Raw genomic sequence first — 53486 nt, 5'->3', positions numbered from 1 at the left:
TGCATCTCAAAGGCTTCGCAATGTTTGCCTGTCAACTCGATTCAGAGGTTAAACATGAAGTCAGTAACAGAGCGCGTAACCGTGCGCGCTCCGCAGACTCGCACGCTCTTGTTCGGAGAATCACCATGTCTTTAGTATCGTCAGCGCCCATCCGACGCAGGTTTGTTGCATCCGTCGCGGCCGCAGTGGGCATTACACTCGGCACTGCCTTCAGCTACGCCCATCCGGTTCCGGCTGCGGGCCTGCCTTCCACGAAACAGCCCGCAACGGCTGAGGACGACTCAATCCGTCCGTCCCCCAAAGTCCATGTGCCGCAGGCAGCCATTGACGAGCTTCGCCGGCGGATCGCCGCCACGCAATGGCCGGTGAAGGAGACCGTCGCAGACTCTTCGCAGGGCGTGCCACTCGCGACCATGCAGAATCTCGCACGCTATTGGGCGACGGACTATGACTGGCGTAAAGCGGAAGCGAAGCTGAATGCCCTTCCGCAGTTCGTGACGACCATCGACGGAGTGGACATCCATTTCATCCATGTTCGTTCGAAGAACCCCAATGCGCTTCCATTGATCATCAACTATGGTTGGCCCGGCTCCGTGCTCGAACAGATCAAACTGATCGGACCGTTAACGGACCCGGTCGCGTATGGCGGAAAGGTTGAAGACTCATTCGACGTCGTCATCCCGTCGATGCCGGGCTACGGTTTCTCCGGTAAGCCGACGACGACCGGCTGGGGTCCCGAGCACATGGCGCGCGCCTGGGCCGAGCTGATGCGCCGTCTCGGATATCAGCACTACGTCGCTCAGGGCGGCGACTGGGGTGCGTTCGTCGTCGATCAAATGGGCTTGCAGGCACCTCCGGGATTGCTCGGCATTCACACCAACATGCCCGCGACGGTTCCTGCGGACATCGACAAGGCGCTCCAGAACTGCGCCCCGGCGCCAGCCGGTCTGTCGGCGGACGAGACCCGCGCTTACGGGCAGCTCGCCGAGACGTTCAAGGAAGTGGACTACGCCCGCTTGATGGGGTCGCGGCCACAGACACTCTATGGCATTGACGATTCACCCGTTGGCCTTGCCGCGTGGCTCCTCGACCACAATGATGCCAATGGCCAGCCAGCCGCAGCAGTCGCCTCGGCTCTGAACCGGTCCACGAGCGCCACAGGCGAACTGACGCGTGACGAAATCCTCGACAACATCACGCTGTATTGGCTGACCAACACGGGCGTGTCTGCGTCTCGTCTCTACTGGGAATATAAGGGTGGCTTCTTCAACGCCAAAGGCGTCAAGATCCCGGTGGCCGTGAGCGTGTTTCCCGGCGAGCAATATCAGGTGCCCCGGAGCTGGACAGCGAAGGCTTATCCCAACCTCATCTATTACCACCGAGCTGAGAAAGGCGGCCACTTCGCCGCGTGGGAACAGCCACAACTCTTCGCCGAGGAGCTCCGCGCGGCGTTCAGACCGCTGCGCCGACAACAGTGAGGCCCCGCCGGTTGCTGTCGCACGTTTTGCAAAACGCCCGGTTCACGACACACACCAGATACGACGGCGCGCCCAAATGCATTAACGACGGAGCGCGACCAGTTGCCACGCAGCCAATGCGTTCCGGGTGTTTCCCAACCCTTCATCGTTTCAAGGAGAACAGCATGAAAACTTCGATTATCGCTTTGGCTTTTGCCGCATTCACCGTTTCGGGCTTCGCTCAGGCCGCCGATGACGCGACGACCGCCACCTCCACGCAGACGGCGCAATCCGGTACGAGTCGCATCGGCGCATCGCCGAAGACGCGTGCCGAGGTGCGTCACGAATTGGTGCAGGCGCAGAGGAACGGCCAGCTCGCCAGTCTCAGAACGCTCTATCGCGGAAGCTGAACCTGCACATCGACATACTTATCCGAGGTCCCATCATGAACAGGCATCTCATCGCCGCCTTCCTCATCGGAGCCAGTGCAGTTGCGACCGGCTCCGCCTTCGCCAGCAGCGGCTACGGTCCGGCCCCGCACTACGACCCGATCACAGGCGCGCCCGCGTCGCAACGCGGCCTGAATAGCCAGACAATCATCATCGATCAGGGCAACGCCGATCACGGCACGCGGGCGTTCGGCGGCATGTCCGATACGACATCGCAGTCGGGTACGCGGCTCGCGGCCCGCGATCCTTTCTTCACCTACTCGCATCACTGATGGCACCGCGACAAGGAGTTCATCACGACTCGAATCGACAACGTGCTGTACACGGGCAAGACCCGCACAACGGGCGGACGCGACGGGCTCACGGTCGCGACCGAGCGCCCGAGTGTGCGGGCCATGGCCCGCCGCTCGGGCGTTCATCGTGCATCTCCTGCGTATCGCGCAGTCCTGTTGCATGGACCGCAGATCAACGCGGCAGGTTGGACTGTGGCGGACTCGGCCATCGCATGGCCTGGCCCGCGAGAGGCAGCGCCGTACCAATAGGGCGCAAATCAGCCAGCCGGCGCCGGACTCGACTGGCGAGCCCCGTCGCTGGACGTCAAACGACTGTCCACTGGCAGATCATTATCTTCTGCAAACCGGACAACGAAATCAAACGCTTCAGGGCACACTCTCCGGAGTTCACTGGAAACAATCAGGCATTTAACGCCGGTGTCGACGAGAGGCATGGCGAGCCGCGTTGAGGCAATGTGAACGCCGGGCCGACGCTCCCCGACGAAGAGAACGATGACGCCCATCAGACGCTCGGCCCAGTCGCTCGGGCGGAATACCTTCCGGTGGTGCGTGAGGCCCCTGATCAGATAGTGTTCGCTGCAGTCGGCTGTCGTCATGCGAATACGGTTGATGGCTGGAGCGCCGTCCAGTTCTGCTGTCCGAGTTTCCCGGCAGGCGCCTCCGCTTTTTCATCCAGCCGGAAAACCGCCACTGCGCCGTCGAGAGCGCGCGCCTGTTCTTCCAGCGACGCAGCGGCCGCGGCTGCCTGCTCCACCAATGCGGCGTTCTGCTGGGTCGCGTTATCCATCTGCGTCACCGCACGGTTGATCTGGTCGATACCGCGTGACTGTTCTTCCGAGGCCACGCTGATTTCGCTGACAATGCCAGTGACGTTGCGTGCCGCCCTGACGATTTCTGCCATCGTCATGCCTGCGCGAGCCGCGAGTTCGCTGCCGTTCTGCACCTTGGCAACCGAATCGCCGATCAGCTCTCTGATCTCTTTCGCAGCAGCGGCCGAGCGTTGCGCGAGCGCGCGCACTTCGCTCGCGACCACTGCGAAGCCGCGTCCCTCTTCGCCGGCCCTCGCAGCTTCGACGGCTGCATTCAACGCGAGGATGTTGGTTTGGAACGCGATGCCCTCGATCGCACCAATGATATCGACGATCCGACTTGAACTCGATGACATGTCCGCGATCACGTCGACAACCTGGCCGACGACGTCGCCGCCGCGCGCCGCGATCTCCGACGCGTTTTCCGCGAGCGCGCTGGCCTGCCGCGCGTTGTCGGCATTTTGCCGGACAGTGGCAGTCAACTCTTCCATGCTCGATGCGGTCTCCTCCAGGGTCGCCGCCTGCTGCTCGGTCCGGGTCGACAGGTCGGCATTGCCGCTCGCGATTTCGCGGACGCCGTGCGTGATCGCTGCCGTCCCTTGCCGCACCTGGTTCACGGCACCGGCGAGCGCTGCCTGCATCCGGGCAAGCGCGGTCATCAACCGGCCCATTTCGTTGGCGCGCAGCGTATCAATCGCGCTTGTCAGGTCTCCAGACGCGATGCGCTCGAAATGACGAATCGCCTGATTAATGGGCCGCACGATCGACGCCGTCAGCATGAAGCGTGCGAACAGACCCAGCACGATCGCAGCGGACCCAATTGCGCCGAACAGCCAGAGGAGCATGTGGAAATGCTGTTGTGCCGACGCAAAACGCGACTTTTGCTGCTCTGCCTGAAAATCCTCCAGCGCGAGCGCGGCGCTCCTGTAGTCACTGAACAATGTGTCGGGTGCCTGCCGCTGCGTCGTCCGGAACGACATGAAATCGTTCTGGTCGAGCGCCGCGATTTCAGGCGCAAGCGCCTGTTTCATCAACACCTCGCGCTTCGCGCGCAGCGCGTCGCCCAGCTTCCTCTCAACCTCATTCGAGGGCGGCTGCGCGGCATAGGCAGCCAGTTCGCGATCGCTGTCAGCCTGCCCGGCGTGCACTCGCGCCAGCACGGCCTCGGTCGGTTTTCCCTGTGCGACGAGCGTTTCGTACGCACCGAGATCGACCCGCACCTGCAGGAGCGCTTCGCTGCTGGCGGTAAGATGTCGCAGCGCGGCCGTTTCCTCGCTGTACAACCTGTCGAGCGCCGTGTTGGCCGTTTTCAGGCTGGCGATCGATGTTGCGATCACGAGCATCAGCGCGGCCGTGTAGCCAGCGATCGTGATCGTTAGAGCCGTCCGGATAGTAGTAGTTCTGAACATGGCTGCTTCCCCCGACCCGCTAAACAGAAAAAATGCGGCGGTCGGATAAGTCCGCCGCCGCCAGTAGGAGCACATCGATGAAACGACCAGCGCGAAGCTGATTCCCGGATCAGAAACGGGTGCGAATGCCTGTGGTCAGTTCGAGCTGGTTGGTCGCACCAAAGGTGGTTCCGACTGTGTAGCCGCCATGAAGCTTCATGTAGTCACCCGCCACATACACTTCCGTGCGCTTCGACAGGTGATAGAAGGCCGACCAGTACAGCGTCTCCTTCCAGCCGTTGTGGAGGGCCGACGTCGGGTCAAAAGCGCCAAGGTTCGCGTTCGGGATATCGCCATCGATGTTGTACGCGGCGTTCTTCGTGCGCATCTGCTGATAGCCGAGTTGATAGTCGAACGGACCCTTCGGCGAAAGCTTGAGCGACACTGTCCACGCGTTGTCCTGACGCTGGCCGAGCGTACCCTGATTACCCAGGTAACGGAAGTAACCGGCGTTGGTGCGCAAGATGCCGAAAGTGTAATTGCCACCGACCGAGAACGACTGGTTGGTGAAACCTTCGCGGTTCACGTGGCTATAGAAGCCCGACACATTGAACGGGCCGCCGTTGTACCCGAGCGCTGCCTGGTAGTTGGCGTTGGTACCGAAACTCGTTGAGTTACCGAACGCGTAGCCCGCACTGGCGAAGATACCGTTGCTGAACAGTTTCTTCCACGCGAGGCCATTTTCATAGCGCGTGCCTGTTGCGCTGGCCGCGTAGAAAATCATCTGCTTGAAGTTGTTCGCATTGGTCCAGCCACCTTCTTCGGTGGTCAGTTGGGCCGAGCCATACGGATCGCCATAAATTGTCGATGCGTCGCGAGCGATGGTGTTCTGGAACCCCGCCGTGATCTTGCCGAACGTGTCGTTCTGGATGCCTACCCACGCGTCACGATCGAAGATCTGGCCCGGGTCTTCCATCTTGCCATCGCTCACGCGAAATTCACTCTCCAGCCGGAAAATGATCTTCGAACCCCCACCGATGTCCTCCGCCCCCTTCAGACCCCAGCGGCTGCCGCTGAACCACGGTTCGCCGCCAATACCCATGCCGATCACGTGATCGCCGTTCGCATTCGCGTGCGACTGATAGGTTGGTACGCTCAGATCCATCAGGCCATAAAGCTGAACGCTTGACTGAGCGTGCGCGCCGGTAGCTGCAAAGGCCCCTGCCGTAACGGTCAAAGCCAGATACTTTTTCTTCAAGATCGTCTCCTCTAATTACTACACAAAATATCGCTTCTGTTGCACGCTGCAACCGCGGTCCGAATACCCAGTGACGTCCCATGTCAGCGGATGAGCGCAATCCTAGTCATCTCAATCCTTCAGCCACCTTTCCTGTCTCGTCTGTACCACTAAGTGCATTCACTGATATACATCACAGAACCGGCATTAACTACGTGGCATCTTTGCTGCGCAGAATGGGTATCCTTCCACCCCCTTGAAGATCAGAATGCCGCGGGTCTCCACTTCAACAGACGCTTTTCCAGTGTGGTGAGCAGATAGTCCGCCGTAAGCGCCACCACCGCGAGCACGATCATCGCCGCGAATACGCCACTCGCGTTGAACGCGCCCTGCGCGGTCGAGATCAGCAGCCCGATGCCCTGCTTCGAACCCAGGAACTCGCCCACCACCGCACCGACCAGCGCGAAGCCAAAGCTCACGTGCAGGCTGGCCAGAATCCAGCTGAGCGCCGACGGAATCACCACCGATGTCGTCACCTGACGGCGCGATGCGCCCAGAATCTGCGCGTTCGCGATCATGTAGCGGTCGGCTTCACACACGCCCTGGAACGCGTTGGCAAACACGACGAAAAACACCATCACGACCGCCAGCGCCACCTTCGACGCCATCCCGAGACCCAGCGCAATCACGAACACCGAGCCGAGCACGACGCGCGGAATCGAGTTGGCGATCTTGATGTAGAGGCTGAACACGTCGGACAGCAGCTTGTTGCGGCCCAGCACGATGCCGCAGAAGATGCCCGCCACCGAGCCGATGATGAAGCCCAGACCGGTTTCTTCGAGCGTCACCCAGACTTGGGTCAGAAGCGGCCCTTGCGAGGTGCCGTTCACGAACCAGTCGACGATCTGCGCGAAGATCGCCGAGGGCATCGAGAAGAAGAACGGATCGATCCACTTGAGCCGTGCGGACAGTTCCCAGCCGCCGAGCACGACGACCAGCACCAGAATGCGCAGCGAAACCACCAGCGCGTGACGCTGACGGATACGCTTTTGCGCGACGCGCTCGACCTGCGCGAGCGACGTGGGGTCGATGCCCGCGGGCATCGTTTGTTGAGGGGTGGACATGCCTGATGTGCTCCGCTTTGCTTGATTAACCGATCTGCACTTCTTCGCGCAGGTCGTGCCAGATGTCGCGTGAGATCTCGATGAAGCGCGGCTCGTAGCGGATCTCCGAGGTGACGCGCGGACGCGGCAGGTCGATCTCATACACCTTCTTGAGCGTCGCGGGCCGCGCGGTCAGCACGAACACACGGTCGGCGAGCGCAATCGCTTCCTCGAGATCGTGCGTGACGAACACGACCGAGCCCGTGCCTGACCACAGCTGCAGCAGCTCGTCCTGCATCAGCGTGCGGGTCTGCATGTCGAGCGCGGAGAACGGCTCGTCCATCAGCAGGATTTCCGGCTTGTTGATGAAGGTCTGCGCCAGCGCGACGCGCTTGCGCATCCCGCCCGACAGTTGATGCGGATAGTGCTTGCCGAACTTGTCGAGACCCACGCGGCGCAGCCATTCATTGGCCTCGTCGTAGGCCGCCGATTTCGAGCGCCCGCGATACAGCGGACCCGCCGCGACGTTATCGAGCACCGAACGCCACGGAAACACGGCGTCCGCCTGAAACACGAAGCCGATGCGCGGATCGATGCCATCGACCGGCGCGCCCATGATGCGCACTTCGCCGGTGGTCGGCTTCAGGAGGCCCGTGATCATGCTGAGCGTGGTCGACTTGCCGCAGCCCGTCGGTCCGACGACGGCGACGAATTCGCCTCTCGCCACCGACATGCTGAAATCGCGTAACGCGATCGTCGCCTTGCCGTCCGGGGAAATGAAACGGCATGAGACCGAGCGGAACTCAATCACAGGGGTGTCTCGGGAAACAGCGTGGTTCATCAGGAACATCCGTGGAAGTGGCCGGTGCCGCGAACGCGGCACCGGAAGCGCAACGAAATCCGGCCGCATCGGATGCAGATGCAACGCGACCGGCAAGCGCTGACTTATTTCGCTTCAACAAACTCGTTGGTATAGGTTTTGGCAAGCTCGATGTGCTTGCCCTTGACTGATGGGTTGAACGCCGACAACACCTTCAGCACGGTCACCGGACCGTCGGCCGGCATTTTGCCGTCCGGCGTGAACATTGGCAGCGACGCCTTCAGTGCACCCACGTAGAGCGGCTTGTCCTTCTGGTAGTCGTCGGGCATCTTTGCGGCGATTTCTTCGGCGCTATGCGTGTGGATGAACTGCATCGTGCGAACGAACGCATGCGCAAGCTTGGTTGCGTCAGCCTTGTGCGCATCAGCCCACGCCGCTTGCACATAGAGGCTCGACGCCGGATAGGTGCCGCCCAACGCCGCCTTCGTGCCCTCGACCGAGCGCATATCGACGAGCACCTTCGCGTCGCCGGACTTCTGCAATGCGGATACAGTGGGCTCGGTCGTCATGCCAGCGTCGATGCGGCCCTGCTTGATTGCCGCGATAAAGCTGGCGTCGGCCCCCACCGGCAGCATCGTGTATTCCGTCGACTGGATGCCGTGCTGTCCGGCAAGGTATTGAGTAAGAAAGCTTGTCGACGATCCGAGGCCCGTCACGCCAAGCGTCTTGCCCTTGACATCGGCCATCGATTTGACCGTGTCGGCGGCCTTGGTCGACACCATTTCGACCTCGCCCGGCACCTGACCGAACACGACGATCGCCTTGACGTCCTTGCCTTTGGTTTGCAGATCGATCGTGTGGTCATAGAAACCGACAACAGCCTGCACAGCGCCAGCCAGCAATTCGTTTTCAGCGTCAACGCCGGCCGGCTGCGACAGGACCTCGACGTCGAGCCCTTCGTCCTTGAAATAGCCGAGCTGTTCGGTCAGTTTGGCCGGCAGATAGATGATCTTGGTGGCTCCGCCGACCATGATCGTGATTTTGCCGCTGTCGGCCGCCATCGCTTGCTGGGAAGCAAGGCCAAATAGCAGGCTGGAAGCGATGGCGATATGGCGCAGCGTGCGAATGCTCGTGGTCATCGATAGTCTCCGTTGTTGTCTGTGGCGGCGGAATGTCGCCTGTCTACATCGATGGTGCGATTCTAGGAAAACGAATCCTTCCCCCAGCTTTCATGGAGATCGATGTTTCATAGGGGATTTCCATGGCGACCACAGGCCGGCATCTGGACGATTCCATCAGCCGACTCGGGTTGACCGTGCTGAAGTCGCCACCCCGGACGCCGACCGCCAATGCGATCTGCGAGCGGGTCATCGGCACGATTCGGCGCGAGTACCTGGATTGGCTGATACCGCTCTCCCCGTCGCATCCGTAGCTGGGTCTAGTGCAACGTTACTGGTAGAGGGAGCGCGCGCCGTCGTCGACGGCGGGAATCTGCCCATGTCTGTTGGCCAGGAGGGCAACGGCCAGATGACCATCAAGAATGGTGCGGTGGTCGCCGTCGGGAACAACGACCCGCTCATCTACCCGTGGGCCCTGGTAATCGGAAATCACGCCCACTACATTGACCACCAGGTCCAGGTTGCCACTGGCCAGGTCACGGTCTCGGATGCGACGCTGGTGGCGCGCGGACAGGTGATTGTCGGGCGCAAGGGCATCGGAACGCTGGAGGTCAACGCAGGTGCCTCCGTCGTCGCGGAGGACATGGCGATTGGTTGGGCACCGCCGCCCATGGCAGGGCAGCAAGGAGGACAGGGCTCCGTGTCGGTCAACGGCGAAAATGCGCGCCTCGTCGTCGCCAACATGCTTGAGGTTCCACACATGGGAACGGGCTCACTCTCGGTGGGGGGGAAAGGGCTCCGTGTCTGCAGGCGTGCAGATTTACGTGAATGCAACGCTAACGCTGAGCGACGGGCAAATCGAGACGACCGCCCTGGAGATCGACGATCAGGGGACACTGACCGGGCACGGGACGGTGACCGCTTCCGCGGGTTTTGTCATCAACGGGACGATAACTGCCGGTAAGCCATTGAACCTTATTGGCGACATCGACAACGCCGGCACAATCACGGTCGCTTCAGGCGGCCACCTGCGCTGCTTTGGAAAACTACTCTCCGACAGCGGTACGATCGAGTTGCAGTCAAACGGCGTAGCAACGGTTGAGGACGTTCAAGCCCCTCAGACGATCGCCTTTTCCGGTCCCAGCGCGCGGCTTGAACGACGAAGCCCCGGGGCATTTTCAGGGACCATTGACGGCTTTGCGCAGACCCACACGATAGAACTGGATGCCGAGGCGACCGGTTTCACGGTTACAGGCGGCGGGGGCACCACCATGGTCACCCTAAGCGGCCCATCCGGCACTGTCGCGCGGTTGCAGATGAACGGCAGCTGTACCACCGCTAGCTTTACTCTCACGCAACTGCCCCATGGCCGCTCGGAGATCGTGCATGCCTAAGCCGGACGAGCCGGAACCAAACAGGTAGTACGATGCGTAGCCATATAGCCAGCCGATGCCGAAGTGAACCATGAAGGCCGATCTGATTGAGCGTTACGCGGCGAATTTGCACGGCGTGCTGTCGTGCTTTGACCGAATCCTGATCACGGGCACGCTGCCTGGCGCGTGCTACGCAGCGGGCATGACGAGTTTTCTGAACGCCAACGGCATTCGCCTATTCGACTACGCCAGGTTCGCCGAACCGCTGCGCGAACGCATCCGTGTGCGCGCGCAAGAGGTCTGCGCTGCCGCCGGCATCGAGATTGAGCACGTCAACAAGAGCCACATCCGCAAGGAAGATCTGGTGGCACGCGTGCTGCAGGGGCGTGGCGATGCACCCGGGCTGGTGCACGTCATCTCGGCGATGGAGGCCTGCCCGAGCTACAAGCCGTGGCACGACAAGAGCAGCGGCAAGACCTACCTGCGCCCCGAGACGGGCAAGTGTCTGCACTACTACTTCTACTTCATCGATGACGAACTCGGGCTGTGCTACCTCAGGGTCCCGACCTGGGCACCGTTCGGCTTGCAGTTCTACTGCAATGGCCACGGCGCCGTGGCCCGTGCGCTCAAGCGCGAGGGCATCGGGTTCGTGCAGGCCGACAACGCCTTTTTGCGCATTGCCGATATGGACCGTGCACAGGCCATCGCCGACGCGCTGAGCCCCGATATGCTGCATGAGCGACTGGACCGCTACGCGCAGTGGCTGTGCCCGGTGCTCGACGTGTTCGGCCAGACCTACCACTGGAGCCTGCGGCAGGCCGAGTATTCCACTGACCTGATGTTCCGCAGCCAACAGACGCTGGTGCCGCTGTACGACGTGCTGTCGCGTCAGGCGGTGCTGGCCGCGCACGCCGGGAAAGTAGCCGGCTTCCTGGGCAAGAAGGTCACGCCGCAATTGGCGCAGGAGATCGGCTCGCGGCTGTCCACCCGCATCGAGGGACGCTGCATCAAGCACCATATGGGCGTTGCCAGCGTCAAGGTTTACGACAAGTTCTCCCATGTGTTGCGGATAGAAACCACCATCAACGACGTGAGCTTCTTCAAACACCACCGCAAGGTGGAACACAGGAATGGCCAAAGCACCTACGAACTCGCAGCGTTGAGGAAAACCATCTACAGCCTGTTCGACCTGCGCGAGATCATGCTGGGCTGCAACCAGCGCTACCTCGCGTTTTTGTCGAGTCTGGATGACCCCAGCGCAGGTGAGCGCGACCTTCAACGTTTGAGCCAGTCCCGCGTGGGCAGTAATGAGCGCAGGGTCAAAGGACTCAACTTCTTCAACGGCGGCGAGCAAGCACTGCTGCGTGCCTTGCAGCGCGGCGAGTTCAACGTGCATGGCCTGCGCCGTGCCGATCTGGCCAGGCATGTGGACATGAGCGCCCCGGTGCTGTCCCGACAGCTCTCGCGACTGCGCACACTCGGCTTGATCAAGAAGGTGGCCCATACCTACCGCTACTACCTCACGCGTCTGGGCCGCGCCGCCATCGCTGCTGCCTGTTCTCTCACCCGTTTCAACATCGTTCCAATTCTGGCCGCAGCACACTGAAGTCTTCTCACAAATCGCGAAGACTTAACTCTTTAGTTACTAAAGCGAGACCACCACTTCAATCCGCAGCGGAAACTATGTCCAGACCTACGCCGATCAACCTCGACAGAAGCCGCGATCGCCAACCAAAAAAATCTCTGCTCTATGCAGAGGTTTACATAGCGACCCCATCCGGTCACTGGATCCCTCGCCACCTCAATGGCAGGTTCCAAACGTTCAGCGGTCATCCGGGCCTTGTTCTCTCCCCGCAAGTACTCGGCCCCAATCGCTCGTCCTCAACCCGATACGGCCGTTGCCAGCGTCCGTGGGCACGAACTGCCACTGAAACTCAGTGAACCGATGAGGATGCGTGTGCCTCTGGCGGCAGCGGTTCCGGGCTACGCCCGTTCCCGCTGCCGCCACGCCAGTACTCTCATCCTGATTGACGCGCTGTTCTCATCTTGATTGCCGCGCGGCACTCTGGCCGTGAAAATCCCAAACCTGTCGCCGCGATGACCGTGGTCATCCTTTGTGCGCGAATGCCAGCACGATTGCGTTGCCCAGTTCATCGACAACCCTTGCCGATGCGCCCGGCGCCGCGAACATCGTGAACTCGACATCGGGCAGTGCCGGCAGGCCGGCATCCGGCGCGATCGCACGCAAGCCGTGCGCAAGTTGTGTATGCACGATCGGTGTCACCGCAAAGCCCGCGTGCGCGGCGGCGCACAGGCCGGCGCCGCTCGGGCACACCAGCACGATCCGGTAATCCACGCCAGCGCGGGCAAGCGCTGCCAGTGAGGCCTCACGATACGGGCAGGGTTCCGGCAACAGCGCAATCGGCACTGGTACGCCAGGCTTTAGCGACGCCCAATCCGCACCGGCCCACACAAGCGGCTCGCGCCAGAGCACGCGTCCGGAGCGCGCATCGTGGCAGCGTCCACCAATCACCACGTCTAATTCACTGTGATCCATCGCCTGGAGCAGTTCGCCCGGGATACCGACCCTGATGCTGAACGCGATGCGCGGGTACCGCACGGCAAACGCCTGCATTACATGCATCAGTCTGACATTGGCGAGGTCTTCCGACAGACCCACGCGGAGCGTGCCCTCACTCGGTCCGCGAAGCAGTTGCGCCCGCGCGTCCTGATTAAGCGCGAGGATGGCGCGCGCGTAACCCAGCAGCAGTTCGCCGTCCACTGTGAGCGTGACCGAACGCGTTGTGCGCACGAGCAGGTCGCGGCCGATCTGTTTTTCCAGACGCCGCAGATGCGCGCTGACCGCGGACTGCGTCAGATTCAGACGGGCCGCGGCGTGCGTGAAGCCTCCTTCCTGGACGACGGCCACAAAAGAGCGCAGCAAAACGGTATCGAACATGAGATGCCCCCGCAATACAGTGCGAATGCTACTGAATATCGCGATGATACTTCGTTTATATTTTGAATCGAACTATGTTCTGATGAGGGTCATCAACCCATCAGGAGTCGTTCCATGTCGACCTTGCTGCATATCGAATCCTCCCCGCGCAAGTCGCGGTCCGCATCACTCGACGTTGCGCACTCGTATCTGGAGGCCTGGCGCGACGCTCATCCGGATCATCGGATCGACGTGCTCGACCTGTGGGCGACTCAATTGCCGGAACTCGACGGCGACGCGCTCGATGCCAAATACGCGGACTTGGGCGGCACGCCTCTCAGCGAAGGCCAGCAGCAAGCGTGGGCAGGTTTCCGGCAGCTAGCGCAGCGGATGTACGACGCGGATACGCTGCTGATCTCCGTGCCGCTGTGGAATTTTTCCATCCCATACAAGCTCAAGCATTTCATCGACGCCGTGTCCCACCGGGACATCCTCTTCTCATTCGACGAGCGTGGGTTAGCGGGATTGCTGAAGGGCAAGAAAGCAGTCGTGATCTATGCGAGAGGCCTCGACTATTCAAAGCAGTCGAGCACGCCCGCCGAGTCGTTCGACTTTCAGCGGCCGTTTTTTGAAGCGTGGCTGCGCCTCATCGGTATCACCGATATCGAATCGATCATCGTCGAGAAAACGCTCTTTGGACCTGAGGTCGATCACACGGGCAGACAGGCTGCGCGCGAACAGGCAGTAGCGCTGGTAGACGCGGCTTCAGCTTCGGTTGATGGCTGAACTAGTCCGGACCACCAACGCGTTGCGTCACGGTTCATTCCGCCGATATTCATTGCGTTGAGTACCAACTGTTTTGCGCAGTGGATAGGCCGCCGCTACAAATCGAATCGCGGACATTCGTTGCCCATGGGTCAATGTCCCACTGCCCGGACCGGTCCCACGGCGAATTTCCGTAGGCGACGATATGCGGCGACTCAGCTGATACCTGGCCTATGGCCGTTTCCGATGTGAATGGGACGTTCGAATGTCCTCGTTACGCCACGGGCCAATGGCTGGAGATGGCCGGGTCCGGTCCGATGTGAACAACAAGGCCGCTCGCTGTGGTTCGGCTCGGGACCGTCGCAAGCCCACCCGTCTGAGACTTGAAGCCGGAAGCACGTCGACGATGGCCGACACAGAGCAGCGGTCCTTCCGCGCGATTGTCCCGGTCGGCAACTACCCGAGCTACGGAGTGCAGGTCTGTGCTGGCGTCGTCAGTCGGGGATTTCGGGCTCGACCAATTTTGCCAACTGAACCAGCGACTCCTGCCAGCCGAGGTAGCACAACTCCACAGGAATGACCTCGGGCACGCCCTCTTGCACAATGGTGAGCTCGGTTCCACAGGACACCTGTCGCAATGAGACGGTGACGTGCATCTGGCCTGGCAGGTTCGGGTCGTCGAAGCGGTCCGAGTAGCGGATCTTCTCGAACGGCACCAGTTCGATGTACTCGCCGCCGAACGAGTGGCTGTTGCCGGTGCTGAAGTTGCGGAACGACATCTTGTGAGTTCCGCCCTCGTGGGCATCCATGTGGTGGATCTGACAGGTGAACCCGTAGGGCGGAAGCCACTTTGCTATAGCATCGGGTTCGAGGAAGGCGCGATAGATGCGTTCGGGAGTCGCGCGCAAGACGCGTTGGAGATGGACGGTTCCGGTAGTCATGGTGTGCTCGCCTTTCACTGGAGAAATTGGACACACTTTACGACGATGCATCGACGCCGGAATCGACATTGGTCGGGATCAGGGAAAACCCATGGGTGTCGAGCCGTCGTATCGGTCGGCGCGTCGGCGGTCGTCGGGTCGTCGGGTCGTCGGGTCGTCGGGTCGTCGGGTCGTCGGCCAATCCGGCCGTTCGAGCATCCATCCAGTTCACTCTCTTTGAACGACCGGTTGAGGGAAGTCGAACAGGCCCTATCGACCCGTTACGGCCCTGGGGCGAACGTTAGCGAACGTCTCATGACCGCCCGACTGCAGCCGCTCAAAGTCAACGACTAATCTTGCACTAGATAGCCCACAGGAGTTTGGATATACGAGCGACGACGCGGCGTCCAACACGGCCCCTGGCTGCCGAAAGACAGCCTCATTAAGCGCGGGCGAGAAGCATGAACAACATCCCTTCATGCTGGACTGCGCGCTTCGCGCCGTACCGCCTGCGGGGGCAGGCCAAACCCACGCATAAAGGCTTCGCGCATATGGCGTCGGTCCCGAAAGCCGGTCTCTCTCGCGATCACGTCCAGCGGATGCCGGCTTCGCTCGATCATCAGCCGCGCAGCCTCGAGGCGCAGCCCCTCGATGGCTCTAGCGGGTGATTGCCCTGTCTCCAGCGTGAATACGCGGCTGAACTGGCGCGGGCTCAGGTTGACCTTTTCGGCCAGTTCCTCGACGGTCAGCGCCCGGCTCAAGTTCTTGCGCGCGTAGTTCAGCGCGTTCTGGATGCGGTCCGACTTCGGCGCGAGGTCGAGTATTTCGGAATGCTGCGACTGCCCTCTCGAACGGTGTAGATGCATCACCAGCTTGTTGGAGTATCGCCGCCGACCAGCAGCTGACCCAGGCCGATGAACGCACCGATGGCGAGCAGCGTCGCCAGTTCCTTCTCGTGTTCATTGAATTGCATTGAACCCCCGGGTCAGGACGGCAGGCCGACTGTGTATGTCGTACGGTCGCGGAAGTGCGCGGTCAGGACCTCGCGCCGCGGCTTATGCCCTGCCGGCGCAAGATCGATATGTACCCAAGTTCCTTCGAGGATCATCTGCTGGAAGCCGATGTTCGACGCCGCGACCTTTCGGCAGATGTCGAGCGGAGTATCGCCTCTCCCTGCAGCATCTCCGTGCCAATGCATTCCCGCAAGATCTGCGTGAACGTGCGTTGACGCGTTGCGTCAATCAGGCACTCGGGATCCTCGGCATAGAGCGTGAACTCGCGCTCGACGAGTGTGGCCCATTCGTCAGCCTCTTCAAAACCGATGCCGAGCAGTTTGTGATCCGGCTTGAGCTGCAGCCGGTACGAAGCACCGACAACACGATCTTTTTGCGACTGCAGGGCGCCGCGCGCGTAGCCGTTGTTACGCGCAAGATCGTGAGCACGCCCTTCGACAATCGCCTTTTCCGGCAGCATGTCGCGATCGGCGCTTCGGAGAGACGGTCTCCAGTAAGCAAGTTCGCGGCTGGCAATCTGGCCAGACTTCCATGCAGCCGCCTTCACGCCCGGGTGCTGACCGTCGCCAGTAATAGGTACCCCGCGATGGTCCAGGATCTGGATATCACTCATGCTCAGCGTACCCGCCCGCGAGGTGCGTCGTCGCGCGCGCAACCACCGTCGGTCGTTATGCCGCCGCCTTGGTTTTTAGTAGGTGGAGGTGGAGGTTTGCCGTTTCGTTGAGAGTCTCGTTCACCTTCCCGTTGCGGCTCTCGTTGAACATGCGTTGCAACGCTCGTTGAACTTTCGTTGCCGTTTCGTTGAGCGGCCTGTTCGGCCTCCTTCTTCTGCTTCCGAACAAGTGCCGATGCTTTTCCCGCCTTCGATCGCTGGTCAATATTGGCGTTGGAGCGCACTAGCTCGTCATCGATACGACGATGGCGCAGGCTTCCATCATCGGCTGCGTAGAAGTAGCCGATCAACTCGCTCCTGGCCTCGTTCCATTCCTTCGCGTCCATGCGGGCGACCCGGCGCAAGCGGTCGTCTCCTGCCGGCAAAGCACCTCCGTTCATCCAGGCGTGCATGATCATGAGCAGGTAGGCGCCATGCTCGGCAGCACTCAGGTGCGACGTGTCGGCCAAGTAATCGGAGATGAACAGCGGCATCCAGATGTCGGCCTTTTTTGACTGCCCTTTCATTTCCCGGCCTCCTCGCACAGATCGATGCGTCCAATGGGATGGCAGATCGATGGCAAAATCCGACAACTCAAACTCGTAAGGTACTGGCCATGGCAGAAATCTCCCCCCAACCCAAGATCGATAGCGTCACTATCACGCGATTTGAAGGCGGATTCGCCACCGTCGCAGTCAAGCTTTCTCGCGATCCTTGCGACCCCTTTGACGAACCCAGCACAGTGGAACTCTGTAGTCGGTTCGTCGTGGGCAATATGACCCTGCAGCAGATCACGGACTGCGCGATCGGTCACGCCAAGAGAATGATGAACGCGCTCGTCAGTGATCCCAATCCTAAGTACGACGATTAATTGAGAGCAATCAGGCGGCGTCAGCAGTTCAGGGAGACCTGTCATCTAGCCTCCCGCGCCAGTAAGCAGAGGTTGCGTTGCTGATTTTTTGTTAGTACAATAATTAGCATGCAGATCGAATTCGACAACAACAAGCGCGACAGAACCATGGCCGAACGCGGTCTGGATTTCGCCCGCGCCGACGAAGTCTTCGCCGGTCGCCACTTCACCGCGGAAGACCAGCGTGAGGATTACAGCGAACCGCGATACATCACCGTCGGCGCGCTGGATGGGCGGATGGTCGTGATGGTCTGGACACCGCGCGGCGAGGCTCGCCGCATCATCAGCATGAGGAAGGCAAATGAACGCGAACAAGCGCGCTACGCGTACAGAGTGGGTTGATCCGGACGACGCACCGGAGCTCACGGATGAATTTTTCGAGCGCGCCGACGAGTACGCGGGCGAGAAGCTGGTGCGCCGCGGACGCCCGGCGGGCAGCCACAAGACGGCGACAACCATCCGTTTTGATGACGACATACTGGAAGCCTTCAGGGCAACCGGGCCACGCTGGCAATCACGATTGAATGCCGCCGTGCGCGACTGGTTAAAGACGCACTCCCCTGACGAAGTGACGACATGAACCGTCGCCCGTGCGAGATGGACAAGTAAGCGATAGACAGACTGAGGGAGAGCATGAACGGGTTCGACATCGAGGCCGTCGCCGCACGGCTGAACAGCGCCCTTTGTGAATACGATGCCGACGTGCTCGCGGAGCTGCGCGCGGTTGCTGGCCAGCGCGATATCGACTTCGCCTGCATTGCGAGCGATACCCCAAGTTTGGGTGACGTCCTGAAAACCGTTGCCGCGCTCGGCCTGCAACTGCACGGCTCGAGAGCTCATGTTTAAAGGACGCCTGCGCCGTGTGCTGATGCGGACACGGCGCACATCGATGGATAGCCGGCGGCTGGATCGCGAAGCCGCTGAACGGCGCGCGCCGGCAGACCCGGTTGTGCAACCTGCTGATCGCAAAGCATCGCCGCCGGATTCGCGCAGCCGATAGTCCATGCGGGATTGGTGCTCGTTTATGCGACCACCTGCTGCAGTGCGCGCTCGTGGGCGAAGTTCGCGACGATCGGTTCATCGCCGAGATTCAGAGGAAGGGAGACTAGATCATGTTTCATGTCACCCGCCGGGCTGGTTGAAATGCGTAGCGTTGATTGGTTGTTTCACTGTCTGATATCAAGTTATTTGTATCACTGCCGATAAGCCAACAATGAAAACCGCAGCCTTAGTTGGCTTTAACCATGAATCTTCAAGTTCAGGCCTCGCTCTTTGGGGCACTTGTTTGCATCGCATTTGCCGTGTATTTCTCCGTATCGTGGCCGTGGTTGCACAGGACCCCGATGGGAAAGACATTACTCGGCCTGTTTCTCGCGCTGGTCGCCGTGAGCGTTTCGTTCGCGTTTGGGCTCAACAGTCCTGATTTGGCGAAATCCCTTCCGGTCGCGTGGTTTGGCTTGGTTCTAGGACCCGTTGCAGCCAATTTCATCCACGAAGGTATTTGTATGCGCGCCGCGGTCCTGCAAAACGGACTCGATACGGCGAGACAACACCGCCTTCGACGACTCGCATTGAAAATAGAAGTGCGCGAACAGCTAATTGAGCGCTTGAAGAAAGAGAGAGACGAGTGCAAGTCAAAAGCTACGCCCCACGACGCGTTTGTAACGCCAAAAGTCGAGCAGTTGGATAACCTGATTGGGGACCTCACGATTGAGGTTTGCGGCTTAAAGGACGAGATAGAACTCCAGCAGCAGAAACACGACCACAGCTTCACCGTCGCCCATAGTTCATAGAGGTGGAATCCTAATTCGGACAGGACTCTAGTTGGGCCTCGTATGACGCTCAGCGTCTCGAGGCGGTTGTCAAATCGGCACTTGTCAACCCAGGCGGATGCCATGGTTACGCCCCCTTGAGGCGCTGCTGCCGACGCATCTGCAAGTACTTCTCGCTCATACTCTCAAGCGCTGATAGCTCGGTCTGGTCTACGACCATCGAATCGATCGGCGCGAGCTGCAAGCCAAATGCCGCGAGCAGGTGCGCCCACTTCGGCAGGTCTTCGAGCGTGCGGCTGATCGTACTTGGGTGCACGGCCATGCATGCCGCTGCATATGCCTGATCGTCAATGGGTACAAGGACATCGAAAACCGCACGTGGCCGACAAAGTTTCGCGGGCGCGTGCTGATTCACGCGGCCAAGGGAATGACGCGCGCAGAGTACGGGGCTGCCGAAGATCCGCTGTGGTCGCGTGGCGGCCCGACCATAGAACTGCCCGCGTTCGGACAGTTGCAGCGCGGCGGCATCGTGGGAGTCGCGACTATAGACGCGTGCATCCACCCCGCCGACCGCACCTCGATGTGGCACATGGACGGCCAGTACGGCTTTCACCTCGTCAACGTGAAGCCGCTGCCGTTTGTAGAGTGCAAGGGCGCGCTCGGCTTCTTCGACGTGCCGCCCGAAGTCGCCACACAGCTTCGCCAGATGAACGAAATGGGGCGTACTGATGCCCTGCACGCCATTCCGCCTGCCCGACGGCACACACGGCATCATTTGCAGCCGCGGCCGCCGGCGCGCGCAGCAGCCTTGCTCTGTCGTCGGCTGCGACGCGCCGAGCGGCTTTCAATCAACTGGTTGCGGGTTTTTCCCAGCTGGCGGAATCGGTTGAAAGGCCCCCGGGCTTGGGTTCTACCCGCCTGGCACGAATCGGCTAGAATCCCGATGCTTTGAAGGTCGAAATGGCCGAAAGTCAATCGTGGCAAGAGATTCCAACGAAATTGAGCGTCGGAGAGTTCGAGCAATTTGTCTGGCCGCATCTGAGCAAGTGCCGTCGCGGACCAGCGCGAAAGCTCAGCGCGCATGCGATTTTCAACTACATCCTGAAGGCGCTCTATCTCGGCTGCCAGTGGAAGGAGTTGCCCATCGAGAAGGATTGGCACGGCCGTCCCGAGATCGATTACACACGCATTTATCGCGCCTTCCGGCGCTGGGAATCGGACGGATGCCTTGATGCCATTTTCGAGGCTTCGGTGTTCAGGCTTCATGGCGATCACCGCCTGGACACGCGCATCATCCATGGCGATGGCACCACAACCGCCGCGAAGAAAGGCGGCGACAATCTCGGCTTCAGCGGCCACAAGAAGCTCAAGGGCTGCAAGGTGGTTGCCCTGTGTGACCGGAATTGCAACGTCATCGCGCCGTTCGTCAGAGCACCGGGCAATCGCAATGAATCACCGCTGTTACGAGAAGCGCTGCCGCGCCTCACGAGCATCGCCCGTGCGGTGGGGCTGGATCTGCGGGGCACGGTCATGAGCCTGGATGGCGTGTACGATTGCCGGCCCAACCGCAAAGCCATTTTCAATCGCGGCATGGTGCCTAACATCAACCCTAATTCGCGCGGCAGAAAAGGACCGAAGCGCGGGCGCAAGCCGCTGTTCGATCCGGCCATCTTTAAAGAACGGTTCAGGACAATCGAGCGGGTGTTCGCGTGGGAAGATAAGTTCCGGCGCCTGCTGCTGCGCTTCGAGCGACTCAGCCACCTGCACTACGCATTGAAAACCCTCGCGTACACGATGATCAATATTCGGCACTACTGCCGAAGCTGATCACTTGCTTCGAGACCTTTGTTTCATCGCCGGCCATCGCGCCGTGGTCACGCTCGCCCGCAAGATGCCGATACCTTCGCACAACGACACACATGGTCGCATCGCACGCCTGGCCGCCGCGATTCCTTCCCATCCCATGGGCTTGTCCAACCGCGCTGCGCCGAGCCTGCTCGAAACGCGCAACCAGTTGTCAGCTTACTTCATCAACGCGCGTCAAGTATTCGCTTCGCCGGGCTGGCGCCCGTACTTGACCCGCCAACCCAGCCACTCGGAATTTGAAAGAGGCCAAAAATGCATGTCAGCCTGAGGGAAACCCTGTCATAAACGTAAGAGAGCGCTTCAAGAAGACTGCTTCGTACGTCTGAAGATGTTCCGTCAGACGAACGAGCAACCGAGTTTGAAGAATGCTTCGTGACTGTCGGCGCGACGAAGTTGAACGCTTGCCGCATCGCCTCGTACGCGGCTCTGGCAGGTTCGCTGTCGGCTGGGGGCAGCACGATGTTCAATATGACACAGATCTCCGGCCGGATTCCCGGGAATCCCCTTGCCTTTGAGCCGCAGGCGCCTGCCGCCGGCCGAGCCTTTTGGCACAGTCATGTCCACGGCGCCGTCCGGTGTCGGAACGCACATGTTCATCGACAATCTGCCCTTCCAGATAGGTGGTCGCGGATTCAGACAGACCAAAGAAGTAACGACGAGCGCGCGCCAGAGCAGCGCCGCTTAATGGTGATGGATTGACTTTACATGAATTTGAGGCCGGGGACGGCGATGGCCTGTCCGGTATCAGACAGGCGGAAAGGACCACCCCCGGCGTCACGAGTGGAAAATGCGTCGGTCGGACTCAGACGATACCCGGGTAACGTCTGAGTCCCGCTAAGCCGCGACGCCAATATTGCAACCTCGCCCGAACGTTCGCCAGGTGACGCTCAGTGCGAAGCACTAGCAACGCACCTGCACCTCGACTCAGTCGATCTGCAAACGCTTCTGTTCCGACGCTGCTTTCTTCGGCAGGGTCAGTGACAACACACCATCCTGATACTGCGCGGTCGCGGTTGTCTCGTTGATCTCGCTACCAAGCGAGAACGACCGGCTGATCGCGCCCGAATAGCGCTCGCGTCGAATCACGCGCTCGCCCTCTTTCTGCTCCTTGCTGCGTTCCACTTTGGCATTGATCGACACGACATTGCCGTCGATCTTTACATCAATATCCTTCTTGTCAACGCCAGGCAGCTCGGCCTTGACCGTATAGGATGTGTCGCTCTCCGCCACGTCGATCTTCATTTCCGCAAGCGTCCCTTCGCTGGCCGCGAGGCCGCGAAGTGGTCGAAACAGTCCCTGAAACAACTCGGATATGGGCTCCATTGAGAGTGGGTCATAACGGGTTACGTTGCTCATGACATGTGCTCCTTGAACTATCCATGTTCACCATGGATATGTGCTAGATCGAACGGTCTGGTGCCACATCGGGCGGACTCGACCGTGCTCCATTCGTCGATGACGAAAATTCAGTTCACTTCGCGGCGAGCACCGGTTTCGACCCGTAGCGGGGCGGGTCGTTTCGACGATCGCGCCTGTCAATGTGGCGAGTTCCGGTATCGGCCGCTCCGTGAGCGAACTGTCTGCCGGGCGGGGATACACCCGGGCGTTCATGGTTGCGCCTCCAGCGATGGGACTCGTCCCTCTCTACGAAACCACTTTAAATCGGAGCGTGGCGTGGTCCTTGACATGCATCAACTGTTACGCGCTCCTCACGCGATGCGTTGAAGCTGACCCTGGTCAAATACTGCGGCGCTTACGACGCCTATGCTGGACCTGCACCCTGAAAAATCGCGGAGCCGTCCATGCGCACCAAACCTCCACTGTCCCCCCGCCGGCCTCTTCACGTTGCGCAGCGAGAACATGCAGCGCAACGCGACTGGCGCCGCGTCGACAACGCGATGCAGCGTGCAGGCTCGTATCGTCATCCCGCAGGTCGGATTCGCAGGATCGAAACGCACATTTCCGTGATCTATCTCGCTGGACGCTTCGCCTATAAGGTCAAAAAGCCAGTCAATCCGGGTTTCGTTGATCTCACGCGACCAGCCGCGCGGCTGCGGTACTGCAACGAAGAGGTCAGGCTCAACCGGCGTCTCGCGCGCGGGCTGTATCTCGAGGTCGTGCCGATAGTCTCGACAGGCAGGAGCTTCAGGGTGGGGGGCCCCGGAAAGGCTGCTGGACATGCAGTAAAGATGAGGCGTTTCGCCGAGGCGGACGTGTTTTCGCAACTGCTTGAATGCGGCGAACTGGGTGTCCCGCACGTCGCCCGTTTCGCATGCGAGCTGGCTGCATTTCATGGTCATGCTTCAGGCGCACAGCAGCGCAACGCGCCACGCACAGCGTTTGGATCATCCGCCCTCGTGCGTGAGCAGATGACAGGCGTGCTAAACGCACTTGAACGTGAAGCGCCTGCGCTCGTCCCTGTCGAGGTGCATCTGTGGTGCCAGCAGGAGGCAACGCGACTCGCCCCGCACTTCGATGCGCGCCGCCGCATGGGATTCGTGCGCGAGTGTCACGGCGATCTGCATCTCGACAACATCATGCGAAAGGGCGGCGACATCGCGATGTTCGACTGCATTGAATTCAGCGATGCGTTGCGCTGGATCGACGTGGCCAGTGACCTCGCATTCCCGCTGATGGACCTCAAGGTTCGCGGTCACGACGATCTTGCGGCACATTTGCTGAACGACTGGCTTCAGCTCACAGGTGACTTTGGGGCGCTTTCGGTGATGCGCTTCTACATGGTTTACCGGGCGCTCGTGCGAGCGCTTGTCGCGATATTGAAGGCGCCCGTCGCACGGACTGCTGATGGTTATGCATCGGCGCGCGCCTATGTGGCATTTGCCCGCCGCACCGTGCGGGCCGATCCACCGTGTCTGCTGCTCTGCCACGGCTATTCAGGGTCAGGGAAATCCGCAGCCAGTGCAGCGCTCGCGCCGCTGATCGGCGCGATTCGTTTGTCCAGCGACGTAGAGCGCAAACGCGAACGGCCGCTTTCGCGACCCGTGTTTCGAGCGCTACCCGCCGCTGCGTACACTTCGCACGCGATTCATACTCACTACACCGCGTTGCTCGCCATCACACGCGACGCGTTAGTCGCGGGCTATCCGATGCTGGTCGATGCCACGTTCCTCAAGGAACTCGACCGCCGGCGGTTTATCGAGCTTGCGAACATGCTGTCGATGCCCGTCTTCATTCTGAATTTTCACGCGCGCCCGCGGACACTGGTCGAACGTGTGAGGGGGCGAGCGTCTGGCCCCTTCCAAACCTCAGACGCCGGCACGCTGGTGTTGGTCCGGCAACTGGCCAACGAGGAGCCACTGTCCCCCGAGGAATGCCTGATGACAATCAGCTTCGATACGGATGTGGCACGCAACTCATTCGGTCACCTTCAGTACTGGCAGCCGTTGCTGGAACAACTGGGCGCGGATAGGGTTGCCTCGAAGGAAGAAGCGGCCATCGTTTGAGGCCTGGCGCCGCACGCCAGTCATACGTGCAGCGGCGAACGCCCCGTGGAGCCCGCCAGAATCGCAGCCAGCGCGCATGACGCGACGCAAGACGGTACGCTGTCCGCTCGGCTCGTGAGGACGACCGGAACGCGTGCGCCCAGCACGATGCCCGCGCTCGGTGCAACGCCCAGAAACGCAAGCTACCTGACCAGCATTTTGCCCACTTCGAGATCGGGTACGACCAGCACACTGGCGCGCCCCGCTATGCCCCGGACAATGCTTTTCTGATGCGCCGCGTGCGCCGAGGCCGCCGCGTTCGAATGCGACATCGCGACGGTCATGCCGGCATCGTGTAGCCAGCGGCTGATGGCGGCGCCGAGTCCTCCCATGCCGCCCGTGACAAAAGCAACGCGTCTAGCCGACATGCGGCTCCCCCTTCTTCGCACGCCCGCCCTCTGCGGCTGCCTGGGCCGGTTCGGCACGCTTGTCGCCGCCCGGAATCGTGCCAGGGATAGTGCCCGGAATCGCACCCGCAATCGCCTGCTCGAAACGCTGCATCCACTCCTGTATCGGCGTGCCGGCCCCACTTGCATCGGCCGCCTTCTTGCACTGCGTGGTCCAGGCCGACTGCCAGCCTTGCAGCGCCTCGCGCATGTCGTCGCCGAACGCGGTCTGGTTACGCACCGCGGAGCCCAGCGCCTCCTGCCAGATGCTGGTGCTGGCCGTCAGGTAATCCTGCAACATCGACTGGCAGGCAGCGTTGTATTCGTTCAGGTCTTTGGATCGGCTCGAGGCTTCCTGCAGTTTCCTGATCGCAGCGAGGTCACGATTGATCCGCTGCGTCTGGAACGCGCACCCATCGCGGCGGCCCTCCAGCCCGAAGGTGACCATCCGTAGCGCCAGGTCGAGATTCGCGCGATAGAGATCGAATGAAGCGTTGAGTTCAGTCGCCATGATGAGCTCCTTTCGACGGCGAAAAGTCGTGGAATTCCCGCAGCAGCAGTTCCTGACCAGTGTAGTCCAACCTTAGCCCTGCTCATTGACCTCCATCAAGCAGCGTTCCGCCAGCGGGCGGTTGATCTGTGTCAAGGCTCGCAACTACCGCACTCATAGACTCCAGATGACGTCGATACCCGTCATCCTGTTCATTACCGGAGTTGCCGCAATGAGCTACAAAAGCATCGCTGTTCATCTCGACACGAGCGAACGTGCCCACCCGCGACTCGAACTCGCCCTGCAGATCGCCAAACACTTCGACGCCCATCTCACGGGCGTGTTTTCGGTGTTCACGCCCGATCCGCGCTCGTTCTATGTCATGGCGGGCACGGCTGCGTACTACCCCGACCACGAAGCCCAGCGGCATGAGCGGCGTGCGGCAATCGAGCGCCTGTTTCGCGCCGAAGCCACGCGCGCCAGGATCGCCGCCGACTGGATCACCACGGACGAGTACGCGAACATCGCTGTTCCGCGCATCGCCCGCTGCACCGACCTGATCGTTGCCGGTCAGGACGATCCGAATGATCCCGAGGCTTATGTCGGCGAGCATTTCCCGGAAGACCTTGTCATGTCGGCCGGGCGTCCGGTGCTGTTCGTTCCTTACGCAGGCAGCTTCGCGTCGACGGGGGCACGCGTGACCGTCGCGTGGGACGGCAGCCGCGAAGCCACGCGTGCGGTTCACGACGCGCTGCCCTTCATGCAGCACGCAAAACTGACGACGATCGTCACCATCAACGGGGCAAAAGACGAGCCGCCCGGCAGCCGGATTCCCGGCGCCGATATCGCGGCGGTCGTAGCGCGCCACGGGGTCAACGTCGAAGTCAGGGACATCACCGTGTCGCCGGGCGCATCGATCGGCGAGGCCCTGCTGTCGCACGCGGCCGACCACGGAAGCGACCTGCTGGTGATGGGCGCGTACGGTCACGCCCGCTGGCAGGAACTGGTGATGGGCGGCGCGACCCGCTCGGTGCTGAAGTCGATGACGGTGCCCACGCTGATGTCGCACTGACACGCCTCAAGCGAACGCGAACGCTGCCCGTTCTGGACGCTGGTTCGTCGAACCGCTTGAACCAGATCAGCACAGGACGGCCGTTCGCTACCCATGATGGATTCACATACAGCTCATCCCGGCGAGGCACGCCATGTACAGAAACATTCTGGCTCCCATCGATGGCAGCGAACCATCCGTCCTGGCTTTCTCTGCTGCCCTGAAGCTGGCCCGGGAGACGGGCGCGGCGGTATAGCCGCTTTACGTCGTCGATGTCCCATTGATGACCTACGACGTGCCGGGCTACGACCCGTCGTATGCACGCGACGCCCTGTTTCAGTAAGGCACGCATGTGACGAAAGAAGCACTTGCCCGGATGAAACGCGAAGGCGTGACTGGGACGCCGCGGATCATCGAGGTCGAACAAGTCGGCGGCGACATCGCGCGGCACATTCTGCGGGCCGCCTCCGACCTGCACACCGATCTCGTCGTGATAGCCACGCACGGTCGCCGCGGTGTTCAGCGGTTTGTGCTCGGCAGCGTCGCGGAGCGCTTTCTGCGCATTGCGCACTGCCCTGTCCTTTTGGTACCGGCGCATTGCACGCCCACGGCAGATGCCGACAGCGACGCGGCTGCCGTCGCGGCGAAGGAGCTGTCATGAACTACCGGACGCTCCTCGTTCATCTCGACGACAGCAGTCACAGCGACGCACGCGTCGAATTCGCGCTCGATCTGGCACGTAAGGACGACGCGCACCTGATCCGCCGCTATGCCTTTTGCCGCCAGGACCTGGTCAGGCCGGTCTTCACCAAGGAACCAGGTGCGAGAGCCTGCGCCTCGCGATCATCGATGAGCGCAAAAGACGGGCATCTCTCTTTGATTTAGCTGACGCGTCTTTTAAAGACGCGCCACATTGAGTTCCGCTCGCAGTCTTACAGACCTGAAGGGATCGGCTCGACGTCCGGATCGTGCCGGACGAGCAATACGGGCAGATCAGTCGTCCGGACGAAAGACTCGGCAACACTACCCATAAGCGTCCGCCGCCAGCCGCGGCGTCCGTGGGTGCCCATCACGACGAGATCGGCCTCGCATTCGTCGGCCGCGCGGCTGAGAACGCCGGCGATGTCTTCGCCCCAGGAATCGATCACACGGGCGACGCCGCGTACGTGAGCTTGCCGGAAGCATTCGTCTGCGTCCTGGAGCGCCGCCGTTGCTGCGTCGGTTGCCACGGTGCCGGTCGGCAGTACGTCGACAAAAGCGGGGCCGAGATCTGTAAGTTGAGTTGCGTGCGGCACGACGCAAATAGCCGTCACCGTGGCATCTGCCGCCTGCGCCAGCTTCACCGCTTCCTCGAGCGCAAGCTGCGCAGCCGGACTGCCGTCGATTGCGGCGAAGATTCGCTTGTACATGAACGCCTCCTGGACTCGCGCCCTTTTCCCATGATGGCGAGGCCGTCGCGGCCCTGCCCGAGCACTCAGTCTGCCGTGCAGCATCGACGTGACGTTTGACAAGAATCAACCGCTGCTCTGGTTGTCATTGGATGTCGCGGGCGCACGCCAGATGCATCCCGTACCGGCAGCAGACGCCTGAAGGGGGCAGAATTGGAACGACCATGCCACAATTGGGGTCGCGCAACGGGCGAAGGGGCTCAACCATGACAAAGGTGCTGATAGCCGACGACCACACGCTGGTGCGCGATGGCCTGCGGCATATCCTGCAGAATGCAAGCGGCTTCGAAGTGATCGGTGAGGCGAACGATGGAACGAGCACGATCGCACTGATTCGCGATATGGAAGCCCACGTGCTGGTACTCGATCTGTCGATGCCCGGCCGCAACGGCGTCGAGCTCATCAAGCAGATCAAGGACGAAAAGCCTGCCTTGCGCATCCTCGTGCTGACCATGCATGCGGAACAGCAATATGCGGTACGCGCGTTCAAGGCCGGCGCATCCGGCTATCTGACGAAGGAAAGCGCCAGCGCCGAACTGGTCTCGGCGGTCACCAAGGTCGTGAGCGGTGGCATTTACGTCAGCCTTGCGATGGCGGAGCAGTTCGCGCAGAGTCTGAACGAACCGGTCGATACGTTGCCGCATCAGCGTCTGTCAGACCGCGAATTCGACGATTTCCGACGCATTGCGGCTGGCCAGACGATCTCCGAAATCGCCCAGGAGCCGTGTGTCAGCGCGAAGACGGTCAGCACCTACAAGACGCGCATCCTTGAAAAGATGCAGATGCCGCACGAAGCCGCGCTTGTGCGCTACGCGCTGCGACACAGCTTTTTGGTGACGAGGACGAGATCTGACCGGGGCGCCGTTCTGCTTCCGTTTTCTGCGACACGGAGAAGTGGCACACACCCGCCTGATTCGACAGAGGTCATGGCAAGGTTCTTACGCTTCATGCTGCATGCAGGTCAGCCTTCGTTTGTAAAAGCGCCCTGCCGCACGTCAGAAATTCCCTACTTCACATCAGCAGATCCTACGCGATTCTCCGTGAACGCTAATTTCGCATGACCTGCGCGTCGACAATACTGAAATCGACAGCCAGCCAGATTCGATGTCAATGGCCGGTAGACAACGCGGGAGACACCTCATGCGCCCTGTTCATTTTCTCACCAGGCAGGAAATCTTCGACCACGTAGTCGAACACCTTTTTGATCAGCGGCGCGCTGCGTTGCTCCCGAAGGGCGGCGCAGCATATCGGTGATCGTGCGGTGGGTGTCCGACTGGCAGCTTTACCCGTCCTGCCGACTACACCTCTTCGATGGAGGGGGTGCCGGTCCGGTACCTGATCGGGCCGGCACTCGGTCACCCCGCTGATATGGACGCCGGAATTACCGCGCTGCGCAAGGCGCTGTTGCGGACGAGGATCAACGTCTACGACGAATCTACCGTGACTCTGTTGAGCTGCCTGCAAAACGTCGATGACTTGTTCGGCGTCTGTGAATGGCACGACAGACTGCTGTCGATTGCCAGGGAATATGGATTGAGCGCCGAATTAATCCGTCGCGCGGCATAACTATCCGTGGTTTCAGAGGGTCGGGCTCGTCGTCGCGTAGGATTTTCCCTACACGTCTTCCGCGACGCCTACCTGAACTTCATACACGGACGATTTAATTTTGAGACAACACCGACCATACTGAAACGCATGACTTGCGACACAACCGATGCAACGCAGAAGGTCTTTCTGGTCGAAGACTCGCTCGCCATCCGGCACCGGATGATTTCGCGAAGCCTGCATGGCGATCAGAGCGCACGACATCTTCGACAAGACCAGCGAGTTCCTGCTGGCCCGCGACACGATCAAGAAATTTGCGCGCAAGCGGGCTCGCATGCGCCACTCAGGAAAGAGGAGCACATCATGTCTGACGTTGCCCAATACCCCGTCGCCGCGCCAGTTGTCCGGATCGCGCCGCCCATGCCGCGCGCCCTCAATGGAACGTCCTCTGCAACTGCGGTAAATCGGCCGACCTCGCGCTGCTCCAGTTGCGCCATGCGCGCCGTCTGCCTGCCGCAGGGCCTCTCGCCCCTTGACCTTCAGCGCCTCGACGCGATCATCTGCTCGACGCGCATGGTCAGGCAGGGAGAGGCGCTCTATCGCACGGGCGATGCTTTCCAGAGCATGTATGCGGTGCGTGCAGGGTCGTTCAAGACCGTCGTCATGCATCGCGACGGACGCGAGCAGGTGACCGGCTTTCATCTCGCGGGCGACGCACTCGGTCTGGATGGCGTGAGCACAGGCCATCACAGCTTCGATGCGATTGCCATCGAAGACAGCAACGTCTGCATCATCCCGTTTCACCTGCTCGAATCGTTGTGCCGGGAGGTCAAGGGAATCCAGCAGCACGTGCACCGGATGATGAGCAGCGAGATCGTCCGGGAATCCGTCCTGATGCTGCTGCTGGGCACGATGTCGGCCGAGCAGCGTGTCGCGGCCTTCCTGCTCAATCTTTCGACCCGGCTCAGGGCTCGCGGCTACTCGTCGGCGGAGTTCAACCTGCGGATGACGCGCGAGGAAATCGGCAGCTACCTCGGCATGAAACTCGAAACCGTCAGCCGCATGTTCTCGAAATTCCAGCGTGAGGGGCTGGTCGATGCGCGCGGCAAACAGATTCGCATCCTCAACCCTGACGGACTGGAGCGTGTCTGACCGGATGCGCCCTGTCACAAACGGCGACATGAGGTGGCAAGATGCGGAGCGTTCAGATGCGCTATCCGGACGACGGGACGGCCGCCCGTTTTTGCGTCACCTCAGCAACGTTCCCCTGGACGGCGCCGGATCGGATAATTCCATCTCGCCTGGCAGCGCCGGGCTGCCATCGAATACCATCGCACGCATCGCTCGTCTTACGTCGCCGGTTGACCTGCACAGAACTGGATCCCTCACCACCGGCGCGACAATGAGTGCGGTCGCGTGCAGTCGCAGGCGCCGATTTCAGCGCGAGACGGACGCCGTGCCTTGACCTGGGTCAGGTGTGTCGTGCCTCAATCTGACAGGATAAACCGGTTACCTGAAACTGATCGGCCTGGCTCTCAAGAGCGATCTGTCACAGGGTAGTCCGTCACGCGGGAGGCTTGAATGAAAACAACGCCCTACATGGCAGCATGATCCGTATCGGAACAGCAACTCGATCCACACGCCAGCCTTGAAGAGAAGCTGCGCTTTGCGTTGCGGTACGCCGTGCTCGCGCCGTCCAGCCACAATACGCAACCTTGGCATTTCATCGTCGACGGCGACGCTATCACGCTGTGTGCCGACCGCCTGCGCGCCCTGTCTGTCGTTGATCCGTTCGACCGCGAACTGATCATCAGCTGCGGCGCAGCGCTTTTCAATCTGCGCGCCGCATTGAGTCACCTGGGGCTTGCCTATGCCATCACTTTGTTCCCGTCGTCCGCCGATCCGGATGTCCTCGCGCATCTGAAGATCGTGCCCGACGGACATTGTGACGCCACGCTGGCGCCGCTATTCGAGGCGATTGCCAGGCGCGTCACCAACCGTGCGGCATTCTCCAGTGAACCCGTGTCGCCCGACGTCCAGCAAAGGCTGCGCGAAGCTGGCATGGCCGAGGGTGCCGACGTCATCTGCATCGATGCGGTGGGCGAGCGCGAGCGTATCGCCGAGCTCATCGCCGAAGCAGACCTCGTGCAGTTCCACGACCCACGCTTTCGACGTGAACTGGCGAGCTGGATTCACTCAAGCCGCCGCGAGGATGGTATGCCGGCGCTGTCGGCCGGCCTTCACGTGCTTCAGGACGTCGCGGCGCCGTTGGTCGCGCTGGCGATTCGCACGTTCGACCTGGGTGACGGAATGGCGGCGACGCACCGGTCGCTGGTTACGGGTTCGCCGCTCTTTCTGTGCCTTGCAACGGGCGTCGATGACGCGCCCGCGTGGCTGGCAGTCGGCCAGGCACTGGAGCGTGTGCTGCTGACAGCAGTTATTGAGGGATTGAGCGCCTCATATCTCAATCAACCGATCGAAGTCGATACCTTGCGCGACAGGCTACTCGCAACACCCGGTCTCGACACGATGCCACAACTGCTTCTGCGTATCGGTCGAGGAACGCCGGTGGAACATTCGCCACGCCGCCCGTTGGCGACCGTGATGTCGTAACGATGTGACCTGCTGGATGTTTATCCTGATCCGACGCCTCCCGCCCAGGCGCAATCTCCCACGCAAAAGCTGAAAAACCGCCATGCAGACGTACGGGCTTGCCGTCGGCTTTTTTCATCGTCTGCCTGACCACATGTTCGATCCTGGTCCGGTGCGCATCAAATGCGGTCAGCAGATCGCTCCTCCTCGCGCACAACAGTCTCATTGACATGTGTCAACGACACGGATCACGACTCCCGTACACTCGGTTCAAGACCTGTTCGGGGAGTGTGTTTCATGAACGCCCTTCAAAGCACCTGCGTCAACTTCGGTATCGTTAGCCTGCTCGTCGCGGCGAGCAACACGGTGCTGGCTCAATCTGAACCGTCGGCGCTGATTGACCAGCACCATTGCATGTTCTGCCACACCAATGACGCCCCTTTTCTTGCGCCCTCCTTCCAGCAGATCTCCGAACGCTATCGCAAGGCGCCGAACGCACGGGTCATGCTCGAAAACAAGCTGCGGCTCGGTGGCAAGGCCCATTGGGGCGATATCGCGATGCCCCTGCCGGCCGATCGCGGCGGACCGATAACGCCCGAGGACGCCCACACACTGATCATATGGGTACTGAGTCAATAACATCCTTGCCGCAGAGCAGAGTCATCGTGTGCAGCCCAAAGCGACTGGAGAACATCATGCGCATTACGGTCCATCTCGATACGTTTGACAGGGTCCATCCCTGCGCATATGCCATTCTCTGGCTCGATGACAAGACTCACAAATGGTCCCGCGAGGGTCACTTCGGCCTTGAGCTTCCCGAATGGGGCACCTGGTCGACCGACTCCGGCAACACGTTGATTCGCGCCCCGCACGACATGCGCTCCCTATGCATGCTCGACGGACTGGACATGCGCGGCGCAAGCGGACCATTCGAGGGCGAAACGGGCGCCGCGCACTGGCGCGGCGACGAAGGTCTGCTGCGCGCGGAGGGGCACTGGCATGTGCAGTGCATCGATCACGATCCGGCCGACGCTGAACATAGCGTATTTGCGGACGATGACCTCGGATAACCCACGCCAATCGTCCACACTTTCTGTCAAAGTGGGTTGATATTATGAGTCTGACTGTCAACCTTGACGGAGTCCGGCACGCGTACGGTCTCTGTTTCGTGCGCGCACCGTGGGCGTATTTCACCCGCCTGCCACTCCACCATCAATGCGGCGACCGCTGGGACCTGTCACCCTACGAAACGCACGCCGGTGAGCCATACGACGACAGCGCCGACCAGATCCTGAAGGTTGCTTTCGACGGACCGCTCTTCACCCCGACAAGGGCCGTGACGGCCAGGCATTCAGCGCCCTCGAGATCAATCGCGGCGATGTGCCGTGGCTGCGCACCGAAAGCTTCGTCGGCGGCCCACCTATTCATATCCCGGCCGGTGCGACGCTTGACTCGTTTCTGGAATCCGTTGAACTGTCGGGTGGGCACGTATTCGCTCCGCTGGGCTGGGGCGATCTGGCGCTTGCGCCGTGGCTTCGCAACGTTGGATCTTGATGTACGGATGACCCGAATTGCAGAGGTGCCGTATTGGTCGCCCCAAGGTCATCCCAGCATCCGTTTCTCGCCACTACGCCGCGATGGTCATTCAACTCGAAGTCCGTGCCGAGCGTCGGATTGTGCAGCTTAACGAATTCCGTGTCGTCGATCACGATGAAGCCGTTTTCGGCGTAGATGTCCTCGATGCGCCCTGTTTCATCTTCGGCCAGCCGAACAGGCTTGCGTCGTCGAGCCCAATGATGGTCACTGCCTGATAGGTGCCGTCGCGCAGCTTGACAAGCGCGGCACCTGAATAAAGCGGCACTGCATATTTGACGCCGTCGATGCTGCGCACCGCATCGAGCACATAGTCCGACATGCCGATGCTGCTGGCAATCGTCTGCACCGCCGGATCCATCACCCAGATGAGCAGCTTGAACGCGAGACGGAGAATGCCGTTCATGGCTTCAGTTTGCCAAAGGAAATGCGCGCGCGGCTTGCGCGGCGCGAACTCATGGCCGGTCCGTGGGCCGCGGATTGAGCATGAACGCAAGGCACGCCACACCAATGCCAGCGATGATCACGCCGTACCGCGTCAGACTATCCAAGTCGAACAGCAGGCCGCGAATCGCAGTCACCATCCCGCCCAGCGAGACAAATACGGCAACAGCTGCTATGACGATCCTGTGTTCCGCGCGTATCATGGTTTTCTCCTTTTCGGCGCTGCGGAACGCGCCGTATGCCGTGAGGAGAAGACTGAACTCGCGCCCCCGGATTCCATTTGACATAGGTCAGCCGTCGCACACGCTCCCGCCGCGCCCGTTCCATTTAAAGTGCTTGTCGTCCTTCCCGCACCAGCAGTACGGGGCACGTCGAAAATCTGACAAAGCGCTCGGCGACGCTACCGATCACCATTCGCCGGATGCGGCGCCGGCCGTGCGTGCCAAGCACGACGAGGTCTGCCCCGATACGTTCCAGCGTGCGTTGCAGACAACTGGCAACGTCCTCGGAGAGTCCCTCAGTCTCGACGATCTCTGCGTCGCCGGCGACGTCGTGCTGCGCCATCTGCGCGCGTGCATCTGCAAGTACGCGCTCGCCGTCGCTACGCATCGCCCTCGTCAACGCGAGCGGGTCATATTCGCCCGCATAGGCAAACGTCGTGGAACTCTCCAGCACATAAACTGCAGTGATCTTCCCCTGCGACACGGATGCCATACTAATGGCTTCCGCAAGCGCGCGCTTCGAGGATTCGCTACCATCCACTGCAACCAGCATATGGTCATACATGACGGTCTGCTCCATGTGATTAAAACGACCAGAAAAAACGCTCTGCGATATTCGCATATCCGGCGCGGGTGAGATTCCGGATCGCCCGATCCTCTGTTCGACAAGCCTGACCGCAGCGTCGAACGCCATGCGCAATGCGACATCGGAATCCTCGGCCAGGGAATGTTCGACGGGGATAAGATCGTTCGTGCGCGTGACCAGAATGAGGCGCACTTCGTACTGGCGATGCCCGGACCCCGCAGCGGTCGCTTCGATCGCCAGGTGGCAACCAGAGATATGCTTCGCGAAGCGCTCGAGCCGCACGAACTGCGCGCCCGCCTCAGCTTCGATTTGCGTCGACCCGGCAAACCCCAGATACGCTATCTGCATGCCGACTCCCATCAATCACCTCTCAGAAGCGTCCCGCCTCAAATCATCAAATTCCGAACTCGCCCGAGTACGCTTCACAACGCCCCTTGCGGCGTTATCCACCGGATGGACGGCGGCGGCACAACGCCAGGACCGAGCCGTTCATGAAACGCCGTCTGCCGGGCAAACCACCTCGCGGCGCGCAAATGAGCCAGCGTTCGCTGCAACAACCTGTCAAATCATCATCGGCGCATTTCTGTCTCGATTGTTGACGTGCGTCAAAAGCTGCGCGCTCGCGTAGCGGGCGCAGTATGAAAGGACGTTATTTCACTCTGCACGCTGTTCAGTCCGCCACATTGCGGTGATCCTTGTCAACGGACGAGCCACGTCGAATACCTGCTTCGCGCAGGTCGTGCACGTCCTTTCGCAGGGCGGCTATCTCGCTGTGGAGGTGTCTGATGTCGCGGTGCATTTCGCGCCGCAGCGCCTTCTCTTCCTGGCCCACAAACATGGCTGCGATGCTCGCAAACACCAGCGACAACATGCCATATCCAAGCAGCACAACGAAGGCGGCAAAAATGCGGGATGCCGGGGTCGTTGGTGCAATGTCCCCGTATCCAACCGTCGCACTGCTCTCGAATGCAAGCCACACACCCTCCGCATAGCTATGCACGCGCGGCTCCAGCCAGTAGAACACCGCCCCGGAGGCTGGGAGTAGAACCGCGGCGGCAACGAAGAGCCACAGCAATCGATTAGGCGAAAGAAAGTCACGTAATGAAAACACGATTCGCATTGCCACGACGCCCATGAAGGCTATTCGTAGCACCCACTCCAGCGGCGGCCACGGTGTGATGCCCCATGTAGCGCTTGCCGCTGCTCCAACCAGGATGAGGGCATCGAAACGGTTGCGGCGAAGAAATCGCCCTCGTTCGCGACTCAGATACGTTATCCACGCAAGCAGGCTCGCAAAACCCATAAACATGCACAGATATAAGGCTCGTCCCAGTTCGAACAGGAAAGACGAGCCAGCGGTGAGCTGCATGTAGAACGCTGGAATCGCAAGCAGGCTAAACGCGAACAGGACCCAGCGAAGCCAGCGCCACGCACGCACTGTTGCGGGATTGTCGTGCGAATCCACGCCGTCCAGCCCTGCATTGAGAAAGCTGCCGTCCATTTCCTGAGTTGCGCTGAGGCGGTGACAGATGTGATCCGGGAAGCGACATCATCACTGAGTTTCAGGGTGCGTGCCGCGACGAAACTTCACGTTGGTTCATCGTATGAGAACCGCACACGCGATCTTTGACCTGGATCACGAAAGGACGACGACGCCGGCCAGGCGCCTTATGAGGCCTGCGAAGATACGATTCGTGACAGGGGTTTCCGCACGGCCACCCAACGTGCGCCAGGGCAACGTGTATCCGGCCGAGCGCGTTTCGCGCTGCTGGCATGGCAAAGCGGCCGGCCGGCCGAGCTCCATTTGCGCGCGCCCGCCTGATTTCGCCTGACGGTGGCGATTTCGCGGCAATGATCAGGCTGCGCGACGAAGTATGTCGTGCGATCCTGGTGCCCTCCAGAAGGGAGCCAGGTCCGTGCCCGTAGCTGCCGGCAGTCTCCGTGCTGCGACAATGCCTATAAGCCCGAGACGAACACCGGATAAGACTCGGTGTGATCTTCGACGCGCTTCACCCCAGGCGTGGCCTCTGCTGCAACAAGCACGGCCTTTACCGCGTCTACTGACTGAAACATGCCCCACAGGTGAACAACACCGTCCCTGACGACAATGTTGCGTCCAGCGAAGGCCCAGCTGCGACCAGCCAGCTCGCCCATCAGCATCGCCCGTATCTCGCGGTCGTTGGGTGCCGCATCGAGCGTCGCAGGCTCTTCCACCATACTGGCCAATACCTGGACGAGATTGGCACGGGTCACGATACCCACGAGCGTCCCTTGCCGTTTTACCGGAACGCGTTTGATGCGCCTCGTTTCCATAAGATCGGCAACCTTTCCTAGCGGTGTCGTTTCGTCAACGGAAACGACATCCGTAATCATCACGTCAGCCACCCTCAAACCGTGTGATTTCACGTACTCGCTAGCGTCACGGTTCAACGAGAACAGATCGAGCCACCCGCGGCGCTGAGGCTTGTCGGTATCAAGCTCTGTGCGATGAATCAGATCGCCTTCGCTGATCATGCCGACGATATGTCCCGCCGCGTCGACAACCGGAGCACCGCTGATTCTCTGCTCCACAAACACTTTCGCGACTTCGCGCACCGTCATTTCAGGTTTGACTGATATGACGGGCGTGCTCATTACATCCAAAGCATCCATGACCACTCCTTTTCACTCATGTTAGGAAATCCCTCAGCCTGACGACGAACGGCATCATGCGATGCAAACACTGACGTGTCGCCAGCCCTCTTCAGTTTCGATTCAGAATTATGTGTTCCGGACCCACCAGAACCGTGGGGGGTCACTACACAAGCTTCTGCGACCGAACAGGGGCGGTAACAAACGCCGGGCCGAATAGCGGTTCATACGCTCTTCAGACTATATGCAGAACGCCCTGCACCGTTTGACGTGGGTCAATTCTGGCGTCGGACGACCACGGTCCGAAAATGCCGCCTCAACCGGCTCTGTCCTGTGCGGCTCTTCATCTCGCGTCGTTTGGTGTTGCGCGAGGCCCTGGTGTCGAACATTCAGTTTTTGTCTGCCTGTCGAACTTGATGCAGATCAACGGACGTGGCGATCCGGCGCCCTAGCCTTCAAGTGTCCGCATCGACAGTCTCGCTACAACGAGGCTTGCCCTGAAACCAGAGTCCGAGGCACGAATGTCACAACACGAGGATATCCGGCACGCGATCGTTATTGGCTCAGGTATCGGCGGGCTTGCCTGCGCGGCCGCCCTCGCGAGAAGCGGGAAAGCCGTACTTGTGCTAGAGCAGCAGCACACGGCGGGCGGTCTCACCCAGACGTTCAGCCGTTACGGTTTTCAATGGGATGTGGGCCTTCATTACCTGGGTGAGATGGGGCCGGACGGTGACGCCCGCGCGGTCATCGACTGGCTTACCGGCGGAACCATGGTGTTCGCGCCGATGGGCACGGTCTACGACATCATTCACTTCCCCGGCGATTTCGAGGTTCGGTTCGCACGTCCGCAGGCCGCGCTACAACATGAACTCAAAGCGAAATTTCCGGACTCCGCCAATGACATCGATGCTTTTTTTTTCCGCGCTGATCGAAGCGGTTCACGCAGGCAAAGCCCTTTTTACGCAAAGAGCGATGTCGGGATTTCCTGGCGACGTATATGGACTCTGGCACCGCCGCGACGTTCGCAAATGGTGGGGCCGCAGCACTGCCGAGGTAGTCGGCGATCTCGTCCGTGATCCGCAACTGCGCGCCGCGCTTCTCGCGCAAAAAGGCGATTACGGGGGCATGGAACCCGAAAAAACGAGCTTCGGCATGCATGCTGTCGTGATGCTCCACTACCTGAACGGCGGCTACTATCCGGCAGGCGGCGGAAAGGCATTCGCTGAAGCGCTTGTCCCTGTGATCGAACAGGCAGGCGGCGCCGTCCGGCTAAACGCGAAGGTGCAGGCGCTACTCGTTGAGGACGGCACCGCCATTGGCGTGCAACTCGACGATGGGACACACCTGCACGCGCCCACGATTTTCTCGGACATCGGCGCACGCAATACCGTGGGTTCGTTGCCGGGTGAGCTGCGCCAGAGCGACTGGGCGGCGGAGATCCTTTCATTTTCGCCGTCGGTTTGCCACGTCACGCTGTATCTGGGACTCACAGGCGATATCCGCGCACATGGCGCCTCGGCGTCGAACCACTGGTTCCACGAAACGTGGGACATGGACGCTGGCGTGTGGCAAAACCCGGCGGAAGAGGCAACCGCTCCCGTCCTGTTCGTCTCGTTCCCGTCGCTCAAAGATCCTGCGCACGCCCCTGGCGACCGTCAGCGTCACACCGCAGAGGTCGTGGCAATAATCAGTTGGGAGCGGTTCGCGAGCTGGAGCGAGTCAAGATTGCAACACCGACCGGACGAATACACAGACTTCAATACGGAGATCGGGCGCAGCCTGCTCGCGCAGTTCGTGCGACATTTTCCCGAGCTTGCCTCGATGGTGGCCTTTCATGAGGTCTCCACCCCCTTGACGATGTCGGCTTACACCGGGGCACAGCGGGGCGCAAGCTACGGGCTTGAAGTGAGTCCGCGCGGGTTTCTTTCCGATAGCCTGAAGGCCCGGACGCCGGTTCCAGGGCTTTTTCTCGCCGGGCAGGACGTGACAACCCCTGGTGTAACGGGCGCAATGATGGGCGGCGTACTCTCCGCTGCCGCTATCGCTCATCAGATCTATCCCCATCTTCGCCAGGGCCGTGGCGTCGGTCCCGACAGGCTGCGCGCGCCCTAGACCGCCACGACATCTTGACATGGCTGTGACACTCCCATCTTGATCTCCTCGCTAACTAAATGGTCGACACGCCGCGCCGGAGATCGTGGACAACGGGGTTTCCTGAAAATCGTGTTCAACAACCGGCTTGCATGCCCCCCGATGTCAACTCCACGATCTCCGAAGTAATCTCGTCCTGACGCACAACCCTGAAACTTTGCATCAGCTCGACAAGCTTGTCGTTCACGTTCTGGCGCGCGGCAAGCATCGCCCGTACGCGGGCTTCGTTCTCAGCGGCGAACAACAGCATCGCCGCCTCGCACAACTCCACATAGACGTAGGCTTCGACGAGTCCGGCAAGCACAGTGTCGACCGGAAGCGTCAAGACGGGCGGCAGCAACCGCGGCGCGGCGTCGAACCGGGCGAAATCGAACGGGACCAGCTCGCGCTCGACGATCTCAGTCCTGGCCGCTTTCCCGGGCATCGCGTGAACAACTGACACCCGGTTTGCCCGCACAATTGTAGCCATGGACTCGTCGCGCGACCCTCCGTCGCCGTCCAGTCGGATTGAGGAGCAAGCGATGAACGGCAACAGTATTTCACTGCATTCCCTCGTGGACAAATGGCTTGCGCCTACTCTCTCAATGCCGGCGCGCGTGACGCAATTTGGTCACACGGTCTCGACTCATCTACGCTATGTACGATTGGAAGGCGGTACGACGACCGGCCAGGTATCGATAATCTTCTTCCAGCATCGCGACGGTTCGTGGTGCGTACTTCCGCCGGTCTCTGCGCGGCCCGCGATGTGCACGCGTCTCTTTGCTGCCTGAATATCCGAATGGACGGCGGACGCCCGCATCCGGTGATCCGGTAATGTCAGCAGTGGCCGACTGACCGGTGCCGCGTGGCGAAGATAATGCGACGTGCTGCCCTCGGAAGGCGCCGGCAAGGTATCGCTCCCAGCCGCTCGTGTGCTCCTGTCGCCCTCGGGTTAGAACGTATGGCTCATCCCGATTCCGAAAGAGAACTTCGCACCGGCCCCCGTCAAACGCAAACAGCTATCCCGGGGAGACCGGATGAGGAATAGACACGGATATCCACGACGAGTCTCCGGGGCCTCACGTGCGCAAGACTTGCAAATTCGCTCCGTCAACGCTTTACATCATGGGCGCGAGAAATCACGCCGTCGACAAATCTCTCGGCCAATTCATATGCGTGGCCAAGTACTTCCTCCAGGCGGCCGTTCTGTTCCTCACGTGCGTCAATGTGAATTCGCTCGGACTTCATTTGGTCGAGCGTCTCCTCTGTATTTGGGGTAACAGCCCACTCAACCGCATATCTCCCTAGGGCGAACTCCACGCACGAAACGCTGATCTTGAATCCCCGATAGATACGAATGTAGTCGGACACGATCGCCTCCTACGCCCAATCTCAATAAACCCAGTATGAGCGATCCAGTACAGCACGGCCATCACAGCAAGCGAAATCGAGCCATTTTTGAATGTGTCTCGTCAGAGAGGACTGCTCGCCTCTCGTAATATTCAAGATGCGATGCTCACCATTTCGGTCGACCGCTAGCTGGCCATCCGGTACTCGTGCTACAGCACGTACTGCAACGCGAGATCGAATCCTATGATGACCAGCGAACAGCCTAGGCCCGCCAGCACATTTGCGATCCTGTGCTCGAAATCGTGATTCCGGCTGATCCATGCCCCAACGAGGAAAATAGTTCCGAAGACGACCTGGAGCGCAACGAACACCAGCATCAGCAGAAACTCATAGCCCATGAACCTGAAGTTCGCGAAGTGCATCCCGTAGTCGAAAATCCACCTGCCCACCCGATGAACCTCATATGCCAGCAAAATGATCGGAAAGAGATAACTTGCAACATAGGTTGGCACGCTTGCGTGCAGCAGTTCCAGATGAAGGTGATGAGTGGCTTGCATGTCCCCTCCCCCCGATTTCAGACGATAAAGAACGCTTTGTTGAGCTGCGCGGCAACCGATCCTGCCGACGCGCCTTTGTATCACAGACGGACAAAACGCCGCATGCCCTCGATCACGGTCGACAACTGCTCGTGTTCGTGGAGAATAACGGTTATGGAGCTACGTCACCCCAGCGACTGCATAGCAAACTCCGCAGCAGTAGTTGAAATGCATTGGCAAACCGGTTTGCCGCCCACACCACCGGCAAACGCAAGAAGCCGTTCCGATAATTTTCATTGTAGTTACCCTGCATCCCACGCGAAAGCGTGCGGACGCCACAGCTTTGACGGAGATCAATCAATGCGTGCGCGGACACGGTGGCCCATGGGATCGACGCCCTTTCAACCGGATAAAGGCAGCCGGTTACCTGGATTGCAGATAGACTGCAACCGCCTTGGCCTCCTCGTCGTTCAATGTATGCGCCACTGCGCTCATGACGGGCGCGTTGCCACGCGCACCGTTTTTGAAGACCTCGATCTGATGCAACAGATACTCCTTATGTTGCCCGGCCAGCCGCGGGAATGTGCCGGCGCCCTGGGCCTGCGCGCCGTGACATGATGCGCAGGCCGGCACGCCATGATCCGGCACGCCGCGTTCGAAGATTTCCTGCCCCTTGGCCATCAAGGTGGCATCACCAGTCGCGCCCCGCGTTGCCGCCTGGTGTGAGAAATAGTCGGCCAGCGATTTGACGGCAGCGTCGTCCAGAAGTGCGGCCATGCCCCACATGTAATCACGGGCAGTGTTTTCGCCGCGCGCGTGCTCGCGGAAACCCTTCAGCTGGGCTTCGATGTACTCGGGTGTCTGGGCATTGAGCTTCGGAAACATCGGCGATTCGCTACGCCCGCCTACGCCGTGGCAGCCAGAGCAGATCTGCATGGCAATGCGGGCCCCATTCTGGTTTTGTGCGAGGGCTGGCGTCAAGGTGAGGCCAGCGGCGGCAAGCAACGCGATCACTGGCATTCGTGGAACGAGTATCTTTTTCATCAGCGTTCTCTTCAAGCTGAGCCGATTTAAGATATCAAGGGCCAACCCGTCTAGTCAGCATATGCTCTTTCCGAACTCAACGCGTAGGGAAAGTTCAAGGCAGACGTGCTGTGCCGCACATGCGAACGGTGCGGGTATGTTGGCCCCTATGCCGTTGGTAAAAGCGACATGCACCTACGTAAGATGCCCCACAGCGTGGATATCGGCGTTGCAAACGCAGGCACCGAACGGACCTCAGAGGAGAACAACGCCGCTCTGAAGACCAGCGCGAGCAGTAGCGCGCTTCTCATCTCGTTAGCCATATCGACTCCTTCATTGTTCTCGTTGCACATCGGCAAGCGATTACTAAACCATAGTGAAGGCGCTTCGAATTTACAAGCGGCCGTTTATGCGATTTGATTGGGATCAAAGATACAAAAAGAAAGGTGAGCCGTAAGACCGACCTTCGCATTTTTTGCGGGTGCGACTCACCCATTTCCAGGCTGGGCGGTGGATGACGGAGGGTAGACTTCTGCGCGTTCCAGCATCGGTTGCGGCCGCCGATGTGCGTGTCGCCTCCTGTTTCACAGACGCGGCGCGACGCAACGTCCCTGATCATAACGAGCGCATCATGTTTGCGACGCGCCTCTCTGCTATCTTGACTCCGGCCTTATGGGTGTCCGCTTTCGAGAAAATCGAAGTGTAGCCCCGGAGACGACAACACCGTTGACTGAGCGCTGTAGGGCCTCACAGCCAGGTGATCGCTGTGGCCGAACCCGGACCGATAGCGAACTTCCGTCGCCCCTGAGCCGTCACTGAGGGCAAGCCATAGCAAACCTTCGCAAAAAGCACGCTAACTCGGTGAGGTAAGCCCCCGGGCTTACCTCACTGAGTTATGAGGGACCAGCCAGAAACCGCGATTCCCCAATATATGTTCGCGCTGCCCCTGCCCCACCCCGGATCGGGTAATACGTCATGGATAGCCCGGCATGCCAGACAAATGACGGTTTCGCTTGGGGACGAAAGGCCGAACCGGCCCTCTATGCGCCCTTCAACCTTCTCTTTAACGGACCCTCAGCCTCGTCAAGCTGGTTGTAGGTACGGCGGGCTACGAGCGGGTTGCGGGTTACAAACGAGGAATGCCGCCGTTATCCGATCGTGCTTGCCTGGCGCGGCTTGCCGACAGAACAGCTTGTTGAGAGATAGCTACCGCTGCAACATGCTGCCGCATCAGTTGCTGTTCGGCCGGATCGGATCAAACATTCGACGTGGCGCACCGGGTGCAGCGATGAACGCAGCGGTAATCGGCGGCGCAGCAGGCGACGCAACGGCAACCGGCAGCGTAGTGAACTACGGCAGGTGGTTTAGCGGCCGGCAAAACGGCTACTAGCACTCATGTTTGCGTCAGTAGAAACGTGGTGAGTTGATCAAGGTCAATCATTCCAATCGGATAGGCGCGATGATTTAGTGAACGTGGGCATGTTGCCCGCCGTGATTTCACGAACGTAGGAACGGGACGTGACGGTGGGAATCGGCATGCAGATCATCTTTCCGGGCTTCCCCGTACGGCATCTCTAACGGCGGAAGCGGCCATACAGTTGTTGCGCCTTCAATCCTTCAGTGCCGGTTTTCCGGATTGTCGTCTGATGATCGAACACATGGGCTAGTGCTGTGGCAGCAGTATGCACGAGGTTCGCCTTGAGATCCTTACCGGAGCGCTCGGACTCAGGCGTATCGGACATTGGGTTCGCGGCAGCGCAGAAGCGGCAATTCGATATGCTTTCAATCTGGCGGTGCGGATGCTCGCGGTTATTCGTTGCCGCGCTCAGTGAACAGAGGGAGATTTGTGACATGCAGGCACCACAGCCAAGAAGCGCTGTACAGGTCATCATGAGGGAGCATCAGCAGCTATCGACCGTCATTGCGGGCATGCAGCGCTTCGTCGAACTGCTCGGCGCCGACGCGAAAACGCCGGGCCTGATGGTGTTCCGGGCGATGCTCTACTACATCCGCGAGTATCCGGAGCGGGTACATCATCCCAAGGAGAATCAGTATCTGTTTGCGCGCCTGTGGCACCGAACGCGAGAACTTGACCCGGTCATCGCCGACCTGGAAGCGCAGCACGCTCAGGGGGAAGCGCGAATTCGAGACATCGAACATGCGCTAACCCGCTACGAACTGGCTGGCAAGTCCGCATTGCCGGACCTACGCGGGATGCTCGACGAATATGCGGCGTTCTACAGCAATCACAGGCGCCTGGAAGAAGAGATCATTCTGCCTGCCGCGCGGCAATGGCTCACGGCGGAAGACTGGATCGAACTGGATGACGCATTTGGCGCGAACCGAGATCCGTTTGAAGGCGCAAAGCTCGATGAGGATTTCGAGCGTCTGTTTTCGCTGATCGTGCAGACGATCCCGGAAGCGCAGGCCTGAACGGTGGCGAGTCGCGCCGGAAGGGCGGCCCGGAACCCCGCCTGACGAAACTGCGAGCTTTATTTTCAGGCGTCTTGACCGGTCGCCGTTTCGATAGTGCGCCGGGTGTAGGCGCTCGCCGACAACCCGCTAGGGCAACGCCAATTTAAAGGTCAGGTCACGACGGAGAAAAAGATCGAAGATGACAGGCAAGCCCCTGCTTGACCAAAAGCTCCGAATGCCGGGCCATAGGGGGCGGTCATGAAAAAGACGTCTGATGGTTGAATACCCGATTCCATGTCACTTTTCATCCGCTGATTTTCGTGGTGCGGATTCCTGAACTCTTGAACAAATCAAGGAGAAGACATCATGTACAAGAGGATTCTGGTCGGCATGGACGGCAGTCAAACGTCGACACATGCTCTAGACGAAGCTGTGAGGTTGGCGAGACTTGCGCAAGCGACTATTCATGCCGTGTATGTCGTGGACAAAACACCGATCTTCAACTATGCGGGATACTACGATCCTGTCGTGCTCGTCGAGGCATTGCGCAAGGATGGGCGGACGGCACTCGCGAGTGCAGAGGCCGCGTGTAGAAAGGCGGGCGTCGCTTGCGAAGCCGAGCTCGTCGAAACGGAACGGATGAGTGAAGACGTTGCAGAAGCGCTTCAACGCTATGCCGAACGCAATAGCATTGAGCTTGCCGTGATGGGCACGCATGGGCGCAGGGGTGTGCGACGGATCGTGCTCGGCAGCGTAGCCGAGCGCTTCGTGCGCTTTTCCCATTGTCCCGTTCTGCTGGTTCGGGGCACAAAACCGGCAAACTCAACCGAAAACGAAGGCTGATCGCGAGGACGTCATGGTGTGCCGTCAATACGGCATCTTGCTTGCGCTGTTCGGTGTGTTCGTTTCTCTGAGCGCCCAAAGGGCTGGGCGGCGACAATTATCTTGGCCGGTCGTTGACGATTGTTTTGGCCGGTGGTGAGGAGTCGGAGGCGGCGTAGCCGCCGGAGACGACGAACCACCGGCGGCGCCGCGTCGGCGGGGCTTTAGGATGGGCTGATCGAAGCTTTAAGAAGAAGCCGTCAGCTCATGTCTGGAACCCGCATTACCGACCAACAGGTTCGTCTTTACATGACCAAGCGCAAACACCATCCGCAGGAAGTCGCGGCCGCCAAGGCCGGAATAAGCGTGCGTTCCGCACGCCGCATCGAGCGTGACGCGACTCTGCCATCCCAGAAGCCTCGGCGCTCCTGGCGCACCCGTCCCGATCAGTTCGCCGATGTCTGGGATAGCGAAGTTTTACCGCTACTGCGTAACGCTCCCCATCTGATGGGCATTACGATCCTGCGCAAGCTGCAGGAGGATCACCCGGAGCGCTATCCCGACAGCATGCGCCGCACGCTGGAGCGACGCATTCATCAATGGCGGGCGCTTGAGGGCCCCAGTCAGGAGATCTTCTTCCCCCAGGAGCATCAGCCCGGCGTGCGTGGGCTGTCGGACTTCACCGATATGAGCAAGCTGTGCGTGACGATTGGCGGCGCACCGTTCGCGCACCGGCTGTACCACTTCGTGCTGGCGTTCTCACGCTGGGAGTATGCCTACGTAGTCGAGGGCGGCGAGAGCTTCGAGGCCCTCGCAACCGGATTGCAGAACGCCCTGTGGCAGGCGGGAGGTTGCCCTCGCGAGCATCGCACCGACAGCCTGTCGGCCGCCTTCAAAAACCTGAGCGAGAAGGAGGACTTCACGATCCGTTACAAGGCGCTGCTCGATCATTACGACATGCAGGGCACGCGCAACAATCGCGGTCTGGGTCACGAGAACGGGAGTATCGAATCCTCGCACCGGTATCTGAAGGACGCGGTCGATCAGGCCTTGATGCTTCGTGGCCATCGCGACTTCGCTGATCGTGCTGCCTACGATGAATTCATCCGCGAGCAGGTGATGCGTCGAAACCGGCGCAACGCCGCCGCGTTCCGTATCGAGCGCCAGCAGCTTCAGGATCTGCCGGAGTACCGTTCCACCGACTTCGTCGAGGAGGAGGCTCCTGTGACCCGCTGCAGTACGTTCACGGTGCGCGGCATCCTCTACAGTGCGCCGTCGCGCCTGATTGGTCACCGGCTGAAGGTGCGCGTCTACGGCGACCGGCTCGACTGTTACCTGTCCGGCGTGCTGGTGCACAGCACCGCACGGGGCTCCCGTGCGCACGACAACCGCCACGCGCTAGATTACCGCCACTTCATTGGCTCCCTGAAGCGCAAACCGCAGGCATTCAAGGGGCTCGCGTTTCGTGACGCACTGTTCCCGCGCGAGGCCTACCGCCGGACCTGGGAACAACTCGATTCCCGCCTGTCGCAACGCGAAGCATGCAAGACGATGGTTGGCCTGCTTGAACTCGCCGGCCTGCACGGCGTGGAGGCCGTACTGGCCGGACAGCTTGACGTGTTGCTGGAAGCCGGCGAGCTGCCCGATCTCAAAGCGCTGCGTGAGCAGTACGCGCCCCGTGAGGCCTCGTGTCCTGAAGTGGAGGTTCAGATGCCGCCCGTTGCCGTCTATGACGAACTGCTCGAGGAGATGGCAGCATGAACGCGCCCGCACATGACGGTGGCCGCCTGGCCCTGATGCTCAACGAGCTGCGCTTGCCAACGATCGGCAGGTTGTGGCCCGAGTTCGCGGAGCGCTCGGACAAGGAAGGCTGGCAGGCCACGCGACTGCTTGGCGCACTGCTTGAGCACGAGCTGGCTGAGCGCGCCAAACGACGCATCGAGCGGCACCGCACCGAGTCGCAGATGGACCCGACCAAGACGCTCGCCACCTTCGACTTCAGCGCCGTGCCAATGGTCTCGAAGGCCCATGTCACGGCGCTGGCCACCGGCGAGTCATGGCTGGAGAAAGGCGCCACGGTCCTTCTGTTCGGGCCACCTGGTGTCGGCAAGAGCCATCTCGGATCGGCCATCGGGCACGCCCTGATCGATGCCGGATACCGCGTGCTGTTCACGCGCACCAGCGAACTCGTCCAGAAGCTGCAGGCGGCACGCCAGAGCCTGCAGTTGCCTTCCGCACTGGCCAAGCTCGACCGCTTCGACCTCATCGTCCTCGATGACCTGTCGTACGCCCGCAAGGACCAGGCCGAGACCAGCGTGCTGTTCGAACTGATTGCCGAGAGGTACGAGCGTAAAAGTCTTCTGATAACGGCCAATCAACCGTTCTCGGGCTGGAATGACGTGTTCCCTGACCCCGGCATGACGGTCGCCGCCATCGACCGGCTTGTGCATCATTCGACGATCTTCGAGCTCAACGTCGAAAGCTACCGCCGCCGCAAGGCCGGCGACAAACAGAACGCACGGCGGCGTCAATTACACGACGACAACCCTGCCATCCCGTTCAGTGGCCCGCCACCTGAGGACGGCAACGTTGCGCAGTAACGCATCCGTGACCCGGTAACGGGTCACGAAATCGACCGGATCTGGACAGGAAAATGGCAAAAACAGCAGCACAACGGCAAGCCGAATATCGGGCCCGGCGCCCTCATTCGGGCTCGGACGATAACGGTCAGCGTCGCCTGAACGCCTGGATTGACACCCGCGCCTTCCTCGCGCTTGCCCGGGTGGCGCGCCGTTACGCAGTAACGAAACAGGAATTGATCGAGAAACTGATCATCGCGGAAGAGGAGCGTGTTCTCGCGGGGATCGATTGCGATTCAGCGCAGTGGCAGGAGTACTTCGACAGCCCATTGTTACGCAGTAACGATGAGCGTCAACTACGCGATTACCCACCGACAACTACGAAGGAGCAACGTCAAATATGACCTTATAACCAGCGACAATTACCCCGTTGACCGGCCAAGATAGTTGTCGCTGACCGGCCATGCTGCTTGACGCTGTCTACAAAGGGCGCCATTCGTGTGTGTGATTCACGCACATTGTTTCAACTTAAACGAAGTGGCTGGACCCGCCACGCTCGCCAGACCTCAACGTGACGTGCGCATCGCTCTGGATAGACGCGCACGGACGCGTCGGCCAAATGCACGCGCGAGTGTTGATGCGCAGCGAGCTTGTGTATGCATTTCATTGATGCGCGCGAGCAGCACCCGGTAGCCGACGTCAATCAAGATGCATTCGGTGCCTAATTCCTAGTCTCTGGACGCCTGCGCATCAAGAGCGATATGCCTGCTAAGCGCCTCAAAGCGCTCCATTACATTGTCTCCGAATAGCGGATCGGGACTGGCCGGTACGGTCGTGTCTACTGCTGCCCAGTCCTGCTCTGTTAGCACCTGTGCAGCGTGCGGCATCACTTCCCGCTCCTCAGTGGAAAGGTGGTGACGATAGTACACAAGGTATGTGGCAGTAGCTGCTTCTAGTGCGGCGCGCGGCGTCACTACGTCTTCCGCGGCTTCGTTGATACGATTCAGGAGTTCATCGCCCGCCGTGGCAATCACGCGATGCTCCTGTTGAAGACGGTCCACCAATAATTGAGACCCTGGATCCCGTGCGGCAATCCGCGCATATGCAACATCCTCCCGCGGATGGTGAACACAATCGGTAAAATTCCGCATGTAGTAAAGAATATCGCCCATAAGCGCGTAATTAGGGCTTTCGCCCGCGTGGAAGGCTGCTACCTGTTCTTCCAGAATATCGAGAAGCCGGGCGAAATTGATGTGCTCGGCATGCCATACGGCGAGTGGGTCGGCCATGGTGTGCTCCATGAAAATGGGACAAGTACACGATAGACCGTTTGGACCAGCGCAGACATGCATTCCTTGCGCACGCCGAGGTCGGTAGGGGAGTCGATCAGTGCAATTGAAATGCTAGCAACTCAAAACCAGGAAAGGCTGACATAGGTCAACGCACTGATCGGTTTCGCGAGCCGTTTTTTCGTCAACATAGGGACGCATCAGCCGGGCGGCGAGGACGTTCAGGAAGCGGGGCGTCCTCATATGTCTCTCGGACCCGGCGTCCCCGATCCGCCGGCCAATCCTGCACTGCCTCCCCATGAGAATTCCAGTCATCATGTTTGACCGGTGCCTTGTTGTGCACGCGAAAACGATTCCGGGCGGGCTGTACCACGAGTATTCACTGGCAGCCGTTGGCACTTGATCCGGTTTTCGCGGACCACAACTCGAATCTGAAAACCGCCGGCAGCCTGCTTCGACGAATCGTGTTCCATGACCGGTGGTGTCCGCTGTTGAATCCAGGTCCTGAGACCGCTTGCGACTCATGCACACAAAGCCGCACCGGGCCGGCGTGCGCCACGTCAGTCTCGAGAGCGCGCCATTCCGGGGGCTGGCGTCACCGATCGACTTTTTCGACTGTCAGGCGGCCTTGCCTTTCCTGCGGGCGCGCAGTAGCGTGGAAATGCTCACTCCCGATTGCTCGGCTGCCTGCTGGTAGGTCTTTCCCTGCCTGATCAGGGTCAAGCCCTTGTTCACCAGGCGCGGTGTCGCGTTGGGCCGGCCGAGGCGCTTGCCCCTGGCGCGTGCATTGGCCAGGCCCGAGCGGACACGTTCCCGAATAAGCTCCCTTTCGAATTCCGCGATCGCCGAGAGCAAATGCGCGTGCATCCGGCCCACTGGTGTGCTCATGTCGATCTGGCTAGTACAACATCCCGTAAATAGGTTGAATAATTAACTGCCTCGGATATCATGTCTGGATGAGTCGAGGCCGCCATGCAACGCCAGTGAAGCTGGCGAATAAAGAACGACAGGAACTGCTATCGCTAATTGAGCGGAAAACGGCTACGCAGCGAGATGTGATGCGGGCGCGTATCGCGTTGTGGGCCCACGAGGGTCACTCCAATACGGTGATTGCGCGGGAACTGGGTGTCTCGGTGCAAACGGTCTGCCTGTGGCGCAAGCGCATTGCCCGGCAAGGTGTCCTGGGTATTCGCGAGGGCGAGCGCAGTGGCCGTCCGCCACGCATCACGCACGAAGCGCGACTGCAGTTGATTGCGCTGGCGTGTGAAGCACAGGAACCTGAGGGACGGGTCACGCCGACACTCGACGAGATTGCGGCGCGTGCCGTGGAGCGTGGCGTCGTCGGGCAGATCAGCCGCAGTCACGTGCAGCGCATTCTGCAGGCCGGCGACGTACGCCCGCACCGGGTCCGGCAATGGCTGCACAGTCCGGACCCGGCCTTTCGCGAGAAGGTCAACGTGATTTGCAAGCTGTACCGCAAGGCGCCGCGAAACGCGGTAGTGCTCAGCATCGACGAGAAGACCGGCATTCAGGCCATTGAGCGCAAGCACCCGGGACGGGCACCCGCGCCAGGACGGCTGCGTCGCCGTGAATTCGAATATATCCGTCACGGCACCCAGGCGTTGATTGCTGCGCTCGATGTGCATACCGGAAAGGTGTTGGCAGAGTGCCGCGAGCGGCGCACCCAGGACGATCTGGTAGCCTTCATGGAACGCGTGGCAGCCGCGTACCCGGACAAACAGGTGCACGTGGTTTGGGACAATCTGAACTCGCATCGCGCCCAGGCCGTCTGGCAGGCGTTCAATGTGCGGCATGGCAAGCAGTTTCATTTCCACTTCACGCCGTTGCACGCAAGCTGGGTCAATCAGATCGAACTCTGGTTTGCCCGTTATACGCGCCGGGTGCTGCGCCATGCCAGCCACACCAGCACCGCGCACCTGCGCGAGCGCACCGGGCAGTTCGTCGGCGAGCACAATCAGGCCGCACGCCCCTTCAAATGGAGTTTCCGGGGCTATCCGCTGCAAAGCGGTGCATCGTAATCGAGGAACGCAGATGCCAGCTGTACCCGCCAAACACCACGCTGCTGAACTGCAGCGTCAACTGCGCAGCCTGCTCGGCCATGAGCAGATTGTCACGCAAGCCTACGGGCGCCACTTGCTGATCAAACGTCTGGACGATGAGGAGCCAACCGTCGTGGCGCGCCTCACCGAGCTCGGCCGCAATCGATATGGCGCCGCCTTTCGCAGCCATAGTGGGCGTTGGGAACCGCTGCCGGGCACGGGTTCGCTCGACGAAATGGCCGACGTGGTCGTCACGCTCCTGCAGCCTTATTTGCAGCCCGATAATTATTAAACGTATTTGCGGGATGTTGTACTAGGTACGACGAAGGCCACTCCAAGCGCTTCCAATTCCGCTATTGTCAGGATCAGGTCCTGCACGCTGCGCCCCCAACGGTCCAAGGCCTGGACCAGGATCACATCGACGGCGCGGGTGCGCGCCAGTTGCATGACCTCTTCGCGCAGCGGCCGCTTTTGTGACGCGCCGCTGACGGTTTCCTGCATCTCTCGCACGATCTTCCAGCCGCGGGCTTTCGCGTAGTTGCGCAATTCCCGCCGTTGCCGGTCGGTGGATTGGTCCGGGGTGGACACGCGGGTATAGACCGCCGCACGCATGGTCAAAAACCCCTCCGATTCTGGTGCCCAGCCCCCAGTCCTGGCGGGCCTTGCAGGGCATCGTTTTCGACCGTCAAAATCAGGTGATTCTGACGGTCGTCTACTAAGCTTAGGGCTACGCTGAAAAAGGTCAACGGCATTGGGCGTTCAATCGTTAGATGTGCATGAAACAACAGACCCTTGCGATGGCGGCCGATCAAGGCGCCGGATTTGAACAGTACCGTCGGCCAACCAAACGCGATGTGTTCCTTGAGACGATGGAGCAGATCGTGCCGTGGGCGCAACTGTGCGAGGTTGTCGAGCCGTACTATCCGAAGGGTCAAGGCGGTCGCCCGCCAGTGGGTCTGGAGCGCATGCTGCGCATGCACTTTGTGCAGCACTGGTTCAGCCTGGCCGACGAAGCCTGCGAGGAAGCGCTGCTGGATAGCACCGCGTTGCGGCGATTCGTCGGGATTGACCTGGGGCGCGAGCGCGTTCCTGATGGTACGACGCTCTTGAAGTTCCGGCGGCTGCTGGAGCGCAACAAGCTCGGCGAGCAATTGTTCGCCAGGGTCGGCGAGGTACTGCAAGGGCGCGGACTGAAGGTAGGCACCGGCACGATTGTGGATGCCACCATCATCGGTGCGCCCAGTTCCACAAAGAATGCGGACAAGGCGCGAGACCCCGAAATGCATCAGACGAGGAAGGGCCAGCAGTGGTACTTCGGCATGAAGCTGCACATCGGTGTGGATAGCCAGACGGCTCTGGCACACAGCGCGGTAGTGACGGCGGCGAACGTGCATGACAAGCATCCGCTGCCGGCGCTGCTGCACGGCGACGAGCGGCGTGTGTACGGTGACAGCGCCTATGCGAGCCAGAAGGAACTCATCGCCAGCAAGGCGCCGAAAGCGAAGGACTTCACCAACCAGCGTGTGCGCAATCGCGGTGGTGAAGTCGATGAAGCCAAGCGCTCGAAAAACCGCAACAAGTCGAAGATTCGTGCCCGGGTCGAACACGTCTTTGCGGTGGTCAAGCGGCTGTGGGGCTTCGGCAAGGTGCGCTATCGCGGCCTCGCGAAGAACGCCACGCGCGCCTTTACTGCACTCGCGCTGGCCAACCTCTACATGAGCCGCACGCGGCTGATGGCACAGGTGCGTCCATAAGCAGCCAAAGTGGGTCGAGAGACCCGCTTGCAAGGCCCTTCAGGGCCAGGAAATCGAACCAGTAGCGTCGCTGATCTCGCGTTCCGAAATTCAGCATCAAGCTGTCGGCGAAAACGATGGCTTCTTCAGCGAATGAAAGGGACTTCCCCGTCCCG

59 protein-coding genes and 11 pseudogenes are annotated in these 53486 nt (G+C 60.5%); 38 read left to right on the top strand and 32 right to left on the bottom strand.

The genetic code is table 11. From position 1 onward, the window contains the following. The first annotated feature begins 125 nt into the window (after positions 1-125). The 3 genes from B0G77_RS33370 (at position 126) to B0G77_RS33360 (ending at position 2178) form a co-directional block, all read left to right on the top strand. On the top strand, positions 126-1478 hold the full coding sequence (locus B0G77_RS33370) for an epoxide hydrolase (protein WP_133666081.1): 1353 nt from the start codon (positions 126-128) through the stop codon (positions 1476-1478). 164 nt (positions 1479-1642) lie between these two features. Next, positions 1643-1867: a DUF4148 domain-containing protein gene (locus B0G77_RS33365; RefSeq protein WP_133666080.1), complete on the top strand. Its 225-nt coding sequence runs from the start codon at positions 1643-1645 to the stop codon at positions 1865-1867. Positions 1868-1902: 35 nt separating this feature from the next. After that, the gene (locus tag B0G77_RS33360) at positions 1903-2178 is read left to right on the top strand and encodes a hypothetical protein (protein ID WP_133666079.1); all 276 of its coding nucleotides are present in this window, start codon (positions 1903-1905) and stop codon (positions 2176-2178) included. 278 nt (positions 2179-2456) lie between these two features. Here the strand turns inward: B0G77_RS33360 and B0G77_RS33355 are convergent, their stop codons facing one another. From B0G77_RS33355 to B0G77_RS33330, 6 genes are all read right to left on the bottom strand, one after another. Beyond that, positions 2457-2795 carry a DUF3579 domain-containing protein gene (locus B0G77_RS33355; protein WP_133666078.1) on the bottom strand — a complete coding sequence of 113 codons (339 nt, stop codon included), beginning with the start codon at positions 2793-2795 and terminating at the stop codon, positions 2457-2459. Next, positions 2792-4417 (bottom strand): methyl-accepting chemotaxis protein, encoded by a 1626-nt coding sequence (locus B0G77_RS33350; RefSeq protein WP_133666077.1) that lies wholly within the window; start codon positions 4415-4417, stop codon positions 2792-2794. The genes B0G77_RS33355 and B0G77_RS33350 overlap by 4 nt, the downstream gene beginning before the upstream one ends. A gap of 109 nt (positions 4418-4526) precedes the next feature. Continuing rightward, on the bottom strand, positions 4527-5654 hold the full coding sequence (locus B0G77_RS33345; RefSeq protein ID WP_133666076.1) for a porin: 1128 nt from the start codon (positions 5652-5654) through the stop codon (positions 4527-4529). A gap of 242 nt (positions 5655-5896) precedes the next feature. Beyond that, positions 5897-6757 (bottom strand): ABC transporter permease, encoded by an 861-nt coding sequence (locus B0G77_RS33340; RefSeq protein WP_133666075.1) that lies wholly within the window; start codon positions 6755-6757, stop codon positions 5897-5899. Between the two features lie 25 nt (positions 6758-6782). Then, the gene (locus B0G77_RS33335) at positions 6783-7577 is read right to left on the bottom strand and encodes an ABC transporter ATP-binding protein (RefSeq protein WP_133666074.1); all 795 of its coding nucleotides are present in this window, start codon (positions 7575-7577) and stop codon (positions 6783-6785) included. 104 nt (positions 7578-7681) lie between these two features. Beyond that, positions 7682-8695: an ABC transporter substrate-binding protein gene (locus B0G77_RS33330; protein ID WP_133666073.1), complete on the bottom strand. Its 1014-nt coding sequence runs from the start codon at positions 8693-8695 to the stop codon at positions 7682-7684. 122 nt (positions 8696-8817) lie between these two features. Between B0G77_RS33330 and B0G77_RS43590 the strand changes: the two genes are divergently transcribed. Beyond that, the gene (locus B0G77_RS43590) at positions 8818-8988 is read left to right on the top strand and encodes a transposase family protein (RefSeq protein WP_166656325.1); all 171 of its coding nucleotides are present in this window, start codon (positions 8818-8820) and stop codon (positions 8986-8988) included. 17 nt (positions 8989-9005) lie between these two features. On the opposite strand, the gene B0G77_RS44825 is transcribed toward B0G77_RS43590, so the two are convergent. Then, entirely contained in the window at positions 9006-9434 is a 429-nt protein-coding gene (locus tag B0G77_RS44825) for a hypothetical protein (RefSeq protein ID WP_243751317.1), read from the bottom strand. 40 nt (positions 9435-9474) lie between these two features. Here B0G77_RS44825 and B0G77_RS43585 point away from each other — a divergent pair, with 40 nt between their 5' ends. Together B0G77_RS43585 and B0G77_RS33320 are read left to right on the top strand one after the other, a co-directional pair. Continuing rightward, a complete protein-coding gene (locus B0G77_RS43585; RefSeq protein ID WP_243751316.1) occupies positions 9475-10068 on the top strand; it encodes a hypothetical protein in 594 nt (197 codons plus the stop codon). A 70-nt stretch (positions 10069-10138) separates the two neighbouring features. Continuing rightward, positions 10139-11653: a winged helix-turn-helix domain-containing protein gene (locus B0G77_RS33320; RefSeq protein ID WP_133660315.1), complete on the top strand. Its 1515-nt coding sequence runs from the start codon at positions 10139-10141 to the stop codon at positions 11651-11653. 501 nt (positions 11654-12154) lie between these two features. Here the strand turns inward: B0G77_RS33320 and B0G77_RS33315 are convergent. Further along, positions 12155-13006 (bottom strand): LysR substrate-binding domain-containing protein, encoded by an 852-nt coding sequence (locus tag B0G77_RS33315; RefSeq protein ID WP_133666071.1) that lies wholly within the window; start codon positions 13004-13006, stop codon positions 12155-12157. 114 nt (positions 13007-13120) lie between these two features. Between B0G77_RS33315 and B0G77_RS33310 the strand changes: the two genes are divergently transcribed. After that, positions 13121-13771, top strand: coding sequence for an NAD(P)H-dependent oxidoreductase (locus tag B0G77_RS33310; protein ID WP_133666070.1), 651 nt, complete (start codon positions 13121-13123; stop codon positions 13769-13771). A 473-nt stretch (positions 13772-14244) separates the two neighbouring features. Here the strand turns inward: B0G77_RS33310 and B0G77_RS33305 are convergent, their stop codons facing one another. The 4 genes and pseudogenes from B0G77_RS33305 to B0G77_RS33285 all read right to left on the bottom strand — a co-directional run bounded on the left by B0G77_RS33305 (position 14245) and on the right by B0G77_RS33285 (position 16862). Then, positions 14245-14691: an SRPBCC family protein gene (locus B0G77_RS33305; RefSeq protein WP_133666069.1), complete on the bottom strand. Its 447-nt coding sequence runs from the start codon at positions 14689-14691 to the stop codon at positions 14245-14247. A gap of 455 nt (positions 14692-15146) precedes the next feature. Then, a pseudogene (locus B0G77_RS33300) lies at positions 15147-15551 on the bottom strand (helix-turn-helix domain-containing protein); the annotation flags it as partial. Between the two features lie 223 nt (positions 15552-15774). After that, positions 15775-16296, bottom strand: coding sequence for a phage portal protein (locus B0G77_RS33290; protein WP_133666067.1), 522 nt, complete (start codon positions 16294-16296; stop codon positions 15775-15777). A gap of 2 nt (positions 16297-16298) precedes the next feature. Beyond that, positions 16299-16862, bottom strand: coding sequence for a DUF1376 domain-containing protein (locus tag B0G77_RS33285; protein ID WP_133666066.1), 564 nt, complete (start codon positions 16860-16862; stop codon positions 16299-16301). Positions 16863-16951: 89 nt separating this feature from the next. On the opposite strand from B0G77_RS33285, the gene B0G77_RS33280 reads away from it, so the two are divergent. The 5 genes from B0G77_RS33280 to B0G77_RS33260 all read left to right on the top strand — a co-directional run bounded on the left by B0G77_RS33280 (position 16952) and on the right by B0G77_RS33260 (position 19038). Next, complete coding sequence (locus B0G77_RS33280) at positions 16952-17206, top strand: hypothetical protein (protein ID WP_133666065.1); 255 nt, start codon at positions 16952-16954, stop codon at positions 17204-17206. A gap of 108 nt (positions 17207-17314) precedes the next feature. Further along, the gene (locus B0G77_RS33275) at positions 17315-17587 is read left to right on the top strand and encodes a BrnT family toxin (RefSeq protein WP_133666064.1); all 273 of its coding nucleotides are present in this window, start codon (positions 17315-17317) and stop codon (positions 17585-17587) included. Beyond that, entirely contained in the window at positions 17547-17825 is a 279-nt protein-coding gene (locus B0G77_RS33270) for a BrnA antitoxin family protein (protein ID WP_133666063.1), read from the top strand. The genes B0G77_RS33275 and B0G77_RS33270 overlap by 41 nt, the downstream gene beginning before the upstream one ends. A gap of 53 nt (positions 17826-17878) precedes the next feature. After that, positions 17879-18091, top strand: coding sequence for a hypothetical protein (locus B0G77_RS33265; protein WP_133666062.1), 213 nt, complete (start codon positions 17879-17881; stop codon positions 18089-18091). A gap of 398 nt (positions 18092-18489) precedes the next feature. Continuing rightward, positions 18490-19038: a hypothetical protein gene (locus tag B0G77_RS33260; RefSeq protein WP_133666061.1), complete on the top strand. Its 549-nt coding sequence runs from the start codon at positions 18490-18492 to the stop codon at positions 19036-19038. Between the two features lie 106 nt (positions 19039-19144). Here the strand turns inward: B0G77_RS33260 and B0G77_RS33255 are convergent, their stop codons facing one another. After that, on the bottom strand, positions 19145-19339 hold the full coding sequence (locus B0G77_RS33255; protein WP_243751315.1) for a hypothetical protein: 195 nt from the start codon (positions 19337-19339) through the stop codon (positions 19145-19147). An 81-nt stretch (positions 19340-19420) separates the two neighbouring features. Between B0G77_RS33255 and B0G77_RS44820 the strand changes: the two genes are divergently transcribed. From B0G77_RS44820 to B0G77_RS43580, 3 genes are all read left to right on the top strand, one after another. Continuing rightward, positions 19421-19969 carry a hypothetical protein gene (locus tag B0G77_RS44820; RefSeq protein WP_243751314.1) on the top strand — a complete coding sequence of 183 codons (549 nt, stop codon included), beginning with the start codon at positions 19421-19423 and terminating at the stop codon, positions 19967-19969. A gap of 185 nt (positions 19970-20154) precedes the next feature. Continuing rightward, on the top strand, positions 20155-20844 hold the full coding sequence (locus tag B0G77_RS43930; RefSeq protein ID WP_243751181.1) for a transposase: 690 nt from the start codon (positions 20155-20157) through the stop codon (positions 20842-20844). A 43-nt stretch (positions 20845-20887) separates the two neighbouring features. Further along, positions 20888-21151 (top strand): hypothetical protein, encoded by a 264-nt coding sequence (locus B0G77_RS43580; protein ID WP_166656322.1) that lies wholly within the window; start codon positions 20888-20890, stop codon positions 21149-21151. Between the two features lie 121 nt (positions 21152-21272). Here the strand turns inward: B0G77_RS43580 and B0G77_RS44815 are convergent. Further along, positions 21273-21468: pseudogene (locus tag B0G77_RS44815) on the bottom strand (DnaJ C-terminal domain-containing protein); the annotation flags it as partial. Positions 21469-21807: 339 nt separating this feature from the next. Next, on the bottom strand, positions 21808-22239 hold the full coding sequence (locus tag B0G77_RS33235) for an Hsp20/alpha crystallin family protein (protein ID WP_133666059.1): 432 nt from the start codon (positions 22237-22239) through the stop codon (positions 21808-21810). Between the two features lie 446 nt (positions 22240-22685). On the opposite strand from B0G77_RS33235, the gene B0G77_RS33230 reads away from it, so the two are divergent. Further along, a complete protein-coding gene (locus tag B0G77_RS33230) occupies positions 22686-24347 on the top strand; it encodes a bifunctional aminoglycoside phosphotransferase/ATP-binding protein (protein WP_133666058.1) in 1662 nt (553 codons plus the stop codon). 20 nt (positions 24348-24367) lie between these two features. Here B0G77_RS33230 and B0G77_RS33225 read toward each other — a convergent pair. The 3 genes and pseudogenes from B0G77_RS33225 to B0G77_RS33215 all read right to left on the bottom strand — a co-directional run. Next, positions 24368-24595, bottom strand: a pseudogene (locus B0G77_RS33225) (phosphate acyltransferase); the annotation flags it as partial. A gap of 51 nt (positions 24596-24646) precedes the next feature. Beyond that, positions 24647-24754 (bottom strand): annotated as a pseudogene (locus tag B0G77_RS33220) (beta-ketoacyl-ACP reductase); the annotation flags it as partial. After that, on the bottom strand, positions 24744-25283 hold the full coding sequence (locus tag B0G77_RS33215; RefSeq protein ID WP_133666057.1) for a hypothetical protein: 540 nt from the start codon (positions 25281-25283) through the stop codon (positions 24744-24746). The pseudogene B0G77_RS33220 and the gene B0G77_RS33215, both read right to left, overlap by 11 nt. A gap of 211 nt (positions 25284-25494) precedes the next feature. On the opposite strand from B0G77_RS33215, the gene B0G77_RS33210 reads away from it, so the two are divergent. From B0G77_RS33210 to B0G77_RS33200, 3 genes and pseudogenes are all read left to right on the top strand, one after another. Continuing rightward, a complete protein-coding gene (locus B0G77_RS33210) occupies positions 25495-26334 on the top strand; it encodes a universal stress protein (protein WP_133666056.1) in 840 nt (279 codons plus the stop codon). Positions 26335-26467: 133 nt separating this feature from the next. Beyond that, positions 26468-26974, top strand: a pseudogene (locus B0G77_RS33205) (universal stress protein). Then, positions 26971-27129 (top strand): annotated as a pseudogene (locus B0G77_RS33200) (universal stress protein); the annotation flags it as partial. The pseudogenes B0G77_RS33205 and B0G77_RS33200, both read left to right, overlap by 4 nt. 116 nt (positions 27130-27245) lie before the next feature. On the opposite strand, the gene B0G77_RS33195 reads toward B0G77_RS33200, so the two are convergent. Further along, the gene (locus B0G77_RS33195; protein ID WP_133666054.1) at positions 27246-27722 is read right to left on the bottom strand and encodes a universal stress protein; all 477 of its coding nucleotides are present in this window, start codon (positions 27720-27722) and stop codon (positions 27246-27248) included. A gap of 245 nt (positions 27723-27967) precedes the next feature. Here B0G77_RS33195 and B0G77_RS33190 point away from each other — a divergent pair. From B0G77_RS33190 to B0G77_RS44810, 7 genes and pseudogenes are all read left to right on the top strand, one after another. Beyond that, a pseudogene (locus B0G77_RS33190) lies at positions 27968-28614 on the top strand (response regulator transcription factor). A gap of 287 nt (positions 28615-28901) precedes the next feature. Further along, positions 28902-29327, top strand: a pseudogene (locus tag B0G77_RS33185) (hypothetical protein). A 399-nt stretch (positions 29328-29726) separates the two neighbouring features. Next, on the top strand, positions 29727-30458 hold the full coding sequence (gene fnr, locus B0G77_RS33180; protein ID WP_243751417.1) for a fumarate/nitrate reduction transcriptional regulator Fnr: 732 nt from the start codon (positions 29727-29729) through the stop codon (positions 30456-30458). Between the two features lie 531 nt (positions 30459-30989). Beyond that, positions 30990-31919: a nitroreductase gene (locus B0G77_RS33175; RefSeq protein WP_243751313.1), complete on the top strand. Its 930-nt coding sequence runs from the start codon at positions 30990-30992 to the stop codon at positions 31917-31919. Between the two features lie 276 nt (positions 31920-32195). Beyond that, on the top strand, positions 32196-32537 hold the full coding sequence (locus B0G77_RS33165; protein ID WP_133666050.1) for a cytochrome C: 342 nt from the start codon (positions 32196-32198) through the stop codon (positions 32535-32537). Positions 32538-32593: 56 nt separating this feature from the next. Continuing rightward, a complete protein-coding gene (locus B0G77_RS33160) occupies positions 32594-32968 on the top strand; it encodes a DUF3564 family protein (RefSeq protein ID WP_133666049.1) in 375 nt (124 codons plus the stop codon). A 44-nt stretch (positions 32969-33012) separates the two neighbouring features. After that, positions 33013-33452 (top strand): annotated as a pseudogene (locus B0G77_RS44810) (hypothetical protein). 74 nt (positions 33453-33526) lie between these two features. Here the strand turns inward: B0G77_RS44810 and B0G77_RS33150 are convergent. The 5 genes and pseudogenes from B0G77_RS33150 to B0G77_RS33130 all read right to left on the bottom strand — a co-directional run. Next, a pseudogene (locus tag B0G77_RS33150) lies at positions 33527-33897 on the bottom strand (ABC transporter permease); the annotation flags it as partial. Positions 33898-33946: 49 nt separating this feature from the next. Beyond that, a complete protein-coding gene (locus tag B0G77_RS33145; protein WP_133666048.1) occupies positions 33947-34138 on the bottom strand; it encodes a DUF2964 family protein in 192 nt (63 codons plus the stop codon). 124 nt (positions 34139-34262) lie between these two features. Next, positions 34263-35090 carry a universal stress protein gene (locus B0G77_RS45630; RefSeq protein WP_347814198.1) on the bottom strand — a complete coding sequence of 276 codons (828 nt, stop codon included), beginning with the start codon at positions 35088-35090 and terminating at the stop codon, positions 34263-34265. Between the two features lie 322 nt (positions 35091-35412). Beyond that, positions 35413-36243: a potassium channel family protein gene (locus B0G77_RS33135; RefSeq protein ID WP_133666047.1), complete on the bottom strand. Its 831-nt coding sequence runs from the start codon at positions 36241-36243 to the stop codon at positions 35413-35415. A gap of 455 nt (positions 36244-36698) precedes the next feature. After that, positions 36699-37394 carry a CBS domain-containing protein gene (locus B0G77_RS33130; RefSeq protein WP_133666046.1) on the bottom strand — a complete coding sequence of 232 codons (696 nt, stop codon included), beginning with the start codon at positions 37392-37394 and terminating at the stop codon, positions 36699-36701. Between the two features lie 500 nt (positions 37395-37894). Here B0G77_RS33130 and B0G77_RS33125 point away from each other — a divergent pair, with 500 nt between their 5' ends. Then, the gene (locus B0G77_RS33125; protein ID WP_133666045.1) at positions 37895-38449 is read left to right on the top strand and encodes an FAD-dependent oxidoreductase; all 555 of its coding nucleotides are present in this window, start codon (positions 37895-37897) and stop codon (positions 38447-38449) included. Next, positions 38346-39485, top strand: coding sequence for an FAD-dependent oxidoreductase (locus B0G77_RS33120; RefSeq protein ID WP_347814197.1), 1140 nt, complete (start codon positions 38346-38348; stop codon positions 39483-39485). Before B0G77_RS33125 ends, B0G77_RS33120 begins: the two co-directional genes overlap by 104 nt. 115 nt (positions 39486-39600) lie before the next feature. Here the strand turns inward: B0G77_RS33120 and B0G77_RS33115 are convergent. Continuing rightward, positions 39601-39966: pseudogene (locus tag B0G77_RS33115) on the bottom strand (F0F1 ATP synthase subunit gamma); the annotation flags it as partial. A 79-nt stretch (positions 39967-40045) separates the two neighbouring features. Between B0G77_RS33115 and B0G77_RS44805 the strand changes: the two are divergent. Beyond that, positions 40046-40294, top strand: a complete 249-nt coding sequence (locus tag B0G77_RS44805; RefSeq protein ID WP_133666042.1) for a hypothetical protein — start codon at positions 40046-40048, stop codon at positions 40292-40294. A 319-nt stretch (positions 40295-40613) separates the two neighbouring features. Here the strand turns inward: B0G77_RS44805 and B0G77_RS33105 are convergent, their stop codons facing one another. The 3 genes from B0G77_RS33105 to B0G77_RS33090 form a co-directional block, all read right to left on the bottom strand. After that, on the bottom strand, positions 40614-40874 hold the full coding sequence (locus tag B0G77_RS33105) for a hypothetical protein (protein WP_133666041.1): 261 nt from the start codon (positions 40872-40874) through the stop codon (positions 40614-40616). A gap of 188 nt (positions 40875-41062) precedes the next feature. Beyond that, the gene (locus B0G77_RS33100) at positions 41063-41410 is read right to left on the bottom strand and encodes a hypothetical protein (RefSeq protein WP_133666040.1); all 348 of its coding nucleotides are present in this window, start codon (positions 41408-41410) and stop codon (positions 41063-41065) included. Between the two features lie 402 nt (positions 41411-41812). Beyond that, entirely contained in the window at positions 41813-42433 is a 621-nt protein-coding gene (locus tag B0G77_RS33090) for a c-type cytochrome (RefSeq protein ID WP_133666980.1), read from the bottom strand. 1174 nt (positions 42434-43607) lie between these two features. Here B0G77_RS33090 and B0G77_RS33085 point away from each other — a divergent pair. Continuing rightward, positions 43608-43802 (top strand): hypothetical protein, encoded by a 195-nt coding sequence (locus B0G77_RS33085; RefSeq protein WP_133666039.1) that lies wholly within the window; start codon positions 43608-43610, stop codon positions 43800-43802. Positions 43803-43986: 184 nt separating this feature from the next. Here the strand turns inward: B0G77_RS33085 and B0G77_RS43570 are convergent, their stop codons facing one another. Next, positions 43987-44304 carry a hypothetical protein gene (locus B0G77_RS43570; protein WP_166656244.1) on the bottom strand — a complete coding sequence of 106 codons (318 nt, stop codon included), beginning with the start codon at positions 44302-44304 and terminating at the stop codon, positions 43987-43989. On the opposite strand from B0G77_RS43570, the gene B0G77_RS33080 reads away from it, so the two are divergent. The 5 genes from B0G77_RS33080 to B0G77_RS33060 all read left to right on the top strand — a co-directional run bounded on the left by B0G77_RS33080 (position 44264) and on the right by B0G77_RS33060 (position 48632). Continuing rightward, positions 44264-44845 carry a hemerythrin domain-containing protein gene (locus B0G77_RS33080; RefSeq protein WP_133666038.1) on the top strand — a complete coding sequence of 194 codons (582 nt, stop codon included), beginning with the start codon at positions 44264-44266 and terminating at the stop codon, positions 44843-44845. The genes B0G77_RS43570 and B0G77_RS33080 overlap by 41 nt on opposite strands. Positions 44846-45193: 348 nt before the next feature. Beyond that, entirely contained in the window at positions 45194-45670 is a 477-nt protein-coding gene (locus tag B0G77_RS33075; RefSeq protein WP_133666037.1) for a universal stress protein, read from the top strand. Positions 45671-45916: 246 nt separating this feature from the next. Next, positions 45917-47410: an IS21 family transposase gene (istA, locus tag B0G77_RS33070; protein WP_133663638.1), complete on the top strand. Its 1494-nt coding sequence runs from the start codon at positions 45917-45919 to the stop codon at positions 47408-47410. Beyond that, positions 47407-48249: an IS21-like element helper ATPase IstB gene (gene istB, locus B0G77_RS33065; RefSeq protein WP_243751053.1), complete on the top strand. Its 843-nt coding sequence runs from the start codon at positions 47407-47409 to the stop codon at positions 48247-48249. Before istA ends, istB begins: the two co-directional genes overlap by 4 nt. Before the next feature lie 53 nt (positions 48250-48302). Then, complete coding sequence (locus B0G77_RS33060; RefSeq protein WP_184069220.1) at positions 48303-48632, top strand: hypothetical protein; 330 nt, start codon at positions 48303-48305, stop codon at positions 48630-48632. 324 nt (positions 48633-48956) lie between these two features. On the opposite strand, the gene B0G77_RS33055 is transcribed toward B0G77_RS33060, so the two are convergent. Both B0G77_RS33055 and B0G77_RS33050 read right to left on the bottom strand, forming a co-directional pair. Beyond that, a complete protein-coding gene (locus B0G77_RS33055; protein WP_133666036.1) occupies positions 48957-49517 on the bottom strand; it encodes a hemerythrin domain-containing protein in 561 nt (186 codons plus the stop codon). 618 nt (positions 49518-50135) lie between these two features. Then, positions 50136-50411, bottom strand: a complete 276-nt coding sequence (locus B0G77_RS33050) for a recombinase family protein (RefSeq protein WP_279571366.1) — start codon at positions 50409-50411, stop codon at positions 50136-50138. A 62-nt stretch (positions 50412-50473) separates the two neighbouring features. Between B0G77_RS33050 and B0G77_RS33045 the strand changes: the two genes are divergently transcribed. Next, positions 50474-51556 (top strand): IS630 family transposase, encoded by a 1083-nt coding sequence (locus tag B0G77_RS33045; protein ID WP_133666034.1) that lies wholly within the window; start codon positions 50474-50476, stop codon positions 51554-51556. Between the two features lie 13 nt (positions 51557-51569). Further along, the gene (locus B0G77_RS33040; protein ID WP_133664562.1) at positions 51570-51869 is read left to right on the top strand and encodes a hypothetical protein; all 300 of its coding nucleotides are present in this window, start codon (positions 51570-51572) and stop codon (positions 51867-51869) included. Here B0G77_RS33040 and B0G77_RS33035 read toward each other — a convergent pair. Beyond that, on the bottom strand, positions 51866-52189 hold the full coding sequence (locus B0G77_RS33035; RefSeq protein WP_243751416.1) for a recombinase family protein: 324 nt from the start codon (positions 52187-52189) through the stop codon (positions 51866-51868). The genes B0G77_RS33040 and B0G77_RS33035 overlap by 4 nt on opposite strands. Before the next feature lie 164 nt (positions 52190-52353). Between B0G77_RS33035 and B0G77_RS33030 the strand changes: the two genes are divergently transcribed. Next, entirely contained in the window at positions 52354-53331 is a 978-nt protein-coding gene (locus B0G77_RS33030; RefSeq protein ID WP_133665138.1) for an IS5 family transposase, read from the top strand. Positions 53332-53486 lie beyond the last annotated feature (155 nt).

Origin of the sequence: Paraburkholderia sp. BL10I2N1 (assembly GCF_004361815.1) — a bacterium.
Classification (GTDB): Bacteria; Pseudomonadota; Gammaproteobacteria; order Burkholderiales; family Burkholderiaceae; genus Paraburkholderia.
The sequence above is the reverse complement of the archived record's forward strand: the minus strand, read 5'-3'. Positions and strand labels throughout refer to the sequence as shown.

What these genes read in the sequence shown, in the direction of transcription:
- B0G77_RS33045 (WP_133666034.1), top strand. Translation starts at nt 50,474, where the DNA reads ATGAGTCGAGGCCGCCATGCAACGCCAGTGAAGCTGGCGAATAAAGAA.
- B0G77_RS33090 (WP_133666980.1), bottom strand. Translation starts at nt 42,433, where the DNA reads ATGAAAAAGATACTCGTTCCACGAATGCCAGTGATCGCGTTGCTTGCC.
- fnr (WP_243751417.1), top strand. Translation starts at nt 29,727, where the DNA reads ATGCCGCGCGCCCTCAATGGAACGTCCTCTGCAACTGCGGTAAATCGG.
- B0G77_RS33135 (WP_133666047.1), bottom strand. Translation starts at nt 36,243, where the DNA reads ATGGACGGCAGCTTTCTCAATGCAGGGCTGGACGGCGTGGATTCGCAC.
- B0G77_RS33305 (WP_133666069.1), bottom strand. Translation starts at nt 14,691, where the DNA reads ATGACTACCGGAACCGTCCATCTCCAACGCGTCTTGCGCGCGACTCCC.
- B0G77_RS33270 (WP_133666063.1), top strand. Translation starts at nt 17,547, where the DNA reads ATGAACGCGAACAAGCGCGCTACGCGTACAGAGTGGGTTGATCCGGAC.
- B0G77_RS33100 (WP_133666040.1), bottom strand. Translation starts at nt 41,410, where the DNA reads ATGCAAGCCACTCATCACCTTCATCTGGAACTGCTGCACGCAAGCGTG.
- B0G77_RS33215 (WP_133666057.1), bottom strand. Translation starts at nt 25,283, where the DNA reads ATGGCGACTGAACTCAACGCTTCATTCGATCTCTATCGCGCGAATCTC.
- B0G77_RS33360 (WP_133666079.1), top strand. Translation starts at nt 1,903, where the DNA reads ATGAACAGGCATCTCATCGCCGCCTTCCTCATCGGAGCCAGTGCAGTT.
- istA (WP_133663638.1), top strand. Translation starts at nt 45,917, where the DNA reads ATGTCTGGAACCCGCATTACCGACCAACAGGTTCGTCTTTACATGACC.
- B0G77_RS33060 (WP_184069220.1), top strand. Translation starts at nt 48,303, where the DNA reads ATGGCAAAAACAGCAGCACAACGGCAAGCCGAATATCGGGCCCGGCGC.
- B0G77_RS33080 (WP_133666038.1), top strand. Translation starts at nt 44,264, where the DNA reads ATGCAGGCACCACAGCCAAGAAGCGCTGTACAGGTCATCATGAGGGAG.
- B0G77_RS33125 (WP_133666045.1), top strand. Translation starts at nt 37,895, where the DNA reads ATGTCACAACACGAGGATATCCGGCACGCGATCGTTATTGGCTCAGGT.
- B0G77_RS33210 (WP_133666056.1), top strand. Translation starts at nt 25,495, where the DNA reads ATGAGCTACAAAAGCATCGCTGTTCATCTCGACACGAGCGAACGTGCC.
- B0G77_RS33335 (WP_133666074.1), bottom strand. Translation starts at nt 7,577, where the DNA reads ATGAACCACGCTGTTTCCCGAGACACCCCTGTGATTGAGTTCCGCTCG.
- B0G77_RS33030 (WP_133665138.1), top strand. Translation starts at nt 52,354, where the DNA reads ATGAAACAACAGACCCTTGCGATGGCGGCCGATCAAGGCGCCGGATTT.
- B0G77_RS33075 (WP_133666037.1), top strand. Translation starts at nt 45,194, where the DNA reads ATGTACAAGAGGATTCTGGTCGGCATGGACGGCAGTCAAACGTCGACA.
- B0G77_RS33165 (WP_133666050.1), top strand. Translation starts at nt 32,196, where the DNA reads ATGAACGCCCTTCAAAGCACCTGCGTCAACTTCGGTATCGTTAGCCTG.
- B0G77_RS33265 (WP_133666062.1), top strand. Translation starts at nt 17,879, where the DNA reads ATGAACGGGTTCGACATCGAGGCCGTCGCCGCACGGCTGAACAGCGCC.
- B0G77_RS33275 (WP_133666064.1), top strand. Translation starts at nt 17,315, where the DNA reads ATGCAGATCGAATTCGACAACAACAAGCGCGACAGAACCATGGCCGAA.
- B0G77_RS45630 (WP_347814198.1), bottom strand. Translation starts at nt 35,090, where the DNA reads ATGCAGATAGCGTATCTGGGGTTTGCCGGGTCGACGCAAATCGAAGCT.
- B0G77_RS33330 (WP_133666073.1), bottom strand. Translation starts at nt 8,695, where the DNA reads ATGACCACGAGCATTCGCACGCTGCGCCATATCGCCATCGCTTCCAGC.
- B0G77_RS33235 (WP_133666059.1), bottom strand. Translation starts at nt 22,239, where the DNA reads ATGAGCAACGTAACCCGTTATGACCCACTCTCAATGGAGCCCATATCC.
- B0G77_RS33255 (WP_243751315.1), bottom strand. Translation starts at nt 19,339, where the DNA reads ATGGCCGTGCACCCAAGTACGATCAGCCGCACGCTCGAAGACCTGCCG.
- istB (WP_243751053.1), top strand. Translation starts at nt 47,407, where the DNA reads ATGAACGCGCCCGCACATGACGGTGGCCGCCTGGCCCTGATGCTCAAC.
- B0G77_RS43570 (WP_166656244.1), bottom strand. Translation starts at nt 44,304, where the DNA reads ATGATGACCTGTACAGCGCTTCTTGGCTGTGGTGCCTGCATGTCACAA.
- B0G77_RS33355 (WP_133666078.1), bottom strand. Translation starts at nt 2,795, where the DNA reads ATGACGACAGCCGACTGCAGCGAACACTATCTGATCAGGGGCCTCACG.
- B0G77_RS33285 (WP_133666066.1), bottom strand. Translation starts at nt 16,862, where the DNA reads ATGAAAGGGCAGTCAAAAAAGGCCGACATCTGGATGCCGCTGTTCATC.
- B0G77_RS33365 (WP_133666080.1), top strand. Translation starts at nt 1,643, where the DNA reads ATGAAAACTTCGATTATCGCTTTGGCTTTTGCCGCATTCACCGTTTCG.
- B0G77_RS33145 (WP_133666048.1), bottom strand. Translation starts at nt 34,138, where the DNA reads ATGATACGCGCGGAACACAGGATCGTCATAGCAGCTGTTGCCGTATTT.
- B0G77_RS33130 (WP_133666046.1), bottom strand. Translation starts at nt 37,394, where the DNA reads ATGGATGCTTTGGATGTAATGAGCACGCCCGTCATATCAGTCAAACCT.
- B0G77_RS33260 (WP_133666061.1), top strand. Translation starts at nt 18,490, where the DNA reads ATGAATCTTCAAGTTCAGGCCTCGCTCTTTGGGGCACTTGTTTGCATC.
- B0G77_RS43590 (WP_166656325.1), top strand. Translation starts at nt 8,818, where the DNA reads ATGGCGACCACAGGCCGGCATCTGGACGATTCCATCAGCCGACTCGGG.
- B0G77_RS33160 (WP_133666049.1), top strand. Translation starts at nt 32,594, where the DNA reads ATGCGCATTACGGTCCATCTCGATACGTTTGACAGGGTCCATCCCTGC.
- B0G77_RS44805 (WP_133666042.1), top strand. Translation starts at nt 40,046, where the DNA reads ATGAACGGCAACAGTATTTCACTGCATTCCCTCGTGGACAAATGGCTT.
- B0G77_RS33350 (WP_133666077.1), bottom strand. Translation starts at nt 4,417, where the DNA reads ATGTTCAGAACTACTACTATCCGGACGGCTCTAACGATCACGATCGCT.
- B0G77_RS33195 (WP_133666054.1), bottom strand. Translation starts at nt 27,722, where the DNA reads ATGTACAAGCGAATCTTCGCCGCAATCGACGGCAGTCCGGCTGCGCAG.
- B0G77_RS33035 (WP_243751416.1), bottom strand. Translation starts at nt 52,189, where the DNA reads ATGCGTGCGGCGGTCTATACCCGCGTGTCCACCCCGGACCAATCCACC.
- B0G77_RS33120 (WP_347814197.1), top strand. Translation starts at nt 38,346, where the DNA reads ATGTCGGGATTTCCTGGCGACGTATATGGACTCTGGCACCGCCGCGAC.
- B0G77_RS33280 (WP_133666065.1), top strand. Translation starts at nt 16,952, where the DNA reads ATGGCAGAAATCTCCCCCCAACCCAAGATCGATAGCGTCACTATCACG.
- B0G77_RS33310 (WP_133666070.1), top strand. Translation starts at nt 13,121, where the DNA reads ATGTCGACCTTGCTGCATATCGAATCCTCCCCGCGCAAGTCGCGGTCC.
- B0G77_RS33290 (WP_133666067.1), bottom strand. Translation starts at nt 16,296, where the DNA reads ATGAGTGATATCCAGATCCTGGACCATCGCGGGGTACCTATTACTGGC.
- B0G77_RS33370 (WP_133666081.1), top strand. Translation starts at nt 126, where the DNA reads ATGTCTTTAGTATCGTCAGCGCCCATCCGACGCAGGTTTGTTGCATCC.
- B0G77_RS33340 (WP_133666075.1), bottom strand. Translation starts at nt 6,757, where the DNA reads ATGTCCACCCCTCAACAAACGATGCCCGCGGGCATCGACCCCACGTCG.
- B0G77_RS33320 (WP_133660315.1), top strand. Translation starts at nt 10,139, where the DNA reads ATGAAGGCCGATCTGATTGAGCGTTACGCGGCGAATTTGCACGGCGTG.
- B0G77_RS33040 (WP_133664562.1), top strand. Translation starts at nt 51,570, where the DNA reads ATGCCAGCTGTACCCGCCAAACACCACGCTGCTGAACTGCAGCGTCAA.
- B0G77_RS33230 (WP_133666058.1), top strand. Translation starts at nt 22,686, where the DNA reads ATGCGCACCAAACCTCCACTGTCCCCCCGCCGGCCTCTTCACGTTGCG.
- B0G77_RS33055 (WP_133666036.1), bottom strand. Translation starts at nt 49,517, where the DNA reads ATGGCCGACCCACTCGCCGTATGGCATGCCGAGCACATCAATTTCGCC.
- B0G77_RS33315 (WP_133666071.1), bottom strand. Translation starts at nt 13,006, where the DNA reads ATGTTCGATACCGTTTTGCTGCGCTCTTTTGTGGCCGTCGTCCAGGAA.